Here is a 46,270-nt window from a genome sequence, read left to right on the forward strand (position 1 = left end):
CGAGCGCGAAGGCGACGATCTGCACTATCGCCTCCCGGTTTCGTTCCCCCAGGCGGTCTTCGGCGACGAGGTGACCATCCCGACGCTCGACGGCTCCGTGTCGTTCGACGTGCCTGCCGGCACCCAGAGCGGCGAGACGATGCGTCTCGGCGGGAAGGGCATGCCGCGCCTCCGGGGCCGCGGCCACGGCGACCTCTTCGTCACCGTCCAGATCGTCACGCCCGAGTCGTTAAACGAGGAACAACGCGACGCGCTGGAGGCGTTCGCCGAGGCCGGCGGCGACGAGATCGAGGTCGCAGACGGCTTCTTCGATCGGATCAAGCGCGCGTTTTGAGCGCTCATCCGTGTTCTCACGGCGGCTCGACTGTGAAAGTCCGTTCGTACGTTCGCACCCGCTCGATGACATCGGGCGGGGTCACGGTCGACCTGGATCACCGCGTTTTTGCGCCCACCGGACCGACGGCTACGTATGGAGACCGTCGCCGACTATCTCACGCGTGATCGACGGAGTGATCGGCCGGCGCTCGTCGATTCGACCGGGCGCACCTACGACGCACACTGGGTGTGTACCTCGGCCTGGAAGGCGGGAAACTTCCTCAGGCACACCGGCGTCCGTCGTGGGGTCACCGTCGGCGTCGTCGGTGATGGACCGCTCGCCGTCCTCTCGTTTCTCGGGACCGCGTTGCTCTCGGGGCGGACCTGGTTCGACCCGCCGTCGACGGCGATCGACGCCGCCTCATCCGCCGCGAGTGACGCCGAATCGCTCCGGACGATCGTCGCGCCGGCGACCCAGCTCGAGGACGTCGAAGCCGATCCGTCGACCCAGCTCGTCTGTTACGGCGGTGAGCCACCTGCGCCAGGTGTTCACCACCTCGACGCGGGGCTCTGGAGCGAGAATCCGTCGTTCCCGCCGGTCGATATCGATCCCGAGACGCCGCTGCTTGCGGTGACCGACGGCGATGGGACCCGACATGGATCGATCAGTCACGCCACGGCGCTCGCGGAAGCCAGGCGAATCGCCGGGACGTTCGACATCGAGGCCGGGACGCGCGTCGTGGTCGACCGGGCGTTCGACGACCCTCGAACCGTCGTCGCCGGCGTGCTCGCACCGCTCGTCGCGGACGGGGTCACCGTCCTCACTGGCGGGACGGGTGGACGAACGCAGTCCCAGACGCCTGAATCGTCTCTCGACGGTGGTGAGGACGGTGCCGAGTCGACCGAGCCCGAGGGAGCGCTCTTCGTCACCGACGCCGACGCGACGTCCGTACCCGAGCGACGACTCCCACTCTCCGCGGTCGAACTGGACGTCTCGTAGCGACGGATGGTTGCGACGTGGCAGTGAGTCGAGGGCCGCCCGTCGACCGTCCATCGCTTGCACGCTCGGGTGCCGTGACTAAGCCCACTCTCGATGCAGGTCGGACCGGGTGATGTCCATGAATGCACTCGAAGACATGTTCGAACACAAGCTCCGTCAGCAGTACTACGCCGAGACACAGCTGGTCGACGAACTCGACCACATGGCTCGGATGGCCGACAACGAGCAGCTGAGCGACGGGATGGCCGAGCACCGCGACGAGACCAGAGACCACGTCTCCCGGCTCGAAACGGTTTTCGACGAGATCGGGTCGACACCGGCCCCGATCGAGGATGCCGTCGTCGACGGCCTCCACGAGGAACGTATCGAACTGGACAAGTCGATCGACGACGCCGGGATGCGCGACATGGGCTATATGACGGCCGGGATGATGACCGAACGCGTCGAGATGACGGCCTACGAGGGACTCGAGCTAATGGCGGATCGGATCGGGTACGGAAGCGAGGTGATGGATCCGTTGTCGGCCAACAGAGAGGAGGAAAAGTCGGCGTTCAGGGAGCTCGAGGCGATGTCGGAGTCCTCCGAGATGAGGTCGTTCTGGGATCGGATCACGCCGTCTTGAACCCAACGGCGTCCCGTGTCCTGACAGCGCACCCTGTCTGACCAGGCCCGCACGGATGGACCGAACTGCCATCTCGATCGGCCAACGGGCCCGGAGCCGTGCGATGCCGGGCATCGATTTTCCCGTCCGGTCGTCGGAGCGTGACTATGGACACAGCAGCACACTGGGACGACATTCGGACGCAACTCGCGGCGCTCGACGACGGCGCGGCGCTGGAGACGCCCGTCTCGGGCCGTCGGTTCACTATCCGGTCGATCGAGGACGACCGACTCGTGATCGAATTTTTCGACAGCGGGGAGGATCGAACGCTCCGGCGCGAGCAGTTCGACGTGCTCGTCGACCGGCTCGAATCGAACCCGATCCGCGTCGAGACGCTGCAACCGGGCGTCGAGCCCTACGTCACCGTGCTCACACTCACGTCCCACATCGTGATTGACGGTGATGACATCGTGTTCGACCCGGCGGCGGAAACGGCCGGCGAGAGTCCGTTTCTCGTCAGCCCTGCCGAGGCGCGAACGGCGCCGGACCGGCTCCACGACGACGTGCTCTTGCTCGCCGAACACCTCCATCGGTTCGACGTGTCGGAACCGGACGAACTGACGACGACGGACCTGACCGATTGCTACGTCATCAGCTCCGACGTCCAACGTGGTTCGGACCGCCTCCGAACGACGTTTCGCGACGAACTCCTCGACCGCCTCGGTCCCGATCAGCGATTGCACGGCCGGTTCGGGACGATCACGCGGGCGACCCGGGAACGTCGATCACTCCGCGACGAGGCGACCGTCTTCGACGCCCTCGATGCCCACGACATCCCGCACGAGTGGGTCCGCGGCATCGATCCGACGAAGGTCGACGTCGTGCTGTCGGTGACCGACCTCGAACCCGACGAGGTCTACGACCGATCAGAGTCGGTCTACGTCCAGAAGACCGGCGTCGACGAGGACGAGAAGTACGAGTTCCTCGCTGGTATCCGCGACCGGCTCACCGAACTCGAAGGGAAGGAAGGCGACGAACTGCGAGACGAACTCACGGATATCGAATCGCGGATCGAGGCGGCGCTCGGTGCTGGCTAATTCGTCTGCCGAACATCGGGCTCCGGCGATCGGAACGTCCTCCTCGTCGGTCCTGGGGCGGACATGTGCAGGCACAGGCGCTATCGCCGGTCCTCCCCAACATCCGCCGAATGATCGTCTCGCGGCTGGCTCGTCACTATCTCGACCCGCCAAACTCCCGATGGCTTCGGCGCTCTTTTCACCTGTTGTGGCTCGTCGACATGATGACGGCGGTGCTGTTGATCTTCGCCCCGTACGCGAAGGAACTGAACCCTGTCACGGTCTTTTTCTACGATGTGTTCGGATTTGCGGGAGTTGCGCTTGCCGCCGCTACCTACGCGGGGATCGTCGTCGCCGTCGGTCACTATCTCTCACACCCGATCGACCTCGCGTTCCTCGTGACGGTCGTTTCGATGTACCTCTTCTTCGTGTTCAACAACGTGATCGTCCTGGCGTTCGACCGGACGATCCGCGGGATTGCGGCGGAAGCGTCGCCCGCGCTCGTCGGCTTCTGAGCGCAAGTTGCGTGTCTCCTCGTCGACGGATACGCCGGCGGAATCGACAGGAGCGTTCTATCGCGCTTCGTCGAGCGCTTCGAGTGCTCCAGGGTTCTCGATGCTGCTCATGTCGCCGAGATCCTCGCCGGTGTAGGTGGCCTCGATGGCGCGGCGGATGATCTTGCCCGACTGGGTCTTCGGGAACTCGTCGACGAAGAGGATCTCTCGCGGGCGGAAGGGCTTGCCGTGTTCCTCGCCGACCTGTGCGCGCAGTTCGTCGCGTAGGCCGTCCGACTCCGTTTCCTCGTCCTCCAAGATCACGTAGGCGACGACGGCAGTACCGGTCGTCTCGTCCGGCGCGCCGACGGCGGCGGCCTGGTTCACGGCGGGGTGGTCGATCAGTGCGCCTTCGACTTCGGCTGGACCGACCTTGCGACCGGCAACGTTGAGGGCGTCGTCGGCGCGACCGTGGAGGAACCAGAAGCCGTCCTCGTCCTGCTGGGCCCAGTCGCCGTGGTCCCAGAGGTCGTCCCAACTCGACCAGTACTCCTCGAGATAGCGCTCGTCCCCCGACCAGAGCGACTTGGTCATCGAGGGACAGGAGTCGCGCGCGACGAGGAACCCGCGTTCGTTCTCGTCGGCGACGGACTCGCCCGCCGAGTCGACGATGTCGATGTCCATCCCGAGGCCCGGGCCGCCGAGCGTGCAGGGCTTGAGATCGTTGATGGGCATCGGCATGAGGAAACAGCCACAGATCTCGGTCCCGCCGGAGATGTTGATGATCGGCGCTTCGCCGCGACCGACATTTTCCAGGAACCACTGCCAGGATTCGGGGTCCCAGGGCTCGCCGGTCGATCCGAGGATCCGCAGCGAGGAGAGGTCGTGTCCCTCCAGCCACTCGTCACCGTGCTTGCGCAGTGCGCGGATCGCTGTCGGCGAGATGCCGAACTGCGTGAGTTCGTGGCGGTCGATCAGTTCCCAGAATCGGTCCGGCTCGGGGTGGTCCGGGGCACCCTCGTACATGAACATCGTCCCGCCGAACGAGTGGACCCCGATGAGCGTCCACGGGCCCATCATCCAGCCGATGTCCGAGACCCAGAAGAATCGGTCTGCGGGTTTCAGGTCGAACCCGAAGTAGAGCTCTTTTGCACACTGCAACTGGACGCCGGCGTGGGTGTGGACGATCCCTTTCGGCTTGCCGGTCGTCCCCGAGGAGTAGAGCAGCATGGACTCCTGGTCGGCGTCGAGCGACTTCGTCTCGTACTCGTCGTCCTGCGTCGCGACGGCGTCGGCCCACGTCTCGTCGCGGGCGTCGTCCCAGGGCATGTCGGACTCGGGCTCGTGACCAAGCCGCTGGAACGTGACGGTGTGTTCGACGTGACCGGCTTCGTCGATGGCCTCGTCGGCAGCCCCCTTGAGCGTGATCTTGCCGCCACGGCGGTAGAAGCCGTCGCCAGTAAACAGCACCGAACACTCGGCGTCGGCGATCCGGGTCGCGGTCGCGTCCACGCCGAACCCGGAGAAGATGGGGACGGCGATGGCGCCGACTTTGAAACAGCCGTAGAGGATCGAGATGACTTCGGGAACCATCGGCATGTACAGGCCGACGGTGTCGCCGGTCTCGATGCCGACCGATTCGAGGTAGTTCGCGACCTTGTTCGACTGGCGAGCCAGTTCGTGATACGTGACCTCGCGGACATTGCCGTCTTCGCCCTCCCAGATGCAGGCGACGCTGTTGCGAGTCGGCTCTTCGACGTCGGCCCAGCGGTCGACGGTGTTGTGGGCGATGTTGAGTTCCCCGCCGGGGTACCACTCCGAAAACTGCGGTCCCTGTTCGTCATTTCGCACGCGATCGTAGTCCTCGTAGAACTCGATGTCGAGATAGTCGACGAGTTCGTCCCAGAACCACTCGACACCGCTTTCCTCGACGCCATCGACGTCGCTCGTCGTTCGTTCGATGAGTTCGTCGTAGTCGTCGATGTCGTACGTTTGCATGAACTCCCAGACGTTCGTCGACTCGACGAACTCCCGGGACGGTTCGTAGGCCACCTCGTCGATGTACTCGCCGGTCATTGTGCTCGTCGGGTGGGTTTCGCATACACCCCGAAGAAATTTGCCATCCGTTGCCACGCCTGCGGCCAGCGCTGGGTCGACCAGTTGGTCCGCTGGCTCGGCGCTATCGCTATCGTCGGACGTCACGCCGCTCCACCGTTCGGCGTGCCCGCAAACACTTTTGCGCCACACCACCAAGTTATCCGTATGTACGTACGGGACGCGAAGAACCGGGAGGAGGTGTGGCTGCTCGACCGGATCGAGGAACTCGGTCTCGATGCGACGGCGTTCCGTTCGCGCGACTACGTTATCGCCATCGACGAGGTCTCGAACGAGAAGGCCGGCTTCGGGCGCATTCGTCTCCACCGGCCGGACGATGGCGAACCAGCCTGTGAGCTGACGAGCATCGGCGTCCTCGAAGACTGGCGCGGACAGGGCGTCGGCGCCCACGTCGTTGAACGCCTCGTCGAGTACGCCGGTGATCAGGACTTCGAGACGGTCTACGCGTTGACGGGCGAGGGCCCGTATCTCGCACAGTTCGGGTTCGAGTCGATCGACGCGGATGCCCTGCCGGGACCGCTTCAGACTCGTCTTGAAGCGAAGCGAGACGGCGTCGATCCCGACGCCAGCCCGCTCCGGGTCGCCGTCGACCAGTTTCAGGTCCCTGATCGGCTTCGCGGGGCGTTCAAGGCAGCCAGCAAGGAGGAGGCTGCCGGCGACGACGAGACGACAGCGGAGGAGTTCGGAATCGATCCGGAGACGGCCACGTACAAGTACGACACCGGCCGGTGACCAGAACGACACTGGCCGGTGACCGGAGCCACCCGCTGTGAATTTGAACGACGACCGACCTCTGACTTTCACTCTGTAATCTCGCTCACGTGCGTGGCGTTCCGGATCAATCGTCGTACCGGAATCCGCCTCGTACGCCGGCGTCTGGACGCTCGTACCCCAACCGATTACCGCCGCCGGTAATTCTCAATTCTAACATTTTTGGGCATATTAATGAATGTATAAGGTACACATATGGGGGTAGGATTTTATATTTGGATCTGATGTCAGGTTCCGAGACAGGTGATGGAGTTGATGAATCGAACGAAAGTGGTGGGGCACAGGCGACGTACACCGAGCCCGAATCGGGCGGACAGACCGGCCGCCAGCACCCGGGCGGCTTCGACCGTTCCCAGCCCGGCACGGATCTCGGTGAGCTGTTGTCCGATCACGAAACGCAGCGATTTCTCAAGGGACTACTTGGAACGTTCGCCGTCCTCTCGGTGGCGATCTTCCTCATGTTCCTTCTGGTCGATGCGTTCGGGGATCCGTCGCTTACGATCGATGCGGACCTGGCCAGTCAGGAACAGGAGCAGGTACACGACATCTACCTATTCAGTATCGTACAGACCGCGCTGGGTTTCCTCCCGTATCTAGGCATGCTCGTCGTCGCCGGGTTCGGTCTGCTCGTCGGGACACAGTTCTCGAAGTCCAACGGCGAGAAGTTCAAAGTGAGTGCGATCGGTGCTTTCGGTGGGCTGGCGCTGTTTGTGTTCGTAACCATCTTCCTCGGCTCCACGCAGCTTCCGGAACTCAGTTCGGGCGGCTCTTCGGGGATCGTGGTTGGTACGTCCCTCGAGACGACACAGTTGCTCATCAACAGTCTCGTCTTCGGCACGGTCGGGGCAATCGTCTCGGTCGGCGTCACGTACGTTTCGGTCACGTTCACCGAGTGAACAGCCGCTTCTCGCACGAAGAACGGTTTTTTTTGCAGGGACGCGATCGAGTATCGTCCTCGCACCGTTGTGACGTGGCTGCGGTGGAGTGTTCGAGGGCGAAGGTTTGCCATACGCGGAGTCGAACACCGTCGGACGAACGCGACGAACTCGTTGCTTCACGTTCCGATCGGTTCGTTTCTCAACTTTCAAGCCGCGTGACCGCGTTGGTGGGGATAATGTTCGACTCGGACGACCTCGAGTCCATCCGCGAGGGGCACGCGGCGTGGAACGAGGAGACCGTCGACCCTGTCGTCGATCGGTTCGGCGAACGCAAAGAGACGTTCACGACGGACACGAACGGCCAGGAAGTCGATCGCGTCTACACGCCGGCGGACGTGGCCGATCTCGACTACGAGGACGATCTCGGGTTCCCGGGGGAACCGCCGTACACGCGCGGCGTCTACTCGACCGGCTATCGTGGCCGACTGTGGACGATGCGCCAGTACGCCGGGTTCTCGACCCCCGAGGACACCAACGAGCGGTATCATTATCTCCTCGATCAGGGTCAGACCGGCCTCTCGATGGCGTTCGACCTGCCGACGCAGATGGGCTACGACTCCGACGCCGAGATGGCCGCCGGCGAGGTCGGGAAGGCCGGCGTCGCCATCGACTCGTTAGACGACATGCTCACCGTCTTCGACGGTATTCCGCTGGACGAGGTCTCGACCTCGATGACGATCAACGCGCCCGCGAGCGTGCTCCTGGCGATGTACATCGCCGTCGGGGATCGCCAGGGCGTCGACCGCGAGGAGTTGCGCGGGACCATCCAGAACGACCTCCTGAAGGAGTATATCGCGCGCAACACCTACATCTACCCGCCGGAACCCTCGATGCGGATCATTACGGATATCTTCGAGTTCTGTGCGGACGAAACGCCGAACTTCAATACGATCTCCATCTCCGGCTACCACATCCGCGAAGCCGGCTCGACTGCGGCGCAGGAACTCGCCTTCACCCTCGGTAACGGGATCGAGTACGTCGAGGCGGCCGTCGACGCCGGACTCGACGTCGACGAGTTCGCCCCACAGCTATCCTTCTTCTTCAACGGCCACAACAATATCTTCGAGGAGGTCGCGAAGTTCCGCGCTGCCCGTCGGATGTGGCACGACATCATGGAGGAGCGCTTCGACGCGCAGAACCCCAAGTCCAAGCAACTCAAGTTCCACACCCAGACGGCGGGCTCGATGCTCACCGCCCAGCAGATCGAGAACAACGTCGTCCGCGTGGCCTATCAGGCGCTCGCGGCGGTGCTGGGCGGCACGCAGAGTCTCCACACGAACGGCAAGGACGAGGCGCTGGCGCTGCCGACCGAAGAGTCGGTGCGCACCGCGCTTCGCACCCAGCAGATCCTCGCCCACGAGTCCGGCGCGGCCGATACGATCGATCCGCTGGCGGGGAGTTACTACGTCGAGAGCCTCACTGACGAGGTGGAAGCCGACGCCTACGACCTGCTCGACGAGGTTGCAGACCGGGGCGGGATGTTAGACGCCGTCGAATCGCAGTGGGTCCAGCGCCAGATTCAGGACACGGCGTTCGACCGCCAGCGTGAGATCGAAGACAGCGAGCGCATCATCGTCGGCGTCAACGAGTTCGAAGTCGAGGAAGAACAGGAGATGGACGTCCAGGAGGTCACCGCCGAGGACCAGCAGCGCCAGATCGACAGCCTGGAGGAGACGAAAGCGTCCCGGGACGACGAAGCGGCTGATGCGGCACTGGCGGCGGTTCGAGACGCGGCGCGCGGCGACGAGAACCTCATGCCCCATATTATCGACGCGGTCAAAGCCTACGCGACGGTCGGCGAAATCTGTGACGTGCTCCGCGACGAGTTCGGCGAGTACCAGGGCGGCGGCGCGGTGTAGCGGCCTGATTCCGTGCAGTACTCGCTCAACGGAGTAAATCGGCCTGTCGAATACTATCGGTCCGTCAGTTCTTCCACTGAAACAGCTGGTCTGCCGGACTGCACACTTACCGAAGACGCAGGAGTAGCAGAAGCGATAGTGGGAGGAGCACGGCAGGCAATGCCCCGTTGAGCAGGAGCACCCTTAGCGAGGGAATAATAATCATAAGAATTAGAATAATATTACTAATCAACAGTCCGATAATCAGATTGAGGCGGAAGATGACAGGGTTCCTTGCCATTATATTTTTCTAATCGCTGTCGGATATGTATCTTATGGGTTGGATACTTAGCCTATTCTGATCGTTCGGCAGTCCTCTCTCTCTCTCTCTCTCTCTCTCGAGCGCCACATTCTCGGCCACATCACGCCCTGTTTCGAAGATACGATTTCACCTGTATTGCAACTCAATGTACCGTGCCGTGGTGAGCGACGGTACTCTTCGAGTCGTGGAGCGGACTTGTACCCCGCGACCAATTCCAACAGAGTCATCGAATCACAAGAGTGAGGCCACGCCCCGTCGAACACCCGGCTAATGCAGTTCGATCACGCGGGCATCGCGACCGAGGACGCCACAGCGCTCGCCGAGTTGTTCGTCGACCTCTGCGGGGTCGACGTGGCCCACGAGGAGACGTTCGACGGCATGCAGGTCGTCTTTCTCGACTTCGGGAACGGCTACCTCGAACTCTTAGAACCGACGGAGGACGGAACGATTGCGAGCTATCTCGAGGACAACGGGCCCGGCATCCATCACCTCGCGTTCGAGACGGACGACGCCGGTGGGGCGATCGAGCGGGCGCGCGAACTGGACATCACGCCCATCGACGAGGAGCCACGCCCCGGCGCGTGGGGCCACGACGTCGCCTTCCTCCACCCGCGAGACACCGGCGGGATCCTCGTCGAGTTCGTCGAGCACTGAGCCTGCCGGCCGTCACTCGCTTGCCACCTAGCCGAAGTTCTCGATCAGCGCGTCGTCGGGATCGCCACCGGCGTCCTCGATCGCGTCGGCGACCGTAGTGACGAATTCCGTGAAGCCGAACGCGAAGAGTTGGCCGTCCGCGACGTGGTCGGCGATCGCCCCGCGGAGCCGCTCCTCGTCGCCGTCCGCGACGATCGTCACCGGCACGTCGTCCGCTGACAGCGCGTCGAGGCGGTCCATATGAGCTGGCTCGTCGTCCAGGTACACTACGGCGGCGTCATAGTCGCTGTCCCGGGCGGCTTCCGCGATCGCGACGGCCGGTCCGACGCCGGGGCCGCCAGCGATCGCGACCACGTGACTGTCGCGCTCGTAGGCGATTTCGCCGAACGGGCCCTCGATCTCGATCTCGTTGCCCGGCTCTCGGTCGGCGAGCCACGGCGAGAGGTCGCCCTCGGGATCCACGCCGACGGTGATCTCGAACGTCTCGTCCATCGTGGGCGAGGAGAGCGTGTAGTGGCGTGCGATCTCCTCGTCACCCGGCGTCGCGCGGACGAGAACGAACTGTCCCGGAGCGGCGTCGAATCCGTCCGGCGATTCGAGCTCGAGTGCGACCGTCTCCGGTCCAACTCGGTCGACCGCGGTCACTGCGACTGTCGCGTTCATACGCACGCTTTGTGGGAGGGAGCCAAATGGGTTCTGGGAACGAACGGGTTCCTGGAGCCAATGATCTCGGGGCCGGGTGGGTTCTTTTTCGAACGGTGGCGTGTGATCTCGTCACGATCCGATCGGCCCGTCGTCAGTTCTCCACGCAGACAAACAGAACGGTGGCGTAACCGTTACCTCGTGCGGTCAGTCACCGGGGGTTTCAGAAGCCTTTTCCTCTCCCCCGGGCAAGGGCCGCTAGAATATGCCAGCGGATCTCAACTGGGCCATCGGCGGGGAAGCCGGGGACGGTATCGACTCCACCGGCAAGATCTTCGCCCAGGCTCTCGCCAGAGCTGGACGGCAGGTGTTCACCTCGAAGGACTTCGCCTCACGGATCCGGGGCGGGTACACCGCCTACAAGATTCGAACCTCGGTCGAGGACGTGCAGAGCGTCGTCGATCGACTCGACATCCTCGTCGCGCTCACCCAGCGAACCATCGACGAGAACGTCGACGAAATGCACGACGGTAGCGCGATCATCTACGACGGCGAGCGCTCGTGGGACGCCGAACTCCCCGACGAGGCGACTGGCGTCGACGTGCCGCTCAAGTCCCTCGCCGAAGAGGCCGGTGGTGCCATCATGCGAAACGTCGTCGCCCTCGGTGCCGCCTGTGAGATCACCGGCTTCGACGTCGCCTACCTCGACGAGGCGCTGGAGAAGCGCTTCGGCGGGAAGGGGTCCCAGATCGTCGAGAACAACAAGGAGGCCGCCCGGCTCGGTCGAGATCACGTCCGCGAGGAGTACGATCTGGACCACCTGGGCTACGATCTGGAGACGACCGACGAGGACTACGTCCTCCTGAACGGCAACGAGGCAATCGGCATGGGCGCCATCGCGGCCGGCTGTCGCTTCTACGCCGGCTACCCGATCACGCCCGCGACCTCCATCATGGAGTACCTCACCGGCCGTGTCGACGACTACGGCGGGCACGTCGTCCAGGCGGAGGACGAACTCTCGGCGATCAACATGGCGCTCGGCGCGGCACGCGGTGGTGCCCGTTCGATGACGGCGACCTCGGGTGCCGGGATCGACCTCATGACCGAGACGTTCGGCCTCGTCGCGACGAGCGAGACGCCGCTGGTCATCGCGGACGTCCAGCGATCCGGTCCGTCGACAGGGATGCCGACGAAGCAGGAACAGGGCGACCTGAACATGCTCCTGTACGGCGGCCACGGCGAAGTGCCACGGTTCGTCGTCGCCCCTACCTCGATTACTGAGTGCTTCTGGAAGACGATCGAGGCGTTCAACCTGGCCGAGAAGTACCAGACGCCGGTCTTCCTCGTCTCCGACCTGGCGACGTCGGTCACCGAGCAGACGTTCCCGCCGGAGGCGTTCGAAATGGACGACGTCGAGATCGATCGCGGCAAAATCGTCGCGGAAGACGACGTCGAGGAGTGGCTCGACGAGGAGGGTCGCTTCCGGGCGCACGCCGCGACCGACGACGGGGTCAGCCCGCGCGCCCTTCCGGGAACGCTCGACGGCGCCCACATGAGCACTGGCCTGGAACACGACGAACTCGGCCGCCGGACGGAGGACACCGACGTCCGTGTCCAGCAGGTCGATAAACGAAATCGAAAGGTCGAGACCGCGAAGGCAGAGGAGGACTGGGACTACCGCGAGTTCGGCGACCCGGATGCCGACGACCTCGTCATCTCGTGGGGCTCGAACGAGGGTGCCCTCATCGAGGCGCTCGACCTCCTCGAAGAACGTGATATCTCGGTCCGCGTCCTGTCGGTTCCGTACCTGTTCCCGCGGCCCGACCTCACCGAGGACGTCGAGGCAGCCGACAACGTGATCGTCGTCGAGTGTAACGCCACGGGGCAGTTCGCCGACGTGATCGAACACGACACGCTGACGCGGGTCAAGCGGATCAACAAGTACACGGGCATCCGCTTCAAGGCGGACGAACTCGCGGACGACATCGAAGCGGAACTCTCCACGGAGGTACCAGCATAATGAGCTCAGACGTTCGATTCACCGACTTCAAGTCCGACAAGCAACCGACCTGGTGTCCCGGCTGCGGTGACTTCGGGACCATGAACGGCATGATGAAGGCCCTGGCGAACACGGGCAACGACCCCGACAATACGTTCGTCGTGGCCGGAATCGGCTGTTCCGGCAAGATCGGGACCTACATGCACAGCTACGCGCTTCACGGCGTCCACGGCCGCGCGCTGCCCGTCGGGGCCGGCGTCAAGATGGCCCGTCCCGACATCGAGGTCATGGTCGCCGGCGGCGACGGCGACGGTTACTCGATCGGGTCCGGCCACTTCATCCACGCCGTCCGCCGGAACGTCGACATGTCCTACGTGGTCATGGACAACCGCATCTACGGCCTGACCAAGGGTCAGGCGTCGCCGACCTCGCGATCGGACTTCGAGACCTCGACGACTCCCGAGGGGCCGAAGCAGCCGCCGGTCAACCCGCTCGCGCTCGCGCTCGCCTCCGGCGCGACGTTCATCGCCCAGTCGTTCGCCTCCGACGCGATGCGCCACACCGAGATCGTCGAAGCCGCGATCGAGCACGACGGCTTCGGCTTCGTCAACGTCTTCAGCCCGTGTGTCACGTTCAACGATGTCGATACCTACGACTACTTCCGCGATACGCTGGTCGACCTCCAGGAAGAGGGTCACGACCCGAACGACTACGACGACGCCAAGGACGTCATCCTCGACTCCGACAAGGAGTATCAGGGCGTCATCTATCAGGACGACGAGTCGGTGCCGTACGGCCAGCACCAGAACCTCGGCGCGAACATGTCCGAGATTCCCGACGGCGCCCCCGAGGACGCGATGGACCTCGTTCGCGAGTTCTACTAACGCCGTCTCGTCCGTTCTTGCCGCTCGGTTCACTCCGGCGCCGATTTTTCCACGTCCCAGCTTCGACTCCGGTTACGATCGGTGTCGAAGTCGGCCGGCTGTCGCGTCGATGACGGTCGTTCGCCGCGTGTGCTGGCGTTGGCCGCACGTCGTCGCCGGACGTGGCCGCCCGTGGTGGCCATCGCAATCAGGCTGCGGCCCCTGCCGATACCAGCAATCGTTATGAGGGTTCGGTCCAGCCTGTCACGTATGACGGACTTCTCGACGCGAGTCGAAAACGTCTCGATCAGTGGTATCCGCGAGGTGTTCGAAGCGGCCGGCGAGGACGACATCAACCTCGGGCTCGGCCAGCCGGACTTCCCGACACCCGAACACGCCTCGCAGGCCGCGGTCGAGGCGATCGAATCACACGAAGCGGATCCCTACACGGGAAACAAGGGGATTCCCGAACTTCGCGAGGCGATTGCTGGCGCCTATGACCGCGAGTACGGCTTCTCGATCGATCCGAACGACGTCATCGCGACGGCCGGCGGCAGCGAAGCGTTGCACATCGCGCTCGAGGCTCACGTCGGAACCGGCGAGGAGGTCATCTTTCCCGATCCAGGGTTCGTCGCCTACGACGCGCTGACGACGATCGCCGGCGGCGTCCCGAACCCCGTTTCGGTGCGTGAGGACCTGACGCTCGACCCTGCGGCCGTCGAGGCGGCGATCACCGAGGACACCGCGGCGTTTATCATCAACAGTCCCGGCAACCCGACGGGAGCGGTCGCCTCCGAGGACGACGTGCGCGAGTTCGCCCGTATCGCCGACGAACACGACGTGCTCTGTATTTCCGACGAGGTGTACGAGCACATCGTCTTCGACGGCGAACACCACTCGCCGATGGCGTACGCGGAGACGGACAACGTCGTCACCGTCAGCGCTTGTTCGAAGACCTACTCGATGACCGGCTGGCGACTGGGCTGGGTCACGGGCTCGAACCGGCGAATCGAGCGGATGCTGCGCGTCCACCAGTACGTTCAGGCCTGTGCCTCGGCGCCGGCCCAGTACGCGGCCGAGGCGGCCCTCACCGGCCCGCAGGATCCCGTCGACGAGATGGTCGCCACCTTCGAAGACCGACGTGATCTCGTCCTCGACGGACTCGAAGATGCCGGCCTCATCGTTCCGACGCCGGAGGGTGCGTTCTACGCCATGCCGGAAGTCCCCGACGGCTGGTGCGACGAAGTGCTGGATCGGGGCGTCGTGGTCGTCCCCGGTGAGGCGTTCGGCGAGAACGGCGCGGGCTACGCTCGACTCTCCTACGCGACGGGAACCGAGGAACTGAAAGAGGCGCTGGAGATCATCGACGCGGCGACGGCAGCGGTCCAGTAAGTACCGAGATCCAGTACGCACCGTGTGAAGACGGGCCCGACGACGAAGCCATCGGGACTGACCACGTATTCTCACCACGTCGGTCGACCCCTGACGGTTTTGTCCGCGTCCGTGGTGAGGGAGCCTATGGCCGTCTCCCGTCACGGTTCGGGCCTCCGCGCCGACCTTCGAGCGTACGCCTCGCAGGTCCACCCCGTATTCATGCTGCCGCCGGTCGCCGCGTCCCTGTTCGGGGCCGTTCTCACGACCAATTTCACTTTTTTCCCGGCCGCAGTCCACGCCGTCGCGATCTTCGCGGCAGTCTACACGGCGCACGTCAAGGACGGCTACGTCGATTTCCACGTCCGTGACGAGGACGACGATCATCCGCTCACCGTCGCTGGTTGCCTCGCGGGGCTCTACGGTGCGACGGCGCTGTTTGCAGTTGCCACACTGATCCTTGCTGTCGGCGTCGATTTGCTCGCCGCTGCGCTGACGGTGCCGACCTGGGTGATCGCGTACCTCCACGCACCCCAACTGGACGTGCATCCGATCGGCGCGACGATGGGCTACCCCGCGGGGATCGGGCTGGCAATTCTGGGCGGGTACGCCGCCCAGACCGGGACACTCTCGCCGCTCGCGCTCGCGTTCGCGCTCGTCTTCCTGGTGGTCCTCACCGGGATCAAAGTCGTCGACGACACGACCGACGTGACCTACGATCGCACTATCCGGAAGCGGACGGTCGCAGTCGTTCTGGGGACCGATCGGGCTATCTTCCTGGCGTATGGGTTGATCGGCGTCGGTCTCGTTACGTGCCTTGTGTTCGTGCTCGTCGGGCTGTTCCCGCTGGGGAGCATCCTCGCAGTGGCTGCCCTGGCACTGGTCGCGGTCACCGCACGTCGTGCGCCGCCGAAACTCGCGACGATGCTCCTGATTCGGGGGTGCTACGTCTTCCTCGCGGTTCTCGTCGCGGCGGTCTGGTTCGAACCAGTCGATATCGTGTTATAATTGGTGCCGAACGGTACCGCGTCCCGTGATACCGGTCCTCCCGCCAACTTATACGGCGTGGTCTCGTACATCACATATGAGCGAAGAATCCGGGCGACGGAACCTCCGTATGCCCTCGAACGACGAAGTGTTCGCCGTCGTCACCGATCACCTCGGCGGCAACCACGTGCAACTGCAGTGTGCCGACGGCGTCGAACGTCTCGGTCGCATTCCTGGTCGCATGAAGTACCGCACCTGGATCGAGGAGGACGACGTCGTCGTCGCTGAACCGTGGGACTGGCAGGACGAGAAAGCGACGATCGAGTGGCGCTACACCAGCCAGGACGCCAACCAGCTCCGACGCGAAGGCCACATCGACTGATCGATTTCGGCTGAACAGGCCGGTCTTTTGCTGTTTTCTACCCACACCTGCCAGCGACGGCGCTGTTCGGGCGATCGATTGAACCCGATCGCCTTCGATCGATGTGTCGGACTCGGGTCGACAGTCGTTCGACCGACAGCGTCGGGGAAACGTTTAGACGGTGTGTGAGTAACGCTCTCGTATGACATACGACATCGAGTTCTGCTTCGAGCTCGGACTTGCTGACGACCAGATATCGGTCGCCGAGGGACGACGCGAATCCCACGCCGCAGACTGGGGTGCCTCCCAGCTCGACGAAGGCGTCGTCCCGGACGCCGTGGTCTGGCCGGAGTCGACGGGCGACGTTTCGGCCGTCCTCGCCGCGGCGACAGACCGCGGTGTGCCCGTGACGCCGTACGCGGCGGGAACCGGGCTGGAGGGTAATGCAGTTCCGGCTCACGGCGGTATCAGTCTCGATCTGACGCGGATGAACGCGGTCGTCGACTACCGGCCGGCCGACTTCCAGATCGACGTGCAGCCAGGGTTGCTCGGCTCTGCGGTCGACGAATTCGCTGGCGACGATGGCCTCTTCTTCCCACCGTTGCCGTCTTCCGGAAACATCTCGACGATCGGCGGGATGATCGCCACGGACGCGAGCGGCATGCAGACGGTGAAGTACGGCGAGGTGGCCGACTGGGTACTTGGCCTGGAGGCCGTCCTGGCCGACGGAACGGTGATCCGGACGGGGTCGCGGGCGGTGAAGACCTCGAGTGGCTACAATCTGACCGAGTTGCTGATCGGCAGCGAGGGGACCCTCGCCGTCGTAACGGAGGCCACCCTCGAGTTGGCCGGTCGACCCGCACAGAAAAGCGGTGTGCGTGCCATTTTCGAGACGCTCGACGCGGCGACCGCAGCCGTCTCCGACACCGTCAGGTCTGGTGTCGACGTCGCGCGCATCGAAGTCGTCGACGGATTGAGTGCCCGGATGGCGAACGCCTACCAGGGGAGCGATCTACCGGACGCGCCAATGGTCTTCCTCGAGTTTCACGCGAACCACGGCGTCGACGAGGAGGTCGCCCTCTGCCGATCGATCTTCGAGGAGTACGCCCTCGACCGGTTCGAGACGGACGGTGAGGGGACCGAGATGGCCGATCTCTGGACGGCGCGTCGGGACCTCGCCTACGCCGTCGCGAGCTACGACGCTGACCTGGATCCGCTCCACCCGGGCGACGTGACGGTCCCCATCAGCGCGTACCCAGAGATCGTCCGTGAGACGAAGCGGCTGGCCGAGGAGGCCGACCTACTCGTTCCCTGCTTCGGCCACGCCGGCGATGGCAACCTCCACTACAGCGTTCTCGTCGACCGCTCCGACCCTCAGCTGGTCGAGCGCGGGGAGGAACTGTACGCCGCGATCGTCGACCGGGCGATCGAGCTGGGCGGGACGGCAACGGGCGAACACGGAATCGGACAGGGAAAGCGCGAGTACATGGAACCGGAGCACGGTGACGGTGCCGTCGACGCCATGCGGTCGATCAAGCGTGCACTGGACCCGACTGGCACACTGAACCCAGGAAAAATATTTCCGGAGACGGAAAGCGGGGAGCGCGTTTGTGATCCGGTGAGTGAAGGGTGAGCGGTGTGATCGAGTCGAGTGACGGCGGTCCGGTCAGTCGTGGACGAACACGTCGAGGACGTCCGGACCGTCGCGAGCGAGCGCGTCCTCGAGTACGGGTTCGATCTCCTCGGGCGTCTCGACGAGCGTCCCACGCGCGCCGTGGCTCTCGGCGTTGGCGACGAGGTCGACCGGCGGATCGAAGTCCATCCCGGGGAACTCGTAGTCGGCTTCCTCGCCGCCCATGAGGTCCAGCGTGTTGTTCTTCAGGATGCGATAGTTGCGGTTGTCCGAGACGACGACGGTGAGATCGAGGTCGTACCGAGCGGCGCTGTACATCGCGTGGGGGTAGTAGAGGTACGAGCCGTCGCCGACGAAGCCGACGACCTCCCGGGGATCGTCGCGATCTCCTTCGGCGAGAGCGGCGCCGACGGTGGCCGGGAGGCCGTAGCCGAGCCCACCTCCCTTGTTCGAGATGTACTGCTCCGGCTCGAACGACCAGCGCGTGAGCATCGCGTACTTCGAGGTGACGCCCTCGTCGACGACGAACGCGTCGCCGGCGACCCGTTCCATCGCGTCGACGAGTTGGGCCTTCGAAGCGCGAGGGTCGTCGGGCCGTTCGTCGCTCGTCATCGTCGCCATCTGTGCCTCGACCATCTCGGAGACGGCGTCGACGTACTCGAGGCGTTCCTCGCGAACCTCGTCGGGGAGTCGCTCCGCAACGCGATCGGCGACGGCCGCGAGCGCCTGCCCCGGATCGCCGACGACGGCGACGTCGGCCGGCTGGTTCTTGCCGACCTCCCAGACGGCGTCGCTCACGTGCAGACAGGTCGCGTGGTCGGGGACGAGCGGCTCTTCGTGGCGGGTGAGCGTGGTGTTGGTCGAACAGCCCGCGAACAGGATCGTCTCGGCCGACAGCAGCGTCGAGGCCAACTCTTCGTCCGGCGGGACGTGCGAGATCCACTGGGGGTGTTCGGTCGGGAAGTTCACCTCGGAGGAGAGGATCTCACCGTGGACCCGCGCACCCGACGCCTCGGCGAGGTCGACTGCGGCTTGGACGGCGTCGGCGCCCGCGCGGGCCACGTGATCCCCGACGACGATGATCGGATTCTCCGCCTCGACCAGCGCGCCCGCCGCGGCCTCGATCGCGTCCGGGTCGCCGGGACCCGCGGTGGGGACCCGTCCGAGTCGCTCCGGTTCGGCGTCGGTTTCGGCCATCGTTACGTCGAGCGGGAGGCCGAGGAAGACGGGTCCCGTCGGCGGCTCGAGCGCGACGCGAAACGCCCGTCGGAGCATCGTCGGTAGCGCGTCCACGTCTAACACCTCGTCGGACCACTTGCAGAACTGGTCGGCCATCGAGGCGAGTTCGCCCGAGAGGATCGGCTCCTCGTGGCGGAAGTCCGTGCTGTGGTTGCCGGCCGTGACGACCAGCGGCGCGCCCACCATCTTCGCCGCGTAGAGGTTCCCGAGCCCGTGTGCGAGCCCCGGCGCGATGTGGAGGTTGACGACGCCGACGGGCAGGACGTCGTGGTCGTGGTGTGCATGATAGCGTCGCGTCTGAGCGTAGCCGCCGGCCATCCCGACCGCGACGTCCTCGTGGAGTCCGAGAACGTACTCGAGGTCGCTCTCGCCGATCGCGTTGACGATCGGCAACTCCGTCGTTCCCGGGTTGCCGAAGACATACTCGACGCCGTAGCGCTCGAGGGCGTCGACGAAGAGGTCGGCGCCGGTAGTCGCTGTCATGGACTACCGTCTGGTGCGTATTCACATCAAATTGTGTGTGGCAGTCGCACCGGTGCCACGACGGGCGGCTATCCCGTGCATCTCCGAATCTCATTAGTGGTTGGACTGTCTTTCCGTACGAAATGCAGTACGATGAGTTGGAGCGAATCTACGGCCGTGACGAGTACTACTGGGGGACCGAACCGAACGAGATGGCCGAGGAGACGGTCGACGCGGTTCCGGACACGACGGGGACAGTCACGGCGATAGATATTGGGGCCGGGGAGGGACGAGATGCGGTGTTCTTCGCCGAACGAGGGTGGAACGTGTACGCGATGGACGTTTCTCAGAACGGGCTGGCGAAGGCCGAGCGACTCGCTGCGAGACGCGGTGTGACGCTGGAAACGATCGAGGCCGATGCGAACGATACCACCCTTCCCGAGTCGGTGGACGTCGTCTACTCGGCCGGGACGATCCAGTACATCCGCCCGGAGAATCGGGAGCGCCAGTTCGATCGATTTAAAGAACGAACCACTGACGGCGGGATCCACACGATGTTCGCGTTCGTCGACCATCCCGAAATTCCGACGCCACCCGACTGGACCGACAACGAGCACTTCTACGAGCGGGGAGAGTTGGCGGGATATTACGAGGACTGGGAGACAGTCCGCGCCGAACGGTTCGTTTTCGAGGATACCTCGGGTGGAAACCCGCATCGACACGCGGCCGAGACGCTGATCGTACGGAACCCGAACTGATCTCCGACCGCTTCCGGCGGGCATACTCCTCGGACTGAGCGCCAGGCTGCCTCGCGAGGGACTGGTCCTTCGAGATCGCCCTCGAAATTCCTTCAGGCCGTGGAGACGATCTTGATCACGTCGCCCTCCTCGAGTTCGTACTCGTCGGAGATCTCCCGCGAGGAGCGCGCGTCCACGGCGTGGAGGTAGCCGTCGCCGATGTCGGAGTGGACCGCGTGGGCGAGGTCGACCGGCGTCGATCCGTGTGGGAGCAAGAACGCGTCCGGCAGTACGTTGCCACTGCCGTCGGACCACTTCGCCGCGTCCTCGACGGGGTAAGCCGTGAGGTGGTCGAGCAGGTCGTAGACGGCGTGATCGAGCGCGGTCTGGACGCCCGTGCCGCCCCACTCGGCCATCGTGTCGGCGAGGTCGTCGAGCGCCTCTCGCTGGGCGTCGCTCACGTCGTCGCCGATCTCGAGGGACTCGTCGCCCGGATCGTACGCCACGAGGTCGTTCTCGGCGGCCCGCCTGAGCGCGAGCTCTCCCTCTGCCGTCGTCGGGATCACCGGTTTGTCGAGGTCGAGCAGGCGCTCGACGTTCTCGTCGGGGGCGACGTCGATCTTGTTCGCGGCGACGACGATGGGCTTGGTCGTCGCGCGGACCTCGCGGGCCAGCCGCTCGCGGTGGGTGTCGTCCCACTGGATCGGGTCGTCGGGGTACTCCAGGTCGCGCAGGATCGTCGCGATCTCGGTCGGGCCGGCGCCGAACCCGGAGAGCATCTCGGTGAGTTCGTCGTCGAGATCGAAGTCGGGCGAGCGCGAGGCGCGTTCGACGCCCTCCCAGTTGCGATCGACGATGCCGGCCAGCCAGAGGTCCATCTCCTCCTCGACGAAGTCGATGTCCTCGAGGGGATCGTGCGAGCCGACGTCGACGGGTTCGCCTTTCTCGTTCGTGCCGCCGGAGGCGTCGACGACGTTGACGATGGCGTCAGCGTTGGTCAGTGCGTCGAGGAACTGGTTGCCGAGGCCTTTCCCTTCGTGGGCACCGGGAACGAGGCCGGCCACGTCGATCAACTCGACCGGAACGTAGCGCTTGCCATCCCTGCAGTTATCGGCGTTGCACCGTTCGTCCCGTTCGAGACAGGGACACTCGGTGCGGACGTAGCTCACCCCGCGGTTGGCGTCGATGGTCGTGAACGGGTAGTTGGCTACGTCCACGTCGGCCATCGTCGACGCCGTGTAGAACGTCGACTTGCCGGCGTTGGGCTTGCCGGCAAGCGCGATCGAGAGCATGTCGGGGACTTACCGGAATACGGAGAATTGTCTTTCGGTATGCGCCCTCTCGTCGGTGAACCCGCCCGTCCGGAACCGTCGCGATCGTGTCCCGGATGCCTACAGTGAGACGGCCATCATCACCTCGTCGACGTACTCGCCGTCGATCTTGTAGTGTCCCTCGCGGACTGCCTCGATCTCCCAGCCGTAGTCTTCGAGGAACTCGATGGCCCGTTCGTTCGTCGAGGGGGCGCTGTTGTAGACCTTCTCGTAGCCGTTCGCGCCGGCCCACTCGAGTCCGCGTGCGAGGAGCTGTGATCCGATCCCGTGGCCTCGATAGTCCTCGATGACGCCGACGGTGAGTTCTGCGGTGTGGCTCAGTTTGTCGAGCTCTGGTGCGTGGAGGTGCACCCAGCCGACGACGTCGTCGCCGACGGTCGCGACGAAGAACATCCGCGATTCGAGCTCGTTGTGCCGGAGCAGGGCCTCTTGGTGGTCGATTTCGTCGGCAACGCTTTCGGCTTCGATGTACGTGCCTTCCGTGGCGACCTGTCGAATTGCACCGACGATCCCCGTGAGGTCTTCCTGCCGGGCCGCCCGAATGTGGAACGTGACGTCACCGGTCGCGTGTTCTTCCTCAGCCCCCGCTTCGAGGGCGACGTGGTAGTGGTCGTCGTCCATCTCGAGGTGCCCGTCCCGTTTCAGGATCGCGACGTGGTGTCTGAGCCCGCTGGGATCGACCGACACTGCGTCCTCTAGCTCCGCCATCGTGGCCGTCCCGTGGCGTTCGACGTACTGGTAGATGGCGCGGCGGTCGTCGTGACCGAACTCGAGCGTGCTGTTTAGTGACATGGTATTCGATAACTCATCCCAATACTTAACTGTTGGCCGTGCCAGTCACACTCGATTCGACGGTGGCCGGCACGGCTGTGGCTGTGGGCGGTGATCGACGGGTTCGATGGGGGTTTCGATGGAACGACGCGTTCGTGGAAGAGCGGGTGCAGATTCGCGAACACTCACTCCGCGGCGAGCGGCGTGTGATCGAGTCGGTACCGACGACCGGCGGGGAGTTGTTCGCGCTCGACAGATTCGACCGAGTACAGTCGCAGGTCACGCTCCTGGCTGGTCGTCACCGGGAAGTCGTAGTGTGAGGACTCGTAGGAGAGGTCGTCTCCCTCGTCACGGCGGCTGGTGACGAAGTCTCGATGGCGTGCGAGTCGGCGCCGACCGACGTCGGTCGCCATCGACTGCACCTCGCCGACGCGCTCGTCGAACACCGACACAAGTCCCTCGTCCAGTTCGACGCCGATCGACGATCGCCCGGCACACATTGCCGCGAGCGAGGTCGTCCCGGTTCCCCAGAACGGATCGAGGACGGTGTCGCCGTAGACGCTGTACATACAACACAGTCGATAGGGGATCTCGAACGGGAACGCCGCGGATCGGTCGCGAGCGCCGTCTTCTCCCAGTTGCTGGAGTTCGCCAGTCACGTCGCTCCAGAGGTCCGAGAACCATCGGTTCCGTTCCTCCCAGAAGTACGCGGCTTCGTACCGTCGGTTCGCTCCGGGTTCGAACGACCGGGAGCCGCCGGCTTTTCTGAATATGAGGACGTGTTCGTGTTCGAGCGTGACGTAGGCGTTCGGGGCCAGCATCCCGCTTCCCATGAACTTCGCCGCGCTGTTGGTCGGTTTTCGCCAGAGGACATCGGGGAGCGGGTCGAACCCGCGTGATTCGAAGTCGGTCGCGACCCGCGCGTGATTCTGGTAGACGCGAAATCGGTCACCGATCGATCGCGTCGCGTCGCCCACGTTGACGCAGGCGATGCCGCCGTCGACCAGCACCCGGGCCACTTCGTCCCAGACGCGAGCCAGCTGATCGTGCATCAACGAAAACGCTTCGTCGCCGTCGCCCGCCTCGAGCGCCGTCTCGATCGCCGGATCTAATTCGGCGAACAACTCGTCCCACATCTCGATCATCGGGTAGGGGGGCGAGGTGATCACCAGCTCCACGCTCTCGTCGTCGATCGACGCGAGCGACCGAGCATCGCCGACGACGACGCGGTGGGTCGTCTCCATCGGTCGAATCTGTCGGCGAGGGTCCCTTATCTCTGTCGTCACGACGGCGAAGAGTGACCAGCCCAGCCAGAGTGGGACGGCTCGATCTGTTGGAACGATACCGTCGAACTGACATCTGCTACTGCTGTGCAAAAATGGAACGTGGTCGATAGCAGCCGTTCATCCGCCGTGAAATCGCCGGCCCGATTTGTTCGACACCGAATCGTAACCCACCCGACGAAACGCCGTTTCGATTCGCTCGACTCCCAACTCGCCAGCCCCGTTACGACGAATCGGACTCTGAGCTGTCCGTCTCGGACTCCCCGTTCGTGTCACTGTCTGCGGCACTCTCCTCGTGATCCGTTTCCTCGTCGTCACCCATCTCGTCCGTCGACTCCGCGTCCGTGATGCGATCGCCGGCCGACTCTGTGTCGACCGATTGACCGGCGATCGTCTCGACGGCCTCCGTGGCGTCCTCGACCGGTTCTTCGAGATCGTCGATCGGTTCCCACTCGTCGCCTCCTCGGCGACGCCAGAGATACGCGCCGGCCCCAGCGATGGCACCGAGCGTTAGCAGTTTGGCCAGCCGTGACCCGCCTGTTTCGGTGTCATCGTCGTCGGTCTCGTCCGCGGTCGAGTCAGGCGTTTCGATCGGAAGCGACTCGGCTTCGGTCGGGACGGTCGTCGAATCGGCGGACCCCAGTACGTACCCGATCGCCGTCCCGACTACGGCTGCACCGACGGCGATGGGGACCGAGACTCCGCCTCGGGGTCCTTCCGCGTCCTCGACGGCTTCCAGTATCGACTCGCGCATCGGAGAGTCGAGTCCCGCTCCGATGGCTTCCTTCACGATCAGCTCCGGTAACCGTTGTTCGGCGGCCATACCCGCGCCCTCACGACCACCGTACATAGTTTTGTGCAGCGTTTCAGGCGGGCGATGGATTCTCTCCGGTGGTAGTCCATCGTTACCCGTTTTGACCTCGACGTAGGTGGGCCCTACCCGGTGAAGACGCGACGGTGGAACGTGTTCTGGCCGGCGTCACGACGCAGCACTGGTCACTGTCAGATTCGGCGGGTGTGAGAACTTCATATCGGATTTCGAGACGGTATCGATCGAGTAACGATACGTATTGCGTCCTTGGAGTCGATATGAGCGTGCATCGCGGCACCGAATACGTCCGACGAACTGGCCGGCGGACGGGTCGGCTCACCACCGCGTTCTGGGTGGCCGTCGTCGACGCGGCGACGATCGGTGGCTGGTTCACCCTCCTGGTCCTGGAACCGCGAACGCTCTACACCGCGCTTGCAGGACTCGCCGTCCTGTGCTTCGGTGCGGTCCTCAGGACTGGATTCGTGGCGTCGTCGGCGAGTCGACGCTGTGACCCGACCGATCCGCGGTGGCTCTTCGTTTCCGCCCTCTACGCGGCGATCTGGGTCTTCTGGTTGCTGACCGCCGAGGCTCTCGGTGGTCGCGTCGGTGTCTTGCTTGCGGGGGGTGGGCTCGTCGTCGCCCTCCTCTGTCACTTCGCGATCAGCACCGTCCTCGCGAGACCGACGGAGCCGTTCACCGTCCGTCGGTTGTCGGTGCACGTCCTCGCGCTGACGCCAGCACTCTCGCTCGCAGTTGGGGCGACGGCTATGCTTGGGATCGGCTGGCTCGCCGAACCGGCGACGTACACGACGACCGCCGCGATCGCCGGTCGGACGATCGTCGTGGAACTCCACGCACTGGTTCACGGTGGGTCCGTCCTGGCGTGTTGTTCGTTCGTTGGAACGCACCGCTTGCTGTCGAGGATTCGGTCCTGAAGCGACGTCGTAGGCACCAGCCGGTTCTCTGTCTCACCGTCTTCACTGCTTGAGGCTGACGGACAGTGACTGGTCGCTGGATGTTGTCGTTCCTGTCTCCGCTGAATCACTGGACCCAGGTTCGTCGCTGATCGTGAGGAGTTCGTCGTCGGCGAGGTCGAGGCAGAGTTCGCGGAGCCAATCGCGGCCGTACTCGCCACCCGGCGAGTAGTCGACGCGGACGCGCGGGCCGAGTTCGTCCAGTGTGAGCTCGTCGTACTCGCTCAATACCGAGACGACCCGACCGCGGAACTGCCGTCGGCTCCCCTCGAAGCTCGGTTGCGTGGGAACGTCGGGGGCGGTGAAGTCGCCGGTCTGGTAGGCGTGACACCACTGGCGCCACGGACAGCCAGCCTCGTCGCATCGGGGTCGTTTCCCGCAGGCGACGCCGCCGAGTTCCATGATCGCGTTGTTCCAGACGCGCGACGCTCCGGCCGGCATGAGTTCACGTGCGACGGATTCGAACGCTTCGTCGTCGTCCGGCACGTCGAACGCCCGGTAGAGCACGCGTTTGACGTTCGTGTCGACGACGGCGTCACCCGCGTTGAACGCGAAGCTGGCCACCGCGTTCGCCGTGTACGGACCGACGCCCATGAGTTCTTGTAGTTCGGTCGGCGTTTCCGGGAACGAACCGTCGTACTCCTCGGTGATCTGGGTCGCAGCTTCGTGGAGATAACGGGCGCGATTGTTGTAGCCGAGGCTGTGATCGCTCCAGAACCCGACGACGTCCGCCCGGTCGGCCGCCGCGAGCGACTGGGCGGTCGGCCACCGATCGAGAAACGCGTTCCAGGCGTCGACGACGCGTTCGAGCTGCGTCTGTTGGCTCATCACTTCACAGACGAGGATCGCGTACGCATCGTCGGTTTCGCGCCAGGGGAACGACCGGTGGTCGGCTTCGTACCACGCGACCAACGACTCTCTGACGGCATCGGCGTCCGCTGGCAACCCGTAGGCGGTCTCGTCCGGCTCTCCGTCGCTCATCGAGCGGGGTTGGTGCGTGGCTCGTTTAGGGGTGACGGTCGGGGCACATCGCGAAATCCCTTTGCCGGCCGCGATAGAGTGCCCGTGTATGAGCCTCGAGATGCTTACAGACGACATCGAATCCACCGCCGCCGACCTCGGCGAGTCGCTGCCGGTCGAACTCGATCGCGAGACCCGAACGGAACTCGCTCTCCTGACGGCCGCGTTGGGACCGGAAGAGACGGACGAACTCGTTCGGCGAGCCATCCACGGACTGTTCCAGACGACCGTCGACACCGGTCGCCTCGACTTCCACCTCCGGTCGGGCTACGATGTCACCTACGATGAGTACCTCTCCGGGATGACCTACGACGAGATGACCGGCGCCGATCAGTATCCGCAACTCGACGACGAGCGCCGCTACCAGTTCTGAGTCGGAAGATAGCGAACTCGGACGGCGACGCTCGATGTTCGAAAATAGGAGTACACCTCGCCGTCCAGTAGCACACAAACGAAAATTCTGGATCGGATTTCCCCTTACTGTCCGCCGTCGGTCGCCGCGGTGGAGACGCTGCGATCGGCGGCTTCGGCGGCCGCTTCGAACAGGTCGACGGCGATGTCGATCTCGCGCTCGGTGACGTCGAGCGGCGGGAGGAGTCTGACGGTCCGGTGACCACAGCCGAGCGTGAGCAGTCCGCGTTCGAGTGCGGCCTTCACGACGGCTTCGCGGCGTTCTTTCTCGTCGAACTCGACGCCGATCATGAGGCCCGGACCGCGCACGTCCGTGACACCGGGAAGGTTCGCGTCGACGACCGTCTCGCGGAGCTGTCGGCCGCGAGCCTGGACGTTCTCGAGGAGGTTCTGCTCCTGGATGATGTCGATCGTGAGCGCCCCCTGGAAGCTCGCGAGCAGGTCGCCCGCGCCCCAGGTCGAGGAGATGCGGCCGGTCTCTTCGGGGAAGACGTCAGACCGAGAGATCGTCGCACCGACGCGAAGTCCCTTCGCGCTGGTGATCACGTCGGGCGTGAGATCGAGGTGGTCGACACCCCACATCTTGCCGGTTCGGCCCATGCCCGACTGGATCTCGTCGGCGATGACGGCGAGATCGTAGCGCTCACGCAGTGCCTCCAGATCGCGGGCGAACTCGGGGTGGGCGGGTCGGTAGCCGCCCTCTCCCTGGACCGGCTCCAGGATGACGTAGGCGAGTTCGTCGGCGTCGATGACGCCCCGTTTCGGGTGGAGCTTGTCTGCGAGGACGTTGCCGCCGGGGCCGTCGGTCTGCCAGCGTTGTTCGTACGCCTCGTCGGTCGACGGGTACGGGATCGAAATGACGCCCGGAATTTCCGGGTAGCCCTTGCGGTGGACCGTCTTCGAGCGGTTGAGTGAGAGCGCGCCCAGGGTCCGCCCGTGGAAGGCGCCCTCGGTCGTCACGCCGCGGTGGCCGCCGCGGGTGTAACAGATCTTGATGGCGTTCTCGACCGCCTCCGCACCGGAGTTCGAGAGGAAGACGGTGTCCATGTCGTAGTGGCTCGTCAGGTCGGTGAGCCGATCCATGAGTTCCGTCGGGCCGGGTTGGTCGCTGTCTTCCGGCGGCCAGTCGCTGCTGACGTAGAAGTCCTGTCCGGCAATCTTGGTCGGGTCGGGCAGGTCGAATTCGTCGAGTTTCTCGCGGAGGGTCGGGTTGTTGTATCCGAGTGGAGCGGCGGCGACGTGACTGGTGAAATCGAGCAGGACGTTCCCGTCGACGTCCGTACAGAACGGCCCCGTCGCGGGAGCCGACGTGTCCCAGACGAAGTCGTAGACGTACGTACTCGGCGCGGAGAACTGGTGGTGGTAGTCTGCCCACTTCTCGGCCCGTGGGCCGGGCATCGTCTCGACCGACGGCTCGACAGTATCTCGGTCCATGTAACCGCTGGGAGCGACCACGCTAAAAAATATTCGTTGTGCGCTTGGACCCGTACAGCCTGAGATCCGAGGAGCGGCGAAGGTGGTGTGACCGGTGGCCAGACGGAATCACCGTTACTGCACCGGCGGGGAGACGGACTTGCCGTTACTGCACCGGGGACGAGTGGGCGACGTACTGACTCTCCCACTCCGCTCTGGCATCGAGTTCCCGTTTGCCGCGACGTGTCAGCGTATAGAAGTTCGTCCGTCGGTCCCGTTTCCCTTTCTCGACGAGTCCTTTATCGACGAGCGTGTCGAGATTCGGGTACAGTCGACCGTGGTGGATCTCCTTCTCGTAGTAGGCTTCGAGTTCTTCTTTGATGGCGAGCCCGTGCGGTTCGTCTTTCCCCGCGATGACGTAGAGCAGGTCGCGCTGGAATCCAGTCAGGTCGTACATGGGTAAGTACTACCGACCCTTATTCTCGGAATTTTATAAATATTCCGAGTTACCGTTCCCAATGATCGAAACTCCTCGTCTCGCGGCAGCTGTTCAGTGCGTAGGACCCTCGAACTTTCACTGCCATTCGTCTGGCGTCTGTAACGTCGGGTACTGATCGACGGGAACGGCTGCCCCACCGCGCCTGGAATCGTCCCATCGGCTTCGGTCACACGAACCAATCCTCGCTCGGCGGTCCAATCACGCCACACCGAGAACTGTCGCTCGCACGCTTGTATCGAAACAGGAAAGCGACACTCGCGACCTGAAAAGGGTCGCGAGCGCGCTTGCCGCCCTGAATTGGTCCCCGCTGACGCTTCGGCCCTCCAAGCGAAGCGTCAGCTGAATCCAGCGTACCTTCGTACTTAAATGTATCGACACCCGTTCAGCAGGTCCGGACAGTTCGAGATGGCGACCATTGTCGGGAACCTCCGTGCGACGGGTCTGGACCGGACAAAGAGCACCTCGACGCGTCGTGAAGCTCGATGCACCGGCGAGTGCTGGTTCGTGCTCCGCGGTATTTCCACGTTCTACTGACAATAGACTTCTAATCGATTTCCCGCTCCTGTTCGGGGACGTCGAAACGTCGCAAGCGACCACTCGGCTGGGGCCACTGTCTTACTCTCGTCACATGTGTTCTTCTTCGAGGACCCAGCCGAGCGCCCGCTTGTAGTACGTGAACATCTGCTTGACGCCTTCGTGGCGCATCTCTTCGCTCTCCAGTTCTTCGGTCAGGCAGTCGTACTGGTCGCGGATCTCGGATTCGTCTCGCATAGACACAGGGTAGTCCCGGGTGCGTGGCCTTCAACCTGTCCGCTGTATCGAGTCGGAGCCACGATGGCCAGGTGGCATCGGTTCGTTGCTGGGCTATCCATTGTGTTTCACCGCAGTGAGCGGCTGCTTGCGATCGAGTTCACAGTCGAACGCGGGGTGTTCGATCAGGTGCCAGAGAACGGCGTGTCGCCGACTGCCTGACAGTCCCGGTCCGTCGAGGTCACTGGCAGTAATCGTCTTCGGGAGTGATGCGTAACGGTCTCCCAATGCATCGAACGAGTCGAACACCTTTCTGTGGCCACTCGAGGTCGCGCCGCGGCGTTCGACGACGTATCCGCCATCGTCGCGATGGATCCCGATCGTTTTGCAGAATTCGTGCTCGTTCGGCAGTGCGTCGTCGAGCGCCCGGTAGAGGGCTCTGGCTGTCGACTCGGAGAGTGCGAACGTAGCGCCTGCGACGCGAACATCTATAACCGTCGACCGATCGTCGGTGAGCCTCGACGACCTGGTTCGTCGAACGGCGATTCCATCACCGGCAAATTTCTCGATCAGGAGCGTGTGTACTCCGTGTCATCGCGTGAGGATTTTCCTCGGACTCACGTAAGCGTTCCCCTCGGGCCACTGTCGATGCGCATTTGCGTCTGGCGAGTGAACCGTCGCGTATGAAGGTACGGGGCGAGCGCGAGTGCACCGAGTGTGGAACGCGCTGGTCGTACTTCGAGACGGGCTCGGTCTCGTGTCCCGGCTGTGGCAGTCTCCGGAGTGTGGGTTCGGGCGACCGCCGCGAGCACACGGACGCGGCGGTCACGCTCGACCTCGCCGACGTCCGGGCGGACGTGAACGATCGGCCGCTCGTCGACGTCGTCGGGGACGCGACGGATCGGTGCCGAACGTACGTCGCCCGCCGCGGGTTCATCGCCGGTGGCGACCTGCGCCCGCTCGACGAAACCTACGTCGCGGCCCTCGAGTTGCGAGCCGTTCACGGCCTGCTTGCCGGGTACCGCTCGCTGGGGGACGACGAGCAACTGTACGTTCTCAGCCTGTTGCGAGACGCCGACGACGGAACGCGACCGCCCGCAGCCGACGTGCCGCCCTCGCTCCGAGCGGCCCGAGGAATCGCGGTCGCCCGTGCTGTCACGGACTATCGACGGGCGATCACCGACTGGGCGGCCGACCGCTCGCTCGACTCGGAGACGACGACAGCGCTCGAAGCGCTGGGCGACCACGCGACGCGACTCGACGGGCTTGACGGCGACATTGATCCCGAGACTGCAGGCACCATCCTGTCGGCCACCCGATCGCTCGGCGACGCGCTCCGGGGAGATGGTGGAACTGACGAAGTCGAGATCGTCGCCCAGCTAGACTCTCTGGATTACCGCGACTGAATCTCCCTTTTCGCTCAGTCGATCCCGCCGACGCCGCTCGCCGCATCGGGCAGGTCGTGGGCCTCGGCGTCGATCCCGAGTTCGTCGAGTGCCGCCCGCATGTGCTCGTCTTTCGCGTACTCGGCGCCGTCTTCCTCACGAATGCGCTGGGTCGTCGCGAGGACCTCCGCGCGCTCCTCGTCGGGGATGTCGTACTTGTCCGTCGTGAGTTCGATCACGAGCCCGTCCTGGTCGTGCGTGTATAGCGACTGGAAGATACCCCGATCGAAGACGTTGTAGCCCCGCCCCTCCTCGTCGAGGGCTTCCATGACCTCCTCGAACCGGTCCGGGGCGAAGCGAAAGGCGAGGTGGTGGACGGAGCCCACGCCGCCGCGCTGGGGGTTCGGGTTCGACGGCCGGTCGCCGACGAAGAAGGTGACGATTCGCCCATCGCCGGTGTCGAAGAACAGGTGGGTCTGTGAGGGGTCGTCGAGGTTCGGCTGGCGAAGCACGAGGCGCATCCCGAGTACGTCGCGGTAGAACGCGATCGTGTCCTCGGCGTTCGACCCCCAGATGGTGACGTGGTCGGTCCCGGTAGTCTGCATCGGGCTGTCAGGTCGGTCCGCGCTCACGGGAATGGATTCGTCGCTCATGGGTGACTAGTGGCTCTTCGACGGGAAATAGCTGTGTCTCGCGGCAGTGTCCGGGTGGCGAAACGTGCTTCCGATCCACAGACCGAAGCAGCTGTCCGAATGGTTGGTCGGGCGAAGAACGAGGACTCAGTCCGGCCGGTTGTTCGGGCGAACGTGGACGATCTAGGGCAGGTCGACCTCGACGCCTTCCTGAATGCTGGCGGCCTTGACGGTGTTGTAGAGCAACATCGCGCGCGTCATCGGCCCGACGCCGCCGGGAACGGGCGTGATCTTGCTCGCCTTCGGTTCGACGGCATCGAAGTCGACGTCGCCCACCAGTTCGTAGCCCTTCTCGGTGTCTGCGTCCACGCGGTTGATCCCGACGTCGATCACGACGGTTCCCTCGCTCACCATCGATTCGTCGATCATGTTGGGGACGCCGACGGCCGCCACGAGGATGTCGGCCTGGCGTGTCTTCGCCGCAAGGTCCTCGGTCCGCGAATGACAGACCGTCACGGTCGCGTTGCCGTCGTCGGCCTTCTGTACGAGGAGGTTGGCGAGCGGTTTGCCCACGATGCGCGATCGGCCGACGATCGTCACGTCCGCACCCTCGGTTTCGACGTCGGACGCCTCGAGCAACTTCTGGACACCGTGGGGCGTACAGGGCCGGAATCGGGTGTCGCCGGCAACGAGTCGGCCGACGTTCTCAGGGTGAAAGCCGTCGACGTCCTTCTCGGGGGCGATCCGGCGGATCACTTCGCGATAGTCGACGTGGTCCGGAACGGGATCCTGTACGAGGTAGCCGTGAACGTCGTCGTCGGCGTTCAGCGAGTCGATCGTCTCGTAGAGCGTCTCGGGATCGGCGTCGCCGTCGACGTCGATGTGGTGGCCCTCGATGCCGACCTCCTCGCAGTCGCGTTGCTTCATGTTCACGTAGGTCTGGCTCGCGGGATCGTCTCCCATCAACACCGTTGCAAGTCCCGGGCGAGCGCCCGCGTCGGCCAGCGTCTCGATCGCGCCTTCCAGCTCGCTCCGGATCTCCGCGGCGACCGCGTTCCCGTCGATGTGTTCGGCCATACTGGAACCGCCGCAGGCGACCGTAAAGAAGCCTCGGCTTTGTTCCCGGCGGGTTCGTGAATCTGCAACCCAGCCTACTGGATCGGGGGCCGTCGTACCGAGAGTCGAACGCCAGTTGTGGTGTATGTTTACGGTGATCCGGTTCTATGCGGTTGTATGGCCGACCAGCGTGTGGACGTGCTGTACGAACTCGCTGCCGATCGATTCGGGGAGTCGTTGCGCAGCGTCACCGCCTACGACGAGGACGGACTGGACGTCCGGTACATGCGCGACGACGTCGCGTCCCTGTACGACGAGGGTGATTTCGGTCGGGTGTTCCGCACGCTCCGCCTAGAGGCGATGAACCGACCGACCCAGGAATCCCTGTTCGTTCACGACGAACTCCTGTGTACCTACCGGGTGTTCGACGGCGCGACGGAGATCAATGTCGCCACGACGGAGACTACGGGCTACCTCGTCTCGGTCGATGACGATGCGGCCGTAGACATTCGCCAGACGACAGATCGTCTCCTCGACGTGCTCGGTCCGCTGGGAACGACAGAGACGGGACACTCCGATCAGGCGGCAGATCCTGCTAACGGCGACACAGCAGCGGAGACCGAGTGAACGAGGGCAGGCTTCGACTTGCGACGTACACTGCCGGCAAAAATCCACCGCTCGACGCTTACTCGTACAGCGGATTGGCGTCACAGAGTGCGGCGACGTCTTCACGGACAGATTCGCGGACGGAATCGTCTTCGGGCGCATCGACGACGCGCGCGATCATCTCACCGACGAGTCGGACGTCGTCTTCGTCGAAGCCACGCGTCGTCAGCGCCGGCGTCCCGGCGCGGATCCCGCTCGGATCGAACGGGCTGCGCGTCTCGCCGGGGACCGTGTTGGCGTTGAGGACGATGTCCGCGGCTTCCAGTGCGTCCTCGGCGTCGCCACCGGAGGTGTCGGGGTGGGAGTCTCGCAAGTCGACGAGGACGAGGTGGTTGTCGGTGCCGTCCGAGACGAGTGAGAAGCCGTGGTCGACGAGCGTCTCCCCGAGTGCTTTCGCGTTCGCGACCGTCTGTTCGGCGTACTCGGAGAACGCGGGTTCGAGCGCCTCGCCGAACCCGACCGCCTTGCCCGCAACGTTGTGCATGAGCGGACCGCCCTGGCCGCCGGGGAAGACCGCCGAATCGATGTCGTCGGCGTACGCCTCGTCGGTCATGACGATCCCGCCGCGACCGGCGCGGATCGTCTTGTGGGTGCTGCCGGTGACGAAGTCGGCGACGCCGACGGGCGAGTCGTGGACGCCTGCGGCGACGAGGCCCGTGATGTGGGCGATGTCGGCCAGATGCAGTGCGCCGACCTCGTCGGCGACGGCCTGAATCTCCTCCCACTCGACCTCGCGCGGGTACGCGGAGTACCCCGAGACGATGATGTCGGGCTCGAACGCCTCGGCCTGCTCGGCGAGGCCGTCGTAATCGATGTAGCCCGTCTCCGGATCGACCTCGTACTGTTCGACCTCGTAGAGCTGGCCGGTGAAGTTCGCCGGGTGACCGTGACTCAGGTGCCCGCCGTGATTCAGATCGAGCGAGAGGATCTTGTCGCCGGGGTCCAACATGGCGTAGTAGACCGCCTGGTTGGCCTGCGTCCCTGAGTGGGGCTGGACGTTGACGTGCTCGGCGCCGAAGAGTTCTTTCGCCCGCTCGATCGCGAGATTCTCGACGGTGTCTGCGTGTTCACAGCCACCGTAGTAGCGAGCCCCCGGGTAGCCTTCGGCGTACTTGTTCGTCAGGGCGCTTCCCTGCGCGCCGAGTACCGCCTCGCTGACGTGGTTCTCGCTGGCGATCATCTGCAGCGAGTTCCGCTGGCGTTCGACTTCTGCCTCCAGTGCGTCCGCCACGGCCGGATCGACGGCCCGGACAGCCTCGTGGTCCATACGCGATAGGCGGCCCGGCCAGGCCATAAGTGTACCTCTCTCGTCATCGAGCGGACCGGTGTGAGCACCCCACGTGCGTCCTGCTGAACGTGTTATCTGTGTGAACACCGTCCGATACAACTAATTAGCTTCGTTCGCATTCGCTTAGCCGAATGATCGAGTGGGAGGTGGGTGGTGACCACCTTCGGGTAGTGGACTCTGATCGGACCGAACTCCTCGTCTCCGGGGACCTGCTTGACGTCGCGCGATCCGATGCGGATATCTCTCGCCCGGTGGACGAGGTACTCTCGGGTACGGCGACGGAGCTTCGCTTCCCGCACGCCGTCGTCTACGCCCGGTCGCTCGGAACGGGGACACAGCACGAACTGGATCCGACCGGTGAGGCGCTGTCGCTCCCCGCCGGTGAGTACGTGATCGACGTCGACACGGAGATCAAGACCTACGTCAGAGCGACCGGTCGAGTGCGAATCGGCCGAACCGACGACTTCGAGTCGGTCGTCATCTCGTTTCCGGACCGCCGGCGCGTCCTCCTGGGTTTCCGGAGCCGGCAGGAGTTTCCGATCGGGACGATCACCGTTCCCGAATCGCCTGACGCCCTCGCAACGGCGCTTTCGCATCTGTCCACCTCGCTCAAGACCGCGAGTCCGGATCGGTCCTATCCGACGCTTCGCGGTCACCCGCCGTTACTCTCGATCGGCAGCGAACTCGAGATTCCAGATCAGATCCGCTCTCGCCGAACGAAGACGGGAATCGAGATTCGCGTTCCGCCGGCCTACGAGTGGCTGTTCGTCGTCGCACCGTTGGCGTACTACCTCCAGGCGACGGTCGAGACGGCCCCGATCGACCAGCCGCTGTTACGGATTCCCGATGCGGGGATCGAGGCGTCGTTTTCACCGTTTCCCGCCTTCGAACGCGAGGTGGAGCGCTTGCTCCGAAAGGTGTTCTTCCTCGATTGTCTCGTTCGCAACGCCGGCCCGTACGGTACGCTCCTCACCGAGGCCCGACTACTCGACGTCCTGGACCTCGACGCGACGGAGCTGTACGATGCCTCGCCTGCAGAACGACTCGCGGCGTATCTCCGCGTGCCTTACGAGGCGATCGAGCATCGCCTGCCGGAGTGGCATCTGGCGATGTACGTCGACCCAGATCCCGAACTGCTGGACGTCTTGCCGTTTCTGTTGGATCGTATGAGTCTATGCTATCAGCCACGGACCACCGAACTCGAAGGGACGGAACTGGTCGAACGGTCGCTCGACGATTTTTATCGCGGCCCGAGCGCCGGGCGGTCTGAGGCTGACACACCGCTGTCGGATGCGGGAATGATGAAGACGGAGGAGGACACGCCGCAGTCGGAGGCTGATGTGGTGAAGTCGGATACTGGCACGGCGCGGTTTGCTAGTGGCGAGAGACGGGAGTTCGACACGGCAAGGATGGGCAGTGGCCAGACCCGGTCGGGGGTGGGCGAGGTCGCCTCGGTCGATATCGTCAAACCCGAGTTACGGACGGGAAGCGTCCACGGTTGGCTCGCCGACGGCGTTCCGATCGACGTCTTCAAATCGGCACCGGAAGCGTACTACAATCGTCTCGAGTACCTCGACGAACCGGCGGAACGAACGAGTATTTGCGTCGTCCTGAACGATCCCTCTATGGAGGGAGAACACGCCGACGTCGCCGATATCTACCGCGATCGATCCGAAGATCTCGCGATCGATGTCTCCGTCCGGGAGGGTTGTACGGTGTCGACGCTGACAGATATTTTCGAATCGTCGACGGACTTCGTCCACTATATCGGCCATTGTGAAGACGATGGACTCCGTTGTTCGGACGGATACTTTTCGGCGGCGAGCCTGGACCGGTGTTCGGTCGAGACGTTCTTCCTAAACGCCTGTGGGTCGTATTACGAGGGGCGAACCCTCATCGAACGTGGCAGCGTTGCCGGAGCGGTCACGTTCAGGCAGGTGCTGAACGAACACGCCGTGAAGGTTGGCTCGATGTTCGCCAAACTGCTCGTCAACGGCTTCAGTATCGAACGAGCGCTCGCCCTCGCACGACGGCGGATCATGATGGGAAAAGATTACGCGGTCGTCGGCGACGGCACGCACACCCTCACGCAGGGAGAGCATCGGACGCCGACGACGATCACGCTCGAATCGCTCGCCGATGGCCAGTACCACGTCACCCTCGAGTGCTACGCGACGCACGTGACCGGCTCGTACTACGTTCCGCACATCGACGACAACGAGTACGCGTCGCTCTGTGGGAATCAGACCGATTTCATCCTCGATCGGTCGACGGTCGCGACGTTTCTCGCGGAATCGGCCGCGCCCGTGATTTACGACGGAGACTTATACTGGTCACAGCGACTGGCTCGACGGCTCTCGACCGACGACCGGTCCGCGTAAGTCGACGACTGTTGTGAGTCCGGAGGGTCTGGAGGGAGGCGGCTACCCGGCCTTCAGGTTGCGGAGGGCGTTACGGGCCGCCGTAAGAACTGACGCGTTTCGTTGAAACGGCTAACAGTGAATCGAGGATGCCGTCCGTCAGCCACCGGGACAGCCGGGGTAGTGGCCGGAGTCGGTCTCCGCGTTCAGCGGTGAACGCGGTCGTCGGGGACGCAATTCGCCGTTCGTGGCAAGGACTGTGAGTGCCACCCATAGGGATTCGGCTGTTTGGCCGTTAGTTATTTAAAGATACCTGAAAGTGTCTGTGTCGTTATAGTACGAGTTTTTGATCGGTGTCGAGAACGCGGGTCGTTGGTCGATGCAGTCGGTCTACCATCTAATTTCTACCTCTGATTCCAGATGCTATCATAGAATTCAACGGTCGTGGCCGTTACATTGGGGCTCGAGTGAAACTTACCGCCTGAGAGGGGCCATCAAAATTAAGTACTCACGGGCCGCTTACTTCTCAATAGGCATGGATTCGAATTTACTGAATCGCCAGATTGACGATATCGTCGAAACGGTCCTGTCAGAAACTAGTGGTGACGTCTACATGGTCAACCCGTCGTGGGATGCGATCGAGGACTTCGTCTCGGTCGCTACCGAGTACGACGGTGAACTCCCGATGGTCCACATGCTCGCCGACGAGCGCACGCTGAAAGACGTGATGGACGACTTCATCGTCGCGAGTAACGCGGCAGACCTCATCGACGAGGACGCCCTCGCGCTCCGAACGCTCGAGGAGGCACCTGAAAATTCGCTTCTCGTGACAGAAGACGCCGTCATCGCGATCGTCCACGCCGCCGACCGCGTCGGTGGGCTCGTCTCGAACGACGACGAGTTCGTCGCGGCGACGACCGATACCTACGCCGACCGCTGGGACGACGCCGAAGACTTCAATCTCCGGACGCCGCCGATCACGCGCGTCCGAGAGACGCTTTCGGACGAGATCAGTCCCGAGGCCGAGGAAGACTTCAGTTCGATCCTCGACTCGCTCGAGACGGCCCGCGGCGACGGCGACGGACTCGACGAAGTGACGATCTCGCTGCTCGTCGCGGCGCGAAACGAAGCGCTGCTCTACGACATCAGCAAGTGGGGCGAGGACGTCGGCATCGCTTCGAAGGCGACGTTCAGTCGCACGAAGACGAAACTCGAGGACATGGGCCTCATCGACACGGAGAAGGTTCCGATCGACGTCGGTCGCCCACGCCTGCGTCTCAAGATCGGCGACGATCGTCTCGCCGAAGCCGACAACGGGCAACTGGCGACGGTCGCCCAGAGCATGCTCACGTAAAACCGAACGCAGGCACCCCACGAATCGGGTATTCCAGTGCCCGTCCGCGAGTGTCCCCACTCGCGTGCGCAGCCGCGATCACACGATCGCCGCGAATCGATCGTTTTCTTCGGATCAGATGACGTGAACGTCGAGCCACCGGTACGTGATTGGTGACGCCGGGGCGAACGCAATTCCCAAGTTACCGCCCCACCTCGATCAGACCATGTACGAAGCCGTCACGATCGACTCCGACGGTGCATCGTTCGATCTCGTCGTCGATCGTGCGGCGACGTTCGGGTACGACGGGGTCGTCGTCCGGAACGCCGAGTCGCTGCCCGAGTCCAGTCTCGACGACCGACCGATCGACGCCGTCGACGCCACGACGATCCGGACGGCTGACCCGCAGGTGGCCAGCGGGGCCGTCGGTAACGCCCGATCGGATCACACGCTCGTGCTCTTGGAGGGTGGGTCGCCTGAGATGAACCGGTTCGCCGTCGAAACCGAAAAAATCGACGTGCTTACCCGACCGATGGGTCGGGATGGCGACGTCAATCACGTGATGGCGAAGGCGGCGGCGACGAACGGTGTCCGACTCGAGTGCAACCTCGGAGGTATCCTTCGACGAACCGGTGGACGGCGTGTCAGGGCGATCCAGTCGCTTCGAAAGCTCTACGAACTCGTCGAGTACTACGACGCTCCCTACGTGGTGAGTGCCGGGGCGTCTTCACACCTGGAGCTTCGAGCGCCACGGGATCTGTGTGCCGTCGGAGAACAACTCGGTCTTCCCGGTGAGTGGGTCAGTGAGGGGCTTGCCGAGTGGGGCCGACTCGCGTCGCGAAATCGTCACGTCCGGTCCGAGTCTTTCATTGAGCCGGGGGTCGAACGAGGTCGATATGAAACGGACCGTTGAGGAACACGCTGCCAGATTCGACGAGGTAGCCGGCGAGTACGACGACTCGAAGACGCCCGAGTACCGCGCCTGTGCCGACCTCGTCGTCGAACACGCTGCCCCCTCGTCGGACGACGTCGTTCTCGACCTCGGTACCGGAACGGGAGCGATCGCACTGGCACTAGCGGGGGAGGCGAAACGTGTCGTCGGACGAGACGTTAGCGAGGGGATGATGGACGAAGCCCGATCGAAGGCCGCCGACGCTGGGATCGAGAACGTTTCGTTCGATCACGGCACCTTTCGCGACCCGGCGTACGAGGGGCCGGCGTCGATCGTCGTCTCGAACTTCGCGATGCACCACCTGAACGACGCCGAAAAGCGCGAGGCGATCGAACGGATCACGGCGTACGACCCCGATCGGTTCGTTCTCGGAGACGTGATGTTCTTCGGCGAGCCGAACCCGGACGAACCGTTCTACGCGCCCGATGTCGACGATCCGGCGACCGTCGGCCACCTCGTCGACGTGCTGACCGACGTCGGGTTCGTGGTGACGGCCGCCGAACGGGTTCACGACCAGGTCGGCGTCCTCGTCGCCGAACGCCCAGAGTCCGACGAGACGGCCGCATGAAGCACCTCCCCAAACATCTCCGGCCACGTTGGCGCTACCTGTCCGTCGGCCTGGAAACGCCACCCGGTGAATCGGTACCGCGGCGGAGTTTCCAACGCGAGTGCTGGTACGCCGCACAAAATTTACTCGGCGATCCGGGGAGTGCCGCCGCCGATCTCACGGTCGTCGCGTTCGAGTTCGACGGCTCCGGTGGGGGAACCACTGGTTCGACCGACGAGGCCGGGGCCGAAGGCGAGTTCGGCGAAGCGCTGGTTCGTGTCAGGCGTGGCGAGACGGACCCGGCCAGAGCGGCACTGGCCTGCATCGACTGTATCGACGACGTTCCCGTCGGCGTCCACGTCAGGGGCGTCAGCGGGACGATTCGGGCCGCCCGGAATTCGTTCCTCGAACTGGCATGACCGGCCCGAGCCGAGAACGGTCCTGTTTTCCGACGGGTGACGACGGGATCGATGTCGATCACTCGCCGGTGGGACGGTGTCGTCCGCGGCGACGTCACCCTGGTAAGAAAACTATTTAGGACGCGATGGGCAACGGTTTACCGAGAGAAACGTCGTGTCCGGAACCGACTGTGCGTCAGTGCCGTCGTTGCCTCTACAGCGGGCGCCCAGCTCGCCGACGACACGACAGACCTCGATCTAGCGTGATACTATGCAGGGACAAGCCCAACAGCAGGCCTACGACCGTGGCATCACGATCTTCTCACCTGATGGTCGACTGTATCAGGTCGAGTACGCCCGTGAGGCCGTCAAGCGCGGAACGGCGAGTATCGGCATCAGAACGAGCGACGGCGTCGTTCTCGCCGTCGACAAGCGTATTCCGTCGCCGCTTCTCGAGGACTCCTCCGTCGAGAAGATCCACAAGGCCGACGACCACGTCGGCATCGCGAGCGCCGGCCACGTGGCCGACGCCCGCCAACTGATCGACTTCGCCCGCCGCCAGGCCCAGGTCAACCAGTTGCGCTACGGCGAACCGATCGGTGTCGAGGGGCTGACGAAGGAGATCACCGACCACATCCAGCAGTACACGCAGGTCGGTGGCGCCCGACCGTTCGGCGTCGCGTTGATCGTCGGCGGGATCGAAAACGGCGAGCCGCGACTCTTCGAGACGGACCCGTCCGGCACGCCCTACGAGTGGAAGGCACTCGCGGTCGGTGCTGACCGTGGCGAACTCCAGGACTACCTGGAGGAACATTACGACGACGAGGCCGAACTCGACGACGGCATCGGACTCGCACTCGACGCACTGGCGTCGGTCAACGACGGCTCCTTGCTTCCATCGGAAGTCGGCCTCGCGACGGTCGACGTCGAGACCGAAACGTTCGACGTCTTCGACCAGGATCGTATCGCGGACAAACTCGAGGAGACGGATCTCCTCGCCGATCCTGACGCCGAAGACGACGACGAGTAGCGACTCGCGCGTTCGGTCGATTTTCGCCGGGTAGTCGTCCCGAATAGCATCGTCGAGCGCGGTTCAATGATACCGTTGGCTGTCGAGAGTCAGTTGCTGTCTCCAGTTGTGTCGTCGGGAAACACTCTTGTAACCTCCCGGGAAAGCCATCGGTATGATATCACTCGACGAGGCGGTGACGGCGCAACTCGAGACACACGGGGAGCGCTTCGAGGTCCTGGTCGACCCGGACGCGGCACTCGCCATCAAACGCGGCGAGTTCGACGGCGAACTGGAGGACGTGATCGCCGCGGAGGACGTCTTCGAGAACGCCTCGCGGGGCGACCGGCCTGCTGAGTCGGCACTCGAAGAGGTCTTCGAGACGACGGACCCGCTCGAGATCATCCCCGAGGTGATCGAACGCGGGGAGATTCAGATCACGGCCGAACAGCGCCGCGAGATGCAAGAACAGAAGCGAAAGAACCTGATCACGCGCATCACGCGCAACGCGGTCAATCCACAGATGGACAACGCGCCCCACCCCCCGGAGCGCATCGAGAGCGCCCTCGAGGAGGCGGGGTTCCAGGTCGATCCGATGGAACCCGTCGAGGGGCAGGTCGACGAGGCCTTAGACGAGTTGCGGCCGGTCATTCCGATCCGATTCGAAGAGGTGACGCTCGCGGTGTCACTCCCGGCGGAGTACGCCGGAAGCGCCCAGGCGAAGGTCCGTCAGTTCGGTGACCTAGAGCGCGAGGAGTGGCAGGCGGACGGCTCGTGGGTGGGTGTCCTTACCTTCCCCGCAGGCCTCCAGAACGACTTCTACGACCTGGTGAACGAACACACGAGTGGCGAAGCCGAGACGCGGGTCGTCAAGGACAAAGACGACCTGAACACGCGGTAGCCGCCGCGGGATTCAAGGCGGTCGGTGACATCAATTCCAGTATGACGCGGCCAACACGAATCGGGGTGACGGCCTGCCATCGCTGAGTTCGACCTGTCGGGACGGCCATCGCGAGCCGGCGCCTGTCGAACAGCCATTGCTGACGCTGATCGATCACCGACCGTGCGCACTGTTCGGTCTGCGGTCAGTGCGTTGAATACGAACGCTCTGGAGGGTCGTCGCGGATGAGAGCGGTGATCGCAAAGCGTGTCGATTCGGGCGTTCCGGACACCGGTGAGATCACCGACCTCGCCGAGGCCGCGGGCTACACCGTCGTCGGGGAGTGTACGCAGACGCGCACGGCAGACGCCGCGTTACAGCTTGGCGAGGGGAAAGCCGACGAACTCGCGACGCTGGTCGCCGAGACCGACGCCACGACGGTCATCTTCGACAATCGGCTCGGTCCCTATCAGACGTACAACCTCGGCCAGCGCTTGCCGGAGGGCGCCGAGGTGATCGATCGGTTCACACTCATCCTCGAGATCTTCGGCCAGCGTGCGCAGACGCGAAAGGCCCAACTGCAGGTCGAACTCGCGGAGTTGCGCTACGAGTTGCCGCGTGCGGAGGCGAAGGCGAGTCTCGCCCGTCGGGACGAACATCCCGGGTTCATGGGTCTCGGCGAGTACGACGAGAGTCGCGAAGAGGACATCAAAGCCCAGATCAGTCGGATCCGTGACGAACTCGATCGGATCGAGCAGACCGAAGAGCAGCGCCGGGCACGACGCCGGGATTCGGGCTTCGATCTCGTCGCGCTGGCGGGCTACACGAACGCCGGCAAGTCGACGTTACTTCGTCGCCTCGCGAGCGATCTGGACGTCGACGAGAACGCCGGTCTCCATCCCGACCTCGACGCGACCGCCGAATCCGAGGATCGGCTGTTCACGACGCTCGGGACGACGACCCGCCGAGCCGACATCGAGCCCCGTGACGTGCTGGTCACCGACACCGTCGGGTTCATCTCGGACCTGCCTCACTGGCTCGTCGAGTCGTTCAAGTCGACGCTGGACTCGGTCTATCGGGCCGACCTGGTGTTGCTCGTCGTCGACGTCAGCGAACCGATCGACGAGATTCACGAGAAGCTCGTGACCAGTCACGATACGCTCTACGAGCGTAACGAGGCGCCGATCGTGACGGTCTTCAACAAGATCGACCGGGTGAGCGACGAGGAACTCGACGAGAAGCGACGCGCCCTCTCCGGACTCGCACCGAACCCGGTCGCGGTGAGCGCCCGCGAGGGCGAGGGCGTCGACCCCCTCCTCGATCGGATCGACGAGGAGCTTCCCGACTGGGAGCACGAACGGCTCGTCCTTCCCATGACCGACGACACAATGAGCGTCGTCTCCTGGATCCACGACAACGCCCACGTCGAGGACGTCACCTACGGCGACGCGGACGTCCACGTCTCGTTCGAGGCCCGTCCCGAGATCGTCGCCAGGGCGCGAACGCGGGCGGGCGACCTGCGAGAGGCCGCTGCCGAGTCCGCATGAGGTGTCTCGACTCCCAGTCCCAGCGCACCCGACGGAAACCGTTTTCCCGCCGTTCGGTGGCGATGGGGTATGGTCACGCACGATACCCTCTACGAACTGTACGAATCCTACGATACGGACTCGGTACGGGCGTACCAGACGTTCGTCGATCTGCTGCCTCCGATGGATTCCCGCGTCGTCCTCGAGTACTGGGACCGAGCGAACGCCGAACTCGATCGACGGAAAGAACGGATCCGTTCGGCCTTCGACGAGGGTGAGACGCTCGCCGGCGTTGCTGCCACGGCCACGCGCGATCAGGCGTTCACCGCACTCGACCTGTCCACCTCACACGGACGGCCAGTCAACGTCCTCGTACTGGACGTCGACGAGACGTTGCGCTCGGCCGGCGGGACGGACAACGAGATCCCGCGAGAGACCCTCCACGCCCTCACCCGGTTTCACGAGGCGGGTGTCCCCATCGTGATCTGTACCGGACAGACGCTGGAGAACGTCAAGGGGTTCGCGATTCAGGGTCTCGGCAGCGAACTCGTCCACTCGGGTGATCTCGCGATCGTCTACGAGTCGGGAACCGGCGTGTTCGCGCCCGGCCACGGTGCCGAGACGAAGCAGTTGCTGTACGAGGCCCTCGACGAACCCATCCGAGCGATCTTCGAGGACGTCCGGGGGCGGGTCCTGACCGACGCGCCGGCGGACCTGCGTCGCGGGTGCCACCTGCAGGGGAACGAGTTCAACGTGACACTGAAGCCGAACTACGAGATCGGTTCGTCCGACGCTCGCGAATTGATCGACGAGGCGCTCGGCTACCTGCTCGACCTGCTCGCCGACGCCGTTTACCGGCAACTGTCGGCGACTGGGTCGGACGTCGTGGACGAGCGCGGCGCTCCCGATCTCCGACAACAAACGCGGGCGTTCTACGCCGATGCGGACCCCGAGATCCGACGCGTGCTCGAACGGGCCGGAACCTATCCGGGGACCGATGCGGGTGAGCTCTCTGACGCCCATGTGGACGTGCTGGAGCGCATCGACGTCGCGTACTACGAGGCCGACGCCGCCGAGATCGGGAGCCTCGAACTCAACAAGGTGGTGGGCGTCCAGCGAGCGCTCGACGTCCTCGGCGTGGCGGACCCGTTCGCGCTGGTGATGGGCGACTCGAAGAGCGATCTGCGGGTGATGGAGTGGGTAGCCGAGAACAGTGCTGGTATCGCCGCGGCCCCGAACCACGCCTCGAAGGCAGTTCTCGATCACGTCCTGTCGACCGAGGAACTGGTTTTCGACCGGGGGAAAAGTGCGGACGTCCTCCAGACGATCGCGGCGATGAACGAGTTCGCACAGGTGCCTGAGTAATTGAGTACGTGAGTGAGTGAGTGAGTGAGTGACCGGTTTCCGATCGCCGGGCGGATGGGATTCGGGGTTCTTTTCATCTGGCTCTCCGAACGGGTCGGTATGACGCTCACGGACGAACAGCGCGCAATTCGGGACGTGGTTCGCGAGTTCGCGCGCGAAGAGATCCGGCCGATCGCGCGAGAGGCGGACGAAACCCAGACGTTCCCGGAGGAGATCTGGGACGGCCTCGCGGAGCTCGACTTGACAGGCCTCACGGTCCCCGCCGAGTACGGCGGCTACGACGCGGACCCGGTGACCGCGAGCGTGGTCTACGAGTCGGTCGCATACGGCTCGCTCGCCGTCGCGACGGCGCTATCCGTCCACGGTCTCGCCACGTCGTGTCTTCGGACGTTCGGGTCCGACGCCCAGCAAGAGCGCTGGCTCCCGGAGATGGCCGACGGGCGACCGGTCGGGGCGTTCGCGCTCTCCGAACCGCACGCGGGGTCGAACCCCGCCGACATGTCGACCGAGGCGCGCCGTGACGGAGACGAGTACGTGATCAACGGCGAGAAACAGTGGATCACGAACGGCGTCCGTTCCGGCGTCATCATCCTCTTCGCCAAGACGGATCGCGAGGACCCCAACACCGTCACCCAGTTCCTCGTCCCGAAGGACGTCGACGGGCTCACGGTCGGCGAGAAGGAGGACAAACTCGGCCTTCGGGCGAGCGATACCACGTCGCTCACCTTCGACGACGTGCGGATCCCGGCCGAAAATCGACTTACAGAGGAGGGAAAGGGCCTCTCGGCCGCGTTCGAGATCCTCACCGGCGGTCGCGTCGCGATCGCCTCGCAGGCGGTCGGACTGGCCGACCACGCCGTAGAAGAGGCGGTCTCCTACAGCCAGGAGCGCGAACAGTTCGACGGCCCGATCGCCGACATCCAGTCGGTCCGGCACACGCTCGCCGAGATGGCGACCAGTACGGAGGCCGCGCGCCAGCTCACTCGCCACGCCGCTCGCCAGCGCGCAGCGGGCACCGCTGACGCTCCGATGGCAGCCAGTATGGCGAAGTATACCGCCAGCGAGGCGGCGATGGACGTGACGAACGACGCCGTCCAGCTCCACGGCGGCTACGGCTACGTCACCGAGGGCGAGGTCGAACGCCTCTACCGCGACGCCAAGATCCTGTCTCTTATACACATCTCTGATGGCG

The 46,270-nt window shown here is 64.2% G+C and carries 44 protein-coding genes and 1 pseudogene (1 of these 45 running past the window's edge); 30 read left to right on the forward strand and 15 right to left on the reverse strand.

Annotation, left to right across the window (positions count from 1 at the left end; genetic code table 11):
• The 5 genes from dnaJ to C479_RS15260 form a co-directional block, all read left to right on the forward strand.
• Positions 1 to 334: the 3' portion of a molecular chaperone DnaJ gene (gene dnaJ, locus C479_RS15240; RefSeq protein ID WP_007704583.1), read on the forward strand. Its footprint begins 836 nt before the window's first position; 334 of the gene's 1,170 nt are visible here — the last part of the coding sequence; its start codon lies beyond the left edge, outside the window; the stop codon is at positions 332 to 334.
• Positions 335 to 469: 135 nt separating this feature from the next.
• Positions 470 to 1,315, forward strand: coding sequence for a hypothetical protein (locus C479_RS15245; protein WP_007704585.1), 846 nt, complete (start codon positions 470 to 472; stop codon positions 1,313 to 1,315).
• 112 nt (positions 1,316 to 1,427) lie between these two features.
• Positions 1,428 to 1,937: a YciE/YciF ferroxidase family protein gene (locus C479_RS15250; protein WP_007704587.1), complete on the forward strand. Its 510-nt coding sequence runs from the start codon at positions 1,428 to 1,430 to the stop codon at positions 1,935 to 1,937.
• A 146-nt stretch (positions 1,938 to 2,083) separates the two neighbouring features.
• Positions 2,084 to 3,013, forward strand: a complete 930-nt coding sequence (locus C479_RS15255; protein WP_007704589.1) for a hypothetical protein — start codon at positions 2,084 to 2,086, stop codon at positions 3,011 to 3,013.
• A 110-nt stretch (positions 3,014 to 3,123) separates the two neighbouring features.
• Positions 3,124 to 3,507, forward strand: coding sequence for a hypothetical protein (locus C479_RS15260; protein WP_049907434.1), 384 nt, complete (start codon positions 3,124 to 3,126; stop codon positions 3,505 to 3,507).
• A gap of 57 nt (positions 3,508 to 3,564) precedes the next feature.
• On the opposite strand, the gene C479_RS15265 is transcribed toward C479_RS15260, so the two are convergent.
• Positions 3,565 to 5,562 (reverse strand): AMP-binding protein, encoded by a 1,998-nt coding sequence (locus C479_RS15265; protein ID WP_007704595.1) that lies wholly within the window; start codon positions 5,560 to 5,562, stop codon positions 3,565 to 3,567.
• A gap of 186 nt (positions 5,563 to 5,748) precedes the next feature.
• On the opposite strand from C479_RS15265, the gene C479_RS15270 reads away from it, so the two are divergent.
• From C479_RS15270 to mce, 4 genes are all read left to right on the forward strand, one after another.
• Complete coding sequence (locus tag C479_RS15270) at positions 5,749 to 6,333, forward strand: GNAT family N-acetyltransferase (RefSeq protein ID WP_007704599.1); 585 nt, start codon at positions 5,749 to 5,751, stop codon at positions 6,331 to 6,333.
• Positions 6,334 to 6,596: 263 nt separating this feature from the next.
• Positions 6,597 to 7,268: a hypothetical protein gene (locus tag C479_RS15275; RefSeq protein WP_007704602.1), complete on the forward strand. Its 672-nt coding sequence runs from the start codon at positions 6,597 to 6,599 to the stop codon at positions 7,266 to 7,268.
• 218 nt (positions 7,269 to 7,486) lie between these two features.
• Entirely contained in the window at positions 7,487 to 9,169 is a 1,683-nt protein-coding gene (locus C479_RS15280) for an acyl-CoA mutase large subunit family protein (protein WP_007704605.1), read from the forward strand.
• Positions 9,170 to 9,740: 571 nt separating this feature from the next.
• Complete coding sequence (gene mce / locus C479_RS15285; RefSeq protein ID WP_007704608.1) at positions 9,741 to 10,124, forward strand: methylmalonyl-CoA epimerase; 384 nt, start codon at positions 9,741 to 9,743, stop codon at positions 10,122 to 10,124.
• A gap of 27 nt (positions 10,125 to 10,151) precedes the next feature.
• Here the strand turns inward: mce and C479_RS15290 are convergent, their stop codons facing one another.
• Positions 10,152 to 10,787 carry a ferredoxin--NADP reductase gene (locus C479_RS15290; protein WP_007704611.1) on the reverse strand — a complete coding sequence of 212 codons (636 nt, stop codon included), beginning with the start codon at positions 10,785 to 10,787 and terminating at the stop codon, positions 10,152 to 10,154.
• Between the two features lie 244 nt (positions 10,788 to 11,031).
• Here C479_RS15290 and C479_RS15295 point away from each other — a divergent pair, with 244 nt between their 5' ends.
• The 6 genes from C479_RS15295 (at position 11,032) to C479_RS15320 (ending at position 17,980) form a co-directional block, all read left to right on the forward strand.
• The gene (locus C479_RS15295; protein WP_007704614.1) at positions 11,032 to 12,786 is read left to right on the forward strand and encodes a 2-oxoacid:acceptor oxidoreductase subunit alpha; all 1,755 of its coding nucleotides are present in this window, start codon (positions 11,032 to 11,034) and stop codon (positions 12,784 to 12,786) included.
• On the forward strand, positions 12,786 to 13,649 hold the full coding sequence (locus C479_RS15300; RefSeq protein ID WP_007704616.1) for a 2-oxoacid:ferredoxin oxidoreductase subunit beta: 864 nt from the start codon (positions 12,786 to 12,788) through the stop codon (positions 13,647 to 13,649). The genes C479_RS15295 and C479_RS15300 overlap by 1 nt, the downstream gene beginning before the upstream one ends.
• Before the next feature lie 249 nt (positions 13,650 to 13,898).
• A complete protein-coding gene (locus C479_RS15305; protein ID WP_007704618.1) occupies positions 13,899 to 15,020 on the forward strand; it encodes a pyridoxal phosphate-dependent aminotransferase in 1,122 nt (373 codons plus the stop codon).
• Between the two features lie 126 nt (positions 15,021 to 15,146).
• Positions 15,147 to 16,007, forward strand: a complete 861-nt coding sequence (locus C479_RS15310; protein ID WP_007704621.1) for a UbiA family prenyltransferase — start codon at positions 15,147 to 15,149, stop codon at positions 16,005 to 16,007.
• 76 nt (positions 16,008 to 16,083) lie between these two features.
• Positions 16,084 to 16,368 (forward strand): translation initiation factor eIF-1A, encoded by a 285-nt coding sequence (locus C479_RS15315; protein ID WP_007704624.1) that lies wholly within the window; start codon positions 16,084 to 16,086, stop codon positions 16,366 to 16,368.
• Positions 16,369 to 16,549: 181 nt separating this feature from the next.
• Positions 16,550 to 17,980, forward strand: coding sequence for an FAD-binding oxidoreductase (locus C479_RS15320; RefSeq protein WP_007704628.1), 1,431 nt, complete (start codon positions 16,550 to 16,552; stop codon positions 17,978 to 17,980).
• 33 nt (positions 17,981 to 18,013) lie between these two features.
• Here C479_RS15320 and C479_RS15325 read toward each other — a convergent pair whose 3' ends face one another.
• The gene (locus tag C479_RS15325; RefSeq protein WP_007704630.1) at positions 18,014 to 19,702 is read right to left on the reverse strand and encodes a thiamine pyrophosphate-binding protein; all 1,689 of its coding nucleotides are present in this window, start codon (positions 19,700 to 19,702) and stop codon (positions 18,014 to 18,016) included.
• A gap of 122 nt (positions 19,703 to 19,824) precedes the next feature.
• On the opposite strand from C479_RS15325, the gene C479_RS15330 reads away from it, so the two are divergent.
• The gene (locus tag C479_RS15330; RefSeq protein ID WP_007704632.1) at positions 19,825 to 20,439 is read left to right on the forward strand and encodes a class I SAM-dependent methyltransferase; all 615 of its coding nucleotides are present in this window, start codon (positions 19,825 to 19,827) and stop codon (positions 20,437 to 20,439) included.
• Between the two features lie 92 nt (positions 20,440 to 20,531).
• Here the strand turns inward: C479_RS15330 and C479_RS15335 are convergent, their stop codons facing one another.
• From C479_RS15335 to C479_RS15350, 4 genes are all read right to left on the reverse strand, one after another.
• Complete coding sequence (locus tag C479_RS15335; RefSeq protein ID WP_007704634.1) at positions 20,532 to 21,710, reverse strand: redox-regulated ATPase YchF; 1,179 nt, start codon at positions 21,708 to 21,710, stop codon at positions 20,532 to 20,534.
• Positions 21,711 to 21,809: 99 nt separating this feature from the next.
• The gene (locus tag C479_RS15340; RefSeq protein WP_007704636.1) at positions 21,810 to 22,541 is read right to left on the reverse strand and encodes a GNAT family N-acetyltransferase; all 732 of its coding nucleotides are present in this window, start codon (positions 22,539 to 22,541) and stop codon (positions 21,810 to 21,812) included.
• A gap of 164 nt (positions 22,542 to 22,705) precedes the next feature.
• Positions 22,706 to 23,764, reverse strand: a complete 1,059-nt coding sequence (locus C479_RS15345) for a DNA-methyltransferase (protein WP_007704637.1) — start codon at positions 23,762 to 23,764, stop codon at positions 22,706 to 22,708.
• 262 nt (positions 23,765 to 24,026) lie between these two features.
• On the reverse strand, positions 24,027 to 24,626 hold the full coding sequence (locus C479_RS15350; RefSeq protein WP_007704638.1) for a hypothetical protein: 600 nt from the start codon (positions 24,624 to 24,626) through the stop codon (positions 24,027 to 24,029).
• A 266-nt stretch (positions 24,627 to 24,892) separates the two neighbouring features.
• Between C479_RS15350 and C479_RS15355 the strand changes: the two genes are divergently transcribed.
• A complete protein-coding gene (locus tag C479_RS15355; protein WP_007704639.1) occupies positions 24,893 to 25,549 on the forward strand; it encodes a hypothetical protein in 657 nt (218 codons plus the stop codon).
• Positions 25,550 to 25,591: 42 nt separating this feature from the next.
• On the opposite strand, the gene C479_RS15360 is transcribed toward C479_RS15355, so the two are convergent.
• Complete coding sequence (locus C479_RS15360) at positions 25,592 to 26,569, reverse strand: A/G-specific adenine glycosylase (RefSeq protein ID WP_007704640.1); 978 nt, start codon at positions 26,567 to 26,569, stop codon at positions 25,592 to 25,594.
• A gap of 88 nt (positions 26,570 to 26,657) precedes the next feature.
• Here C479_RS15360 and C479_RS15365 point away from each other — a divergent pair, with 88 nt between their 5' ends.
• Complete coding sequence (locus tag C479_RS15365) at positions 26,658 to 26,981, forward strand: hypothetical protein (protein ID WP_007704641.1); 324 nt, start codon at positions 26,658 to 26,660, stop codon at positions 26,979 to 26,981.
• 104 nt (positions 26,982 to 27,085) lie between these two features.
• Here the strand turns inward: C479_RS15365 and C479_RS15370 are convergent, their stop codons facing one another.
• From C479_RS15370 to C479_RS17145, 4 genes are all read right to left on the reverse strand, one after another.
• Positions 27,086 to 28,453 carry an aminotransferase class III-fold pyridoxal phosphate-dependent enzyme gene (locus C479_RS15370; protein WP_007704642.1) on the reverse strand — a complete coding sequence of 456 codons (1,368 nt, stop codon included), beginning with the start codon at positions 28,451 to 28,453 and terminating at the stop codon, positions 27,086 to 27,088.
• 145 nt (positions 28,454 to 28,598) lie between these two features.
• Positions 28,599 to 28,889, reverse strand: a complete 291-nt coding sequence (locus tag C479_RS15375) for a PadR family transcriptional regulator (RefSeq protein WP_007704648.1) — start codon at positions 28,887 to 28,889, stop codon at positions 28,599 to 28,601.
• 666 nt (positions 28,890 to 29,555) lie between these two features.
• The gene (locus C479_RS16610; RefSeq protein ID WP_007704650.1) at positions 29,556 to 29,702 is read right to left on the reverse strand and encodes a hypothetical protein; all 147 of its coding nucleotides are present in this window, start codon (positions 29,700 to 29,702) and stop codon (positions 29,556 to 29,558) included.
• Between the two features lie 93 nt (positions 29,703 to 29,795).
• Positions 29,796 to 30,254, reverse strand: coding sequence for a DUF7528 family protein (locus C479_RS17145; RefSeq protein ID WP_049907438.1), 459 nt, complete (start codon positions 30,252 to 30,254; stop codon positions 29,796 to 29,798).
• A 110-nt stretch (positions 30,255 to 30,364) separates the two neighbouring features.
• Between C479_RS17145 and C479_RS15385 the strand changes: the two genes are divergently transcribed.
• Complete coding sequence (locus C479_RS15385) at positions 30,365 to 31,087, forward strand: DUF7117 family protein (protein WP_007704654.1); 723 nt, start codon at positions 30,365 to 30,367, stop codon at positions 31,085 to 31,087.
• A 14-nt stretch (positions 31,088 to 31,101) separates the two neighbouring features.
• Here C479_RS15385 and C479_RS15390 read toward each other — a convergent pair whose 3' ends face one another.
• Positions 31,102 to 31,719, reverse strand: a complete 618-nt coding sequence (locus C479_RS15390) for a VOC family protein (RefSeq protein ID WP_007704656.1) — start codon at positions 31,717 to 31,719, stop codon at positions 31,102 to 31,104.
• Between the two features lie 162 nt (positions 31,720 to 31,881).
• Positions 31,882 to 32,775 carry a bifunctional methylenetetrahydrofolate dehydrogenase/methenyltetrahydrofolate cyclohydrolase FolD gene (gene folD / locus C479_RS15395; protein WP_007704658.1) on the reverse strand — a complete coding sequence of 298 codons (894 nt, stop codon included), beginning with the start codon at positions 32,773 to 32,775 and terminating at the stop codon, positions 31,882 to 31,884.
• 156 nt (positions 32,776 to 32,931) lie between these two features.
• On the opposite strand from folD, the gene C479_RS15400 reads away from it, so the two are divergent.
• Positions 32,932 to 33,381 carry a hypothetical protein gene (locus C479_RS15400; protein ID WP_007704660.1) on the forward strand — a complete coding sequence of 150 codons (450 nt, stop codon included), beginning with the start codon at positions 32,932 to 32,934 and terminating at the stop codon, positions 33,379 to 33,381.
• 58 nt (positions 33,382 to 33,439) lie between these two features.
• On the opposite strand, the gene glyA is transcribed toward C479_RS15400, so the two are convergent.
• A complete protein-coding gene (gene glyA / locus C479_RS15405; protein WP_007704662.1) occupies positions 33,440 to 34,687 on the reverse strand; it encodes a serine hydroxymethyltransferase in 1,248 nt (415 codons plus the stop codon).
• Between the two features lie 152 nt (positions 34,688 to 34,839).
• Between glyA and C479_RS15410 the strand changes: the two genes are divergently transcribed.
• From C479_RS15410 to C479_RS15455, 10 genes and pseudogenes are all read left to right on the forward strand, one after another.
• Positions 34,840 to 37,089 (forward strand): hypothetical protein, encoded by a 2,250-nt coding sequence (locus C479_RS15410; RefSeq protein WP_007704664.1) that lies wholly within the window; start codon positions 34,840 to 34,842, stop codon positions 37,087 to 37,089.
• 514 nt (positions 37,090 to 37,603) lie between these two features.
• On the forward strand, positions 37,604 to 38,422 hold the full coding sequence (gene tbsP / locus C479_RS15415; RefSeq protein WP_007704665.1) for a transcriptional regulator TbsP: 819 nt from the start codon (positions 37,604 to 37,606) through the stop codon (positions 38,420 to 38,422).
• 205 nt (positions 38,423 to 38,627) lie between these two features.
• Positions 38,628 to 39,314: an RNase P subunit p30 family protein gene (locus C479_RS15420; RefSeq protein WP_007704668.1), complete on the forward strand. Its 687-nt coding sequence runs from the start codon at positions 38,628 to 38,630 to the stop codon at positions 39,312 to 39,314.
• Positions 39,298 to 39,921: a class I SAM-dependent methyltransferase gene (locus C479_RS15425; RefSeq protein WP_007704671.1), complete on the forward strand. Its 624-nt coding sequence runs from the start codon at positions 39,298 to 39,300 to the stop codon at positions 39,919 to 39,921. The genes C479_RS15420 and C479_RS15425 overlap by 17 nt, the downstream gene beginning before the upstream one ends.
• A pseudogene (locus C479_RS15430) lies at positions 39,918 to 40,307 on the forward strand (Rpp14/Pop5 family protein); the annotation flags it as partial. The gene C479_RS15425 and the pseudogene C479_RS15430, both read left to right, overlap by 4 nt.
• A 262-nt stretch (positions 40,308 to 40,569) precedes the next feature.
• Complete coding sequence (gene psmA / locus C479_RS15435; RefSeq protein WP_007704678.1) at positions 40,570 to 41,328, forward strand: archaeal proteasome endopeptidase complex subunit alpha; 759 nt, start codon at positions 40,570 to 40,572, stop codon at positions 41,326 to 41,328.
• A 154-nt stretch (positions 41,329 to 41,482) separates the two neighbouring features.
• Complete coding sequence (locus tag C479_RS15440) at positions 41,483 to 42,208, forward strand: ribosome assembly factor SBDS (protein ID WP_007704679.1); 726 nt, start codon at positions 41,483 to 41,485, stop codon at positions 42,206 to 42,208.
• A 224-nt stretch (positions 42,209 to 42,432) separates the two neighbouring features.
• A complete protein-coding gene (gene hflX, locus C479_RS15445; RefSeq protein ID WP_007704681.1) occupies positions 42,433 to 43,734 on the forward strand; it encodes a GTPase HflX in 1,302 nt (433 codons plus the stop codon).
• 69 nt (positions 43,735 to 43,803) lie between these two features.
• Positions 43,804 to 45,078, forward strand: a complete 1,275-nt coding sequence (locus tag C479_RS15450; protein ID WP_007704682.1) for an HAD family hydrolase — start codon at positions 43,804 to 43,806, stop codon at positions 45,076 to 45,078.
• Positions 45,079 to 45,177: 99 nt separating this feature from the next.
• On the forward strand, positions 45,178 to 46,270 hold a 1,093-nt coding region (locus tag C479_RS15455), incomplete at its 3' end, for an acyl-CoA dehydrogenase family protein (protein ID WP_049907456.1).

The sequence above is a fragment of the Halovivax asiaticus JCM 14624 genome, assembly GCF_000337515.1.
GTDB lineage: Archaea > Halobacteriota > Halobacteria > Halobacteriales > Natrialbaceae > Halovivax > Halovivax asiaticus.

Excerpts from the sequence above, each read along its gene's own strand:
- C479_RS15300 (WP_007704616.1), top strand. The coding sequence starts at position 12,786 with ATGAGCTCAGACGTTCGATTCACCGACTTCAAGTCCGACAAGCAACCG.
- C479_RS15270 (WP_007704599.1), top strand. The coding sequence starts at position 5,749 with ATGTACGTACGGGACGCGAAGAACCGGGAGGAGGTGTGGCTGCTCGAC.
- C479_RS15410 (WP_007704664.1), top strand. The coding sequence starts at position 34,840 with ATGATCGAGTGGGAGGTGGGTGGTGACCACCTTCGGGTAGTGGACTCT.
- C479_RS15345 (WP_007704637.1), bottom strand. The coding sequence starts at position 23,764 with ATGGAGACGACCCACCGCGTCGTCGTCGGCGATGCTCGGTCGCTCGCG.
- glyA (WP_007704662.1), bottom strand. The coding sequence starts at position 34,687 with ATGGACCACGAGGCTGTCCGGGCCGTCGATCCGGCCGTGGCGGACGCA.
- C479_RS15400 (WP_007704660.1), top strand. The coding sequence starts at position 32,932 with ATGGCCGACCAGCGTGTGGACGTGCTGTACGAACTCGCTGCCGATCGA.
- hflX (WP_007704681.1), top strand. The coding sequence starts at position 42,433 with ATGAGAGCGGTGATCGCAAAGCGTGTCGATTCGGGCGTTCCGGACACC.
- C479_RS15245 (WP_007704585.1), top strand. The coding sequence starts at position 470 with ATGGAGACCGTCGCCGACTATCTCACGCGTGATCGACGGAGTGATCGG.
- C479_RS15355 (WP_007704639.1), top strand. The coding sequence starts at position 24,893 with ATGAGCGTGCATCGCGGCACCGAATACGTCCGACGAACTGGCCGGCGG.
- mce (WP_007704608.1), top strand. The coding sequence starts at position 9,741 with ATGCAGTTCGATCACGCGGGCATCGCGACCGAGGACGCCACAGCGCTC.
- C479_RS15335 (WP_007704634.1), bottom strand. The coding sequence starts at position 21,710 with ATGCTCTCGATCGCGCTTGCCGGCAAGCCCAACGCCGGCAAGTCGACG.
- C479_RS15295 (WP_007704614.1), top strand. The coding sequence starts at position 11,032 with ATGCCAGCGGATCTCAACTGGGCCATCGGCGGGGAAGCCGGGGACGGT.
- C479_RS15280 (WP_007704605.1), top strand. The coding sequence starts at position 7,487 with ATGTTCGACTCGGACGACCTCGAGTCCATCCGCGAGGGGCACGCGGCG.
- C479_RS15320 (WP_007704628.1), top strand. The coding sequence starts at position 16,550 with ATGACATACGACATCGAGTTCTGCTTCGAGCTCGGACTTGCTGACGAC.
- C479_RS15440 (WP_007704679.1), top strand. The coding sequence starts at position 41,483 with ATGATATCACTCGACGAGGCGGTGACGGCGCAACTCGAGACACACGGG.
- C479_RS15310 (WP_007704621.1), top strand. The coding sequence starts at position 15,147 with ATGGCCGTCTCCCGTCACGGTTCGGGCCTCCGCGCCGACCTTCGAGCG.
- C479_RS15255 (WP_007704589.1), top strand. The coding sequence starts at position 2,084 with ATGGACACAGCAGCACACTGGGACGACATTCGGACGCAACTCGCGGCG.
- C479_RS15360 (WP_007704640.1), bottom strand. The coding sequence starts at position 26,569 with ATGAGCGACGGAGAGCCGGACGAGACCGCCTACGGGTTGCCAGCGGAC.
- C479_RS15450 (WP_007704682.1), top strand. The coding sequence starts at position 43,804 with ATGGTCACGCACGATACCCTCTACGAACTGTACGAATCCTACGATACG.
- C479_RS15265 (WP_007704595.1), bottom strand. The coding sequence starts at position 5,562 with ATGACCGGCGAGTACATCGACGAGGTGGCCTACGAACCGTCCCGGGAG.
- C479_RS15260 (WP_049907434.1), top strand. The coding sequence starts at position 3,124 with ATGATCGTCTCGCGGCTGGCTCGTCACTATCTCGACCCGCCAAACTCC.
- tbsP (WP_007704665.1), top strand. The coding sequence starts at position 37,604 with ATGGATTCGAATTTACTGAATCGCCAGATTGACGATATCGTCGAAACG.
- C479_RS15315 (WP_007704624.1), top strand. The coding sequence starts at position 16,084 with ATGAGCGAAGAATCCGGGCGACGGAACCTCCGTATGCCCTCGAACGAC.
- psmA (WP_007704678.1), top strand. The coding sequence starts at position 40,570 with ATGCAGGGACAAGCCCAACAGCAGGCCTACGACCGTGGCATCACGATC.
- C479_RS15340 (WP_007704636.1), bottom strand. The coding sequence starts at position 22,541 with ATGTCACTAAACAGCACGCTCGAGTTCGGTCACGACGACCGCCGCGCC.
- C479_RS16610 (WP_007704650.1), bottom strand. The coding sequence starts at position 29,702 with ATGCGAGACGAATCCGAGATCCGCGACCAGTACGACTGCCTGACCGAA.
- C479_RS15325 (WP_007704630.1), bottom strand. The coding sequence starts at position 19,702 with ATGACAGCGACTACCGGCGCCGACCTCTTCGTCGACGCCCTCGAGCGC.
- C479_RS15370 (WP_007704642.1), bottom strand. The coding sequence starts at position 28,453 with ATGGACCGAGATACTGTCGAGCCGTCGGTCGAGACGATGCCCGGCCCA.
- C479_RS15390 (WP_007704656.1), bottom strand. The coding sequence starts at position 31,719 with ATGAGCGACGAATCCATTCCCGTGAGCGCGGACCGACCTGACAGCCCG.
- C479_RS15425 (WP_007704671.1), top strand. The coding sequence starts at position 39,298 with ATGAAACGGACCGTTGAGGAACACGCTGCCAGATTCGACGAGGTAGCC.
- C479_RS15385 (WP_007704654.1), top strand. The coding sequence starts at position 30,365 with ATGAAGGTACGGGGCGAGCGCGAGTGCACCGAGTGTGGAACGCGCTGG.
- C479_RS15250 (WP_007704587.1), top strand. The coding sequence starts at position 1,428 with ATGTCCATGAATGCACTCGAAGACATGTTCGAACACAAGCTCCGTCAG.
- C479_RS15290 (WP_007704611.1), bottom strand. The coding sequence starts at position 10,787 with ATGAACGCGACAGTCGCAGTGACCGCGGTCGACCGAGTTGGACCGGAG.
- folD (WP_007704658.1), bottom strand. The coding sequence starts at position 32,775 with ATGGCCGAACACATCGACGGGAACGCGGTCGCCGCGGAGATCCGGAGC.
- C479_RS15350 (WP_007704638.1), bottom strand. The coding sequence starts at position 24,626 with ATGGCCGCCGAACAACGGTTACCGGAGCTGATCGTGAAGGAAGCCATC.
- C479_RS15375 (WP_007704648.1), bottom strand. The coding sequence starts at position 28,889 with ATGTACGACCTGACTGGATTCCAGCGCGACCTGCTCTACGTCATCGCG.
- C479_RS15420 (WP_007704668.1), top strand. The coding sequence starts at position 38,628 with ATGTACGAAGCCGTCACGATCGACTCCGACGGTGCATCGTTCGATCTC.
- C479_RS15275 (WP_007704602.1), top strand. The coding sequence starts at position 6,597 with ATGTCAGGTTCCGAGACAGGTGATGGAGTTGATGAATCGAACGAAAGT.
- C479_RS15365 (WP_007704641.1), top strand. The coding sequence starts at position 26,658 with ATGAGCCTCGAGATGCTTACAGACGACATCGAATCCACCGCCGCCGAC.
- C479_RS15305 (WP_007704618.1), top strand. The coding sequence starts at position 13,899 with ATGACGGACTTCTCGACGCGAGTCGAAAACGTCTCGATCAGTGGTATC.
- C479_RS15330 (WP_007704632.1), top strand. The coding sequence starts at position 19,825 with ATGCAGTACGATGAGTTGGAGCGAATCTACGGCCGTGACGAGTACTAC.